The organism is Candidatus Melainabacteria bacterium, from assembly GCA_003963305.1.
In the GTDB taxonomy this organism is placed as follows: domain Bacteria; phylum Cyanobacteriota; class Vampirovibrionia; order Obscuribacterales; family Obscuribacteraceae; genus PALSA-1081.
In genome coordinates this window covers 173014-230684 of the sequence record RXJR01000003.1, presented here as the reverse complement: position 1 = coordinate 230684, position 57671 = coordinate 173014, and the positions used below count along the sequence as shown (strand labels likewise).

Sequence of the window (57671 nt, the reverse complement as noted above, 5' to 3'; positions counted from 1 at the left end):
ATTATCCCGGTTTTCATCAAGTGAATTCCGGTCAACAAAATACGAAAAACATACAGCAGCGGCTTAACGCGATGTACTTTCTCACCAGCAAACAATCGCCATTGAGAATTGGCAAAGCCAACGTAGTGATTAACATGATGGCGCGTTATGCAATCAGAAGCCAAAGCCTTTAACTCTTCATGTTCGGGTGTTGTGTGCACCACTAGTGGAGACAGGAGCTGTTCCAACACATAACCGTTCGGTCGCAACATCAACAAGATAAATTTCTTCAGATCGTGTGTGACCAGATCTAATTCAATTCCACCCTCAAGGCTCGAGAGCTCGATGGTGTCGTCGGGCTCGTCTAAACCAAGCAGATCGCGCACCGGAAAAACATGCACGCCCCGCAAATCGAAATCAGAATCGGGTGATGGAAATCCATACAGATGTGCGCCACTGACCGTAGCAAACACCAGCGGATATTTGTGCTTCAGTACGGCATCACTAAGAGCAGAAGGAAATTCCATCAATTTCCAGTTTTTATAACGACTCTGAACTTTGCAGCCCCGCTCATCATTCGTTCATACGCTTCAGTCGCCTTGTCCAGTGTGTACTCTTCGTTCATCGAGCGCACATCGGTAAGAACGCTGAACTTCAAAGTATCCTCGGAGTCAATAGCCGTACCTGATGCCCATGCCTTAATAGCCAGACGAGGACCAATCATTTGCAGCACGTTGAAAGAAAGTGGCTCGAATGACGCACCAACGATAAGCAGCGTACCATCGACAGCCAAACCACCGATGGTGGCAGCCATGGCATCACTATTGGTGACAGTGGCAAGCACGACTTTAGCACCGCCGAGTTTCTTGAGCTCATCGGCTACATTTGAGGCCTTACTATCAATGTAATGATGCGCTCCTAACTTGCGAGCCAGTTCTTCTTTGTCCTTGCCTCGGGCAATGGCAACTGTATTGAATCCCATTCGCCGAGCGAATTGCACGCCTAAATGTCCAAGCCCACCTATACCTAGAATCGCAACGAGATCTCCAGGTCTGGCAATGCTATTGCGAAGCGCGTTAAATGTGGTGATACCGGCACAGAGAAGCGGTCCAGCTTCAACCGCGTTCAAGTCGTCCGGAATCAATGCCAGCGCTTGCGCTGGGGCAATCATATAATCCGCGTAGCCGCCGTCATAAGAGATACCGGCGATCAACCCTTTCTGACATGTAATGAAATCGCCACGACGGCAAGACTCACACTCGGTGCAGTGGCCACCGTACCAACCAACGCCAACGCGCTGCCCGACTTTCCACGCCGATACGTTGGCACCAACCTCAGCAATTACGCCGGCAACTTCATGACCAGGTACGCGAGGGTACTGAATGCCTGGCCAGTGACCTTCCTTGACCAGAGAATCACTGTGGCAAATGCCACAGGCTTGTACCTTAACCAATACCTGACCGGATGCAGGTTTTGGAATCTCTCTTTCAACCAACTCGAGAGGTCCACCAGCCTTCGAAACCTGAACCGCACGCATCTTTGCCATGTACTGCACCTCATTCCCTATGACACCGCTGGCGCAAAGCCACTTGCCAACACTTAGTCAGCTGCTTCCATATGGTATAACTCTTGCTGCTTTCAGTTATGAAATGTGCATTGCATGACGATAATTCTTCCGGCTCACGAATATTTAGATCGCCACGGTATACACTACAAGCGCCTCTCCTTTCCGCCGACAACAGAGAAGGGCGCCGCAAATGTGGCGGAGGCGCTCGGGTTCAGCGAACGCCAGATGGTGAAGACGCTGATTTTTGAAACCGACAAACCTGAACATGCGCTGATCATGGTTGGCGCAGATCAAAACGTCGTCTCTGGTCATCTCAAAAAGGCTCTCGGTTCGCGCAATATAAAAATGGCTGCACCAGATGTAGTGCAGAAAGTGACAGGCTATGTAATCGGATCGATTCCCCCCTTTCACTGGCAGCCCGAGGGCTTTCGCACTGTTCTAGACGAATCTCTGGCAAAGCAAGAAATACTTGGAGTCGGCGCTGGTCAGTGGGGCGAAGAAATCATGATTACACCACACGACCTCGTGAAAGCAACGAACGCGATTATTGCCAATCTCACAGACAAAGAATCATCAGTAAATATCGTTAGAGATTTGAGCAATTACTTTTGCTAGCTCAATTCACAACCAATCAACCAACCAACCAACCAACCAACCGACGCTCAATAGCGTTAGTGTTACATAGGTCTGATCTCCATCCGTTGCAATTCCACTTATCTCGCGTGCAATAATTTATGGGACTGAGAGGGGATTCAAGTGCAGACACTTATATTAGGTGCAGGTGCCACCGGCGGCTATTTTGGAGCGAGACTGTTAGAAGCCGGGGCAGACGTCACTTTTCTAGTAAGACCAAAGAAGGCAGAACAACTCCGCGAAACTGGACTTATAGTAAAGAGTGCCACTGGTGACATAACGCGGCCGGACGTCAAGCTGATCGAGAAGGTTCAAGAACCATTCGAACTTATAATTCTCTCTTGCAAAGCGTTTGATCTACCCAGCGCAATAGCTGCAATCAAGCCTGGAGTGGGCAGCAACACAACAATTTTTCCATTACTAAACGGACTGCGACATATAGATGAGCTGCAGAAGTCTTTCGGCAAGGAACGCGTCATAGGCGGAATGTGCATTATTTCCGCGACTGTAGACGAACGCGGACGTATCGTACACTTGAACGATGCGCATACACTCAAATTCGGTGAACTAAACGGCGATATGTCTCCACGCATCAAAGCGATCAAGGAAATGACCGCAGAAGCGAAAAACAAATCGATTGCCAGCACGAACATACAGAAGGACATGTGGGAAAAGTGGGTAATGTTAGCCACTCTTGCCGGTCTGAACTGCTTGATGCGAGCCAACATTGGCGAGATTGCGCGCTCGCCCGGCGGCAAAGAAATCGCAGAACAGATGTTGAATGAGTGTCTTGCCGTCATGAAAGCACACGGGCACGAACCAGGCGAACAATTCGTGCGTGACACATTAGCAAGATCTATCGATGAGAAATCAACGCTCGCCGCATCAATGCTGCGCGATCTGGAAAAAGGAAACAACGTCGAAGGTGACCAAATCCTGGGCGACCTTATCGCCAGAGCTGAGAAAAAAGACGTGGAAGTGCCCGCACTGAGAATGGCTTATTGCAACGTCAAAGCGTACGAGCAACGGCGCCACCGCATTTGATACGCACCCGCCCCTATCGACACGCAGGGGAACGCATCTGATACTGATGCATGGAACATGCATAATCGCGCTTGATCGCGCTGTGTTACCCTTAACTTAGCTTCGCGGGACCAAAATGTTTCTAGCACTCACAGTTTGCTTCGGCTGGATATTAGCACTTTGCGTGCACGAATTTTGTCATGCGCTGGTAGCCTACATCGGTGGCGACAAATCAGTTAAAGAGAAAGGTTACCTCACCTTAAACCCTCTCAAATATACGGATCCAGGACTCACACTGGTGGTGCCGATTGTCATGCTCATGATTGGTGGAATCGCATTACCAGGTGCAGCAGTCTATATCGATCGAAGCGCCCTTAAGAATCGATTCTGGCATTCAGCTGTTTCAGCGGCCGGACCACTGGGAAGCGCGATTATGATTTTCGTCTACGCACTTCCATTTTTATTGAACATTCAGCCGCCGGACAATCTTGCCTGGCTAGCTCCAGCCATGGCGTTTCTCGTGCTTTTGCAAATCGTGGCATTTTTTCTGAATTCGTTGCCAATTCCTCCCCTGGACGGTTACGGAGTGATTGAACCCTTTCTGCCACGTCCTGTACGTATAGCAATGAACAATTTCGGAAGGTATGGAATCTGGCTGGTTTTCGGCCTGATGTGGTTCGTCGAGCCACTGAACGCACTGCTGTGGGACACATCTATGGCTGTGGCTTATCAGCTCAACGTGCCGCTCAATTTAATCAAGATCGGCTACACCCTCTTTAGCCAGCAGAAATTCTATCTGGTGCTGGTCCTTGTTGGCGTAATGATGCTCAGCCAGGTAGGCAAAGCAAAGAAGGAATAGAAAAGATAGCGTCATTCTCATCGCATTAGTAGATTCAGTTTAGTCACGACATCGTCACGATGGTTGATGTATCTTACCGACAACGAGGCGAGGGCTATTTAATGAACAACACCGAATCCAGTTCGATTGTTAAAACGTTAGAGATCATCCGAGTATTCTCAATCACCATCGATCTGAGCAAATGCTGCGAAGGCCTGGAAGAAACTCCCCGCGAAGACGCACCTGTGAGTCTCAGCCACAGGAACTAACGCGACCAGCCAAAATCGCTAGGCGCTTCGTGTCGCCGTTTTCCGCGGTTTCTTGACTGTTGTGGCAACATCATTGCCAACCTCTTCAAAGTTGAAATCCGCAACCCAAACCTGTCCTTTTCCATTCAGCAGAGCGCCATAGGAGATTCCTGTCGCTCGCGCTGGAATATCTAGAACAACTTCATAGCGCTTCCAGTCCGTGGTGTTCTTAATTTGCCGCGTGAACATATTGTCGAATGCTAGGGGCTGGTCCTCGTTTGGACCATCCACACGCATCCACAATCCAGCGCCATCGACCTGCTCAGTTTTGACAAAAGCCGTCATTCTAAGGCGTTTGTCCAGAAACTTCCGCGCCTCAAGATTCTGAAATGCGGCTGCGAAACCAGCGGGCTCATCATCTGAATTAAAGCGAATCGCCAAACTGGGAGAGGCATTGTGCACAGTACTGTCGTCAATACCGATCTCGTATTGCTCAGGGTTACCGTCTTTCATCCACCCATCAGCACTTTTCATTCCAATTCACCCGAACTCAACCGTTGATTGCCTGACTGAGTGTTTCGATGCCCTGTGTAATCGAAACAAGAGCATCCATTCAGTAGATCTAAATGATACAGGCAGGGTACACGTTGTAAAAGAGCCGCGATAACATGCAGATACAACGTCCACAGAATTTATAAATGATTTGGCTCATCGGGTATGATTCACACCGAATCAGCGAAGGCGTCAGGAAAGGATTTGATGTATGCATCCGTTATTGTCAAAAGTCGAGCATCGACCGTTTCCGGTGCCCACATCCCTCTGGGTGATGAGCCAGACCTGGGCTAAGCTACTTTTTGCCCACTGGCCAATCAAAGCAGAAATCATTCGAGATCTCGTTCCCAATTCGCTTGAACTCGACTTATTCGATGGTTACGCATGGGTCGGCATTGTTCCGTTCGTGATGAACGACGTCTATCCTCGCTATACGCCGAAAACAAAGAGTCGTCTCTCCAACTTTTTAGAGTTGAACGTACGCACGTATGTTGTCCGAGATGGAATTCCAGGCGTCTATTTCTTCAGCCTCGATTGTTCAAATACAATCGCAGTTTTGATAGCAAGAAAGTTTTACCATCTCCCCTATTTCAGAGCGAAAATGTCAATGCATGAAAAGAAAGATGGAATTGTTGACTATACGAGCGAACGTGCCAGCGAGGAAGCCGCAATTATCCTGTCCTATAGACCCACAGGTGATGTGATCAATGCGGGCAACGGTTCGATCGATCGTTTCTTGACTGAACGTTACTGCCTGTACACGACTGATTCAACACGTCAACTTCATCGCGGCGTTATACATCACGACGTCTGGCCGCTCCAACCAGCCGAAGCCGAGTTCGAAATCAACTCCATGACGAGACCGCTAGGTTTCGAACTTCCGGATTGCAAGCCGCTTTTACATTACTCGGAAAGAATAGACACTATTGAGTGGCCACTGTCAGTGGTGCCAGTCGGCTAAACTCAATGCCTCGGTTAACGCAAGATTGCGCAGTAAGATTCTAGATTCGTAGGTCAAAGTTCGCAGCTAACTCAAGGCTTCGCAGTTAACTCAAGGCTTCGCAGTTAACTCAAGGCTTCGCAGTTAAACTCAGGGCTTCGCAGCTAAACTCAGGGCTTCGCAGCTACAGCATTGTCATGTTCAGCGGTGCTTTTCAGATTAGCCATAATCACAGGCATTGAATTACGAATTTCGCGATTGACGATGAACTTAGGGGCCAGAAGACCACCATCCACATATTTCGCGTAGGTTACTAGAGTCGACCGTCCGCCATTGGTAGGTTCGAATTTCCAGAAACCTTCGTTAGCCTTAAACGCTCCACTGACTCGCTTCCATTCGATTCGTCCGGGAGTCGACTTTATTTCAAGCACGTAATCACACGTGATCAAACTTCCAAGTGTCTTGACGGTGAATGCAACATGCTTCAAATCACCAGACTCTTTCACAACTTTGCACTTAGAGACGTTGTCGAAAACCTTATCGGTGTGATCGTAGTCGGTGATAACATCTTGCACCTGATTCGGTGCTGCGTCGATGACAACTCTGCTGACTTGATAAATACGCGGACCAATCTGTTCTTCGCACGCCGAATATGATTCAACAGTAGGTGCTTGAGGAGAAGCTGCTACAGCCGGCGGCGACGAAGAAACCACTACGGCCGAAAAGATGGCGAGCACACTGCAGGCGGTGATTAATGGTCGAATCATTGGCTAAGACTCCAGATCCGTACAGGAATATGCATTGAAGATGTAGTCCTGAGCACCATTTCGTAACCCACCAGCGCGCGCGAATACCCCAGGGTCTGGGCCTTCGCATCAGAACCTTCAATAACGGTTAAGACGCGCAACCCCATAATCATGTTCCGCGAAAAGAAAGTCTAATTTTCTGCCGTGCGCAGTATGATCGATAAATCAAAAGTCTGGCCGAAAGTAACCAGGGAGTTGCGCATGCACAAAGGTCTGTTGAAGCTGAACACGGTCGCTGTCACCGCCGCAGGGCTTATGACTCTGGCTTTCTCTTCCAACGCCGAGGCGACCGACAGCGTTCAGGTAGGTCACTTTAGCGTTCCCGGTGCTTCACAAGGTTGGCCTTATGTCGCTCCTACTGTAGTTCCTGCCCAAATATTCACACCGGGTACCACGAGTGATACCACTAACCCGCTCAACGTGCTGAATCCCGCATCCGTTGCCAACGCCGGATTGAATCCGAACTTCCTTTCAACTCCCGCTCTTTACGGAGCGCCGAGACCGTTGTGGGGCTCTCCATTTCTGCCAACTTATGGTGGCTGGGGAACAGGCATCGGTTCTGCGGCACTCGGAAGAATCCCTTACGCAGGCGGTTTTGGTTTAGGTGGTTTTGGTTTAGGCGGTTTTGGAATTCCAGCTGTTCCTTATGTTGGATCGTTCGGATTACCATTCGTCGGCAGGTCGCTTGGAGGTTGGGGCGGCGGCTGGGGCGGTGGTGCCTGGGGAGGAGGATGGGGGCGCGGCTGGTCAGCCTTCTCTTCCGTCAATTATGGCGGCTTCGGATTTGGTGGCATAGGAAATCCGGCTTTTATGGGAACCGGATTCGGTGGTTCGTTTCATGGCACAGTACCCAATCGTGTCATCCAGACAGGACCCAGCCCATCCTCAGGAAATTATTATCAGCCGGCGACAGCTGATCCCACCGCCTCTGGAGGTTACTACGCCTCCGGTTCCACCGCGGTCACAGCGCCGGCGGCTCCTCCGACCAAAAATCAACCGAGAAATTATTACGACAGTTACGGCTCCGACAATAATTGGGGAGCTAGTGGCAGCCCGCTGCCAAAAGACATAAACAGCGTTCCCTGGGCAAAATAGCGCCCCTGTGACCACTTGCAAACCCGGCTGAAGGCGAAGACAAATGCATTAAACCTGTGAAAGGATTGCATTTTGTCGTCACGCTGCTTAATCAACGCTGGGAACAAGGTTTCGGGAATTGTATAATCTTCATTAATTTCGAAGGTTTTTCCTTCCCTCTTCAAACACATGGAAGTGTAGATGTCCCAGCCGATCGAACAGGGGCTGTTTGAGATTCTCACCCGTCAACAACGACGGGCTGAAGATATCGCTTTCATTCGTCGTGCCTATGAATTCGCCTACAAGGCTCATGACGGGCAATACAGGAAATCGGAAGAACCGTACATCATTCACCCGGTCGAAGTCGCCTGCATTCTGGCAGAGCTGAACAGCGACGCTCAGACGATCAGCGCCGGTCTGCTTCATGACGTCTTAGAAGATTGCGATGTCAAACCCAAAGAGATGGAAGAGGCGTTTGGCAAAGATGTTCGCCAGATCGTCGAAGGTGTTACAAAGCTCGGAAAGTTCAGTTTCAGTTCAAAAGAAGAACGACAGGCGGAGAATTTCCGCAAGCTGATCGTGGCAATCGCTGAAGATGTGCGAGTTGTGCTGGTAAAGCTGGCTGACCGACTGCATAACATGCGCACCCTGGACCACATGGTGGCACGCAAGCAAGCAGATATTGCCAAAGAAACCCTGGAAATCTACGCACCTCTAGCCAACCGCTTCGGTCTCGGACAAATGAAGTGGGAACTGGAGGATCTCGGTCTGAAGTATCTGCATCCGGAAGAGTACGCAGAAATTCTTCAACTCGTTGCAGACAGCCGCTCCGAGAGAGAATATCTGATCACGCAGGTTGTCGAAAAGCTGCGTGGAGAGCTGGTTGCGCGCAAAATCGAAGCAGAAATTGTCGGACGGCCGAAACATCTCTTCGGCATCTGGAAAAAAATGAAGCGTCAGGAAAAGACCTTCGAAGAACTTTACGACGTGCTGGCGATTCGCATCATCATTGAATCAAATGGTGATAAGAACTTCTGCGAGTTGAACGCCGATCCGGATACGCAAAAATGCTATGAAGTTATGGGGCTGGTGCATGCACTGTTCCGTCCGATTCCAGGTCGGTTCAAAGACTACATCGCCATGCCGAAATTCAACAGCTATCAGTCTTTGCATACTGCCATAGTCGGACCTAAAGGTCGCCCTGTGGAAATGCAGATCCGCACTCGCAAAATGCACCATATTGCCGAATATGGTATCGCCGCTCACTGGAAGTACAAGGAAGCGGGCGATGCTGCCCAAGCAGACACAGATGTTGATCGCAAACTTTCGTGGCTGCGCCAGCTAGTTGATTGGCAGCAAGATCTCGTCGATGCGCAAGAGTACCTCGACACAGTAAAAATGGATTTGTTCGAAGACGAGGTGTTCGTCTTCAGCCCGCGTGGAGATGTTTTCGACCTCCCGACCGGCTCTACCCCTATCGACTTCGCTTATCGCGTTCACACAGATGTTGGTCACCGCTGCGTCGGTGCTCGCATCAACGACCGCATCGTGCCGCTGAACACGAACATGAAGAACGGCGATATCGTCGAAATCATAACCAGTAAGAATGCGCATCCGACCATGGACTGGTTGAATTTCGCCAAGACACATCAGGCAAAAAATCGCATTCGCCAGTGGTTCAAGAAACACCATCGAGAAGAGCACATTCAACAGGGAAAACAGATGTTGGAAGCCGAACTCGGTCGCTCCAACCTGGAAGAATTTTTGAAGTCGCCGGCCTTGAAAGAAGTCGGTCGCAAGCTCAATATCTCGGATCCAAACGACATTCTTGCAGCGGTTGGATACGGAGATCTCTCTGTATCTCAGGTCGCCAACAAAATTCGCGAACAGGAACAAGCAGAAGCAATCGCGAAAAAAGGATACGTTGCTCCAACACCAACCAGTCAACCCAGCAAACCAAGTCATATCGGCAGTCTTGGTGGGCTGATGCACCACCTGGCAAAGTGTTGCCAGCCAGTTCCCGGAGAAGACATTCTAGGCGTCGTCACCCGTGGATCTGGCATAGCAGTACATCGAACCGATTGCAACAACTTACTAAAAGTAGATGCCGACAGAAGAATGGCAGTCGATTGGTCCCAGGAGCGAAGCAGCGCATATCCAGCCGCCTTGCAAGTAGAATGCCTCGACAGAGTTGGTATCGCCGGCGATATCCTCAAGAAAGTTTCAGACAACAAAATAAACCTGCGCGATTTGCGAGTTGAAACTCACCGCGACAAAAAGACAGCCACCATCAACATCATTTTGGATGTAATAGATGTGGACCAGCTAACAAAAGTCTCACAATCTATCAGTCAGATTAGCGATGTTTTACGCGTGCAACGTCGCGATCACAGAAAGAAAACAACGCAAAAGACCACACCTTCCTCTTCGGGTGGGAGCAATGTGACGCCGTTGAAACCGACTGGCAAAAAAAAGAACGTCAATATAAATCCAAATCCGACTCCAGCGCCCGTCAAGAACGCGACCCTGAGAACCTCGAAGAAGCGTAGTCAGACAGCAGAATGAAGCTTGTGCCAAACGGCAAAATGAATCTCGTCCTGGCGACAAAAAATCCCGGCAAGCTAAGAGAGCTGAAGGAACTGGCGCAAGGTTTCGACTGGCTGGAGCTGGAACTGGCGCCGGACCAATTTGACCCGGAAGAAACCGGTAATACCTTTATAGAGAATGCAATTATCAAAGCGAAAGCTGCCGCGGAAATGACCGGCAAACTTTCCATAGCAGATGATTCCGGCATCGCTGTAGATGCTCTCAATGGCGCGCCAGGCATTCGCTCAGCCCGTTATTGCCCCGGCAGTGACACCGACCGCCGCCGCAAACTGCTGGATGATCTGCATTCAATTCCAGACGATCAAAGAGGCGGTGCATTCGTTTGCGCAATGGCGCTTTGCGATGACACCGGCAACGTTCTGCATACAACTTTACGAGAATGGAGAGGAGTTATCGCCCGAGACGAACGAGGCGAAAACGGTTTCGGATACGACCCGATCTTCTATCTTCCAGATCTCAATCAAACTTCCGCCCAAATAAGCCCCGCAGAAAAAAACGCGAGATCCCACCGTGGGCAGGCTTGGCGGGCGATGCTGGAATTTCTCGATTCCCTACACCAAAAAGTGTCGAAATGAGCACTTTTCCAATTGAAACAGAAGCGCATACGGCGCCCCGGTGCCAGCACACGGCGATTACGGCTCCATAAAAAAATATCATCCCAGCATGAGACGAGCCACATATACAAATTCAGTTCACAAGGGATAAGCTTGTCCTCCGAAACCCCAGCCCGTATGTGCTGCATCTAATCAAAGACGCGGCCAGAAAGCGAGAACCCAGTGACAGATTCATTTGTAGTGAGAAGCAACGGCAACGGCTTCTACGTGGGACCGCAAAATCCGACCCCATTGCACGGCGAAGACACAGCCATCACCAACATGGCGGCTGCGGTCAGCAATCTTTCTCTGACACAGCGCACATTTGACGTCAAAGAAAGCCTGGAATGGTTGTTGGGTCCGGAAGAAGAGCAACTTCACAACGAAGATCGTCTGGCCATACGCGAACGACGCTTCGACCTGCTCCTTTGGTTGTTGAATTTAGAGCCTCGTCTCGGTAACTATGGCAGCGATCCCCAGCCGGGTTAGGTAAAATCCAATCGGGTTGGTTGAAGAGATAGCTAAAACCCATCGGACTTAACTCGAACAGCTGGTTCGGACGCAAACTGCTTTGATTACAGAGAAAGAAAAAACAGATTTACTGCAAGCGGCATCAGACGCTTCTACTCGTGCCTATGCCCCGTACTCGAAGTTGAATCGAGGCGCTGCCGTTTTGACGGAGTCAGGCGAAATTTTTCGGGGCTGCAACGTTGAAATCGCCAGCTTCGGAGGATCGCTTTGCGCCGAGATGTCTGCAGTATCAGCAGCGGTGGCGGCAAATCAACGTCGTATCAAAGCGATTGCTTTGAACCCACCGGCATATCCGTGTGGCATTTGCAGACAAATGCTTGTGGAATTCGGGATCGATGTCGAAGTAGTGATTGAGGAAAACGGCTCCGCAAAAGTGATTGCCTTGCAGGACTTGCTGCCGTTCAATTTTGGACCTCAAAATCTGACTTCAACTTGATCAAGTCGCACTTTGAACTCTGTATTTTTACTCTTTGAGGGCATCCTCTCTCAAAGTGAGATCAATAAATACAGGCAGATGGTCGGAACCATCCTTAGTACCAAGCGCACGATTGATTACGTTAAAACTATCGCTGACCAAAAAGTGATCGATCGGTATAAACGTTGGAGTCTGTAAGCGTTTTTCAAGAATGGCGGTAGGCCAACTGCACTGCAATCCGAAGCCTGGTTCAGTATCTACGAGATTACTATCACGTTGCAGCCGAGCAAAATAGTACGACCAGGGAGAGCAATTCAAGTCACCGGCTAGCACCACCGGCCGACTCGATTTAGCTGCAACCTTAGCAATCTCATCCATCTCGCCATTTCTAACCGACATATACTTTGGAATGACGGGATGAGCGGCAATCAGAAACAACTCATTACTCTTCAGGTGAACCACAGTCTCAATGCGTGGTCTCTTCACCTGACCATAGTAAAACACCTTTGCAGCAAGAAGCGGATGTTTACTATAAACAGCAATGCCACCAAACTTTGTTTCCACTACACGAAATGAATAATCACTCAATGCGGTATCAAATATCTTCTCCCACTTTCCTGTTATTTCTGAAAAGACGAGAATGTCAGGGTCGAATTTCCGCACGTTTTCCAGGACGGCATCGGTATTAGTGTTGCGTCCTCCCCATAAATTCATCTGAAGAATTTTGATGTGCGGCGTGTTCGGCGCAGTAAAACTATGGTCCACTTGAATCATCAGCGGCATCATGGGCAGTATCGTAAGAACAAGCAAGAGGATCCACGCCACGATGATATTGCGCTTGCGCAAAAATGCCACAGGAACCACGAGCAGCAATGTTGCTAAAAAGTAGAGAAATCTGAAATGACTGACAAGCTCTGCCACGTCAAGATATTCACCAGCATAACCAAGTAAGGAAATGCACGCTATCGCAACCATAAGCGCGATAACTAGTGCGAAGTTAAACTGCCTGATCATCGACGATAAACTTTCCGGAAACTACTCAAAATGGTGGCTGTCAGACGTAAAGAGGCTTTTGCTCACGCAGCTTGGCAACCGTATTCACCCAGTGTACACAATTCCATTTCAAATTATTATGCTAGGTCCTCGTCCTTTGTCACTTTCGTCAGACTAATGACATACTTTTTTTAGCAAACGGAAACAAGGAAAACTATCATGTCATTCACAGATTTGCGGGCATTCATTGCAGCGCTTGAACAAGCCGGTGAACTTCTGCGCATCGATGTTCCGGTATCGACTGAACTGGAAATCGCGGAGATCACAGATCGCGCTTGCAAGAGCCGTGATGGTGCAAACAAAGCTCTCTTGTTTACCAATGTGCAAGGCTACAGCATGCCTGTCTTAATCAATGCTTTCGGCAGTTTGAAAAGAACATGCATGGCGTTGGAGGTAAACAATCTCGACGAGATAGCGGCGCGAATCAGACATTTGATCAAACCCAAAGTTCCTGAAAGTTTTATGGATAAACTGGCTTTGCTGCCCACTTTGATTGAGGTGGGTAAATTTCCGCCAAAGTTATCAAACCAACCTGCTCCGTGTCAGGAAGTCGTAATCACAGATCCGACGCAGCCCATGCTGGACAAACTGCCGATTATCAAATGCTGGCCGGAAGATGCTGCACCATTCATCACGATGGGAGTTGTGATCACTCGCGATCCCAAAACCGGCATTCGAAACCTCGGCATGTACAGATTGCAGCGCTACGACAATTCTTCAACCGGAATGCACTGGCATAAACATCATGGTGGTGCTCAGCACTTCGAAGATCACCGAAGAACTAAGCACAAGTTCGACAACACATCGCAAACCGATGTTGAACCACCAAACTATGGCACCGTTTTTTCGCCGTCAGAAGCGAAACCTGATGATAAGCGAGTGCAGGTGGCTATCGCGCTTGGCTGCGATCCTGCCATCACTTACGCTGCGACAGCACCGCTGCCGCCAGATATAGACGAGCTGCTCTTCGCTGGTTTTCTCAAGCAGAGCCCCGTAAAACTGGTGAAGTGCAAAACAGTCGACCTTGAGGTGCCGGCAACAGCTGAGATCGTCATCGAAGGCTATGTGAACCAGTCTGAGCTGAAGGAAGAAGGTCCGTTCGGCGACCACACAGGCTTCTACAGTCTGGCCGGCATGTTCCCAGTGCTGCACGTCACTGCCGTGACCCACAGGCGTGACCCAATCTATCAGACCATCATCGTCGGCAAGCCGCCGCAGGAAGACTGCTACCTCGGCAAAGCGACAGAACGTATCTTCCTGCCCATGGTGCAGATGCTGGTCCCTGAGATCGTGGATATGAACCTGCCGTGGGAGGGAGTGTTCCACAACTGTGCCATCATCAGCATAGACAAACGTTACCCGGGCCATGCTCGCAAGGTGATGAGTGCCGTATGGGGGCTGGGGCAACTGATGTTCACCAAGTTCGTCATCGTTGTAGACAGAGACATCGACGTACAGAACCTGTCAGAGGTAGCACTGCATGTCTTCGGCAACACAGACCCCAAACGCGACATGATGTTCGCCGAAGGACCGCTGGACATTCTCGACCACAGCAGCCCGATGCTGGGCTACGGCTCAAAAGTGGGTATCGATGCCACCCGCAAGTGGCGGTCCGAGGGCTTCACACGCGATTGGCCCCAGCCTCTGACAATGACTTCAGAGATAAGAGATCTGGTTAGCTCTAAATGGACTTCCTACGGCTTTAAATCAAGCTCTTAGTAAAAAATACTGTCGACCGCTAAAAATTCCTGGATGTCAAGCGCCACTATTTAATCTAGCGATGTTGAAACTGAGTTTTGTCGGGAATAAAAGAAATACGAACCCAGACTTTTCGGTTTCAGATTGAAAGCCGCTTTAAGAGCGGGTCGTTAAATACCTATATTTCACTGAGTGTGCCTAATGAAACGTCTCAAGCGCATCGGCTCTTTGGCCTTGGCTTTTTTAGTTTGCTCATCAATGATGTACCAGCCTGCGCAGGGTCACCGCTCGCAGCCGCAAGAGGTCTATCACAGAGCATGGCAGCTTGTTCGCGACAACTATTACGAATCGAGCTTTCACAACCAGAACTGGAATGACCTCGAGCACAAGTACGACAGTCAAATCAAAACGACTGCTGATGCTCATAGGTACATCAAAGCAATGCTCGAGACTCTCAACGATCCCTACACACGTTTCCTCGATCCTCGTGCATTCCAGGATGAGAACGACGCTATCGACGCCCGCATCGTCGGCATCGGCATAAATCTCCAACAGTCGAAAGACCAGAAAAAACTTATCGTCACCAGAACCATCGAAGAAGGACCGGCAGAAACAGCGGGTGTTCGCTCGGGCGACGAAATCATCGCTATCGATAACATCTCAGCAGTCGGCATGACACCTGAACAAGCCGCCGAACACATTCGCGGCAAAGCCGGCACCGTGGTCAACATCGGTGTTCGTCACGGTGATGCAACGAAGACTGTCAACATTACAAGACAGGAAATCGCTATTCATGCGGTGACATCCAAAGTTCTGGACAACGGCATCGGCTACATAGCCCTTTCAACCTTCATTTCGAATGACGCTTCCAGAGAATTCAGAACAGCTCTGCAAAAGCTGCAGAACGCTGATGGTCTCATTCTCGACCTGCGCGACAACCCAGGCGGATTGCTTTCGAATGCCCTCGAAATCGCGGACATGCTGCTCGAAAGCGGAGCAATCGTAAGCACCATAAGCAGACATGGACGTCACACCGACCTGGCTTCAGGTGACCCCGTTACTCATCAGCCAATCGTAGTCCTTGTCGATGACGAAAGCGCTTCTGCCAGCGAAATTCTCGCGGCTGCTCTGCAAGACAACGGACGCGGAACATTGATCGGCACACACACTTACGGCAAAGGTCTGGTGCAGGAAATCAACCGCTTGCCCGGTGGAGCTGCTGTACACATCACCGTTTCAAGATACCTCACTCCCGGTGGTTCAGACATCAATAAAGTCGGCGTCATTCCAGACATCAATGTCCCCAACAAAGAAGAACAGATCAAAACTGCAATGAGCTTCTTGAAAGAAAAGATCGCCAGCCTGAAGCCAAACCGCATGTCTCAGAAACAAGTGCGCACAAGCAGCGTGGCTCAGGGTGCGGCTATCGCAGGCAAATAACTGAAGGACAGTTTCGTTAAGGGCGTCGGGTCGAAACCGGCGCTCTTTTGACTTTCACACCTGTCCATTGCCTCTCCTGAAGACCGTTAAAGAGTGATTTCGGAGTGCGATTCCAGTTTTTTGCCAAAATCCTTGCAAAATTGCGCATTTCCGAAGAATTTAGTTGCTTGAAAACTAAAATCGGCCACATAATGAGGATTACATTTGTTTGGAGATATAATGGAACGTTTTCCCAAGTTGGAATCGTTGCGCAACTGTCTTTCCCTCGCCGTAATGGCTCTGGTTGGCAGCACACAGCTTGCCCTGGCTGATTCCAACGCACCACCAGGCTCTCAAATCTTACCGGGCGTCTATCAGGGCGGTCCGGTGATTGCCCAGCAGAGCGGATGGCCGAATACTCCACCGCAATGGCAGTCGAACCCCGGCAACACTTCCTCGATGCCGGCGCCACCTCCGCAAAATCCTTCTTACCAACCACAACCTATCCTGCCATCAAATGACCCAAATCCATATGGGACATCAGTTCCGGCACAAACTATGCAGGGTTATACACAGTTTCAGCAGCAACAACCGCAGATTCAACCCGGGCAATTGCAAGGATACCCGGTCAGTCAGCAAGCTCCAGGTCAACTGCCACCGCAGGGATACGGCGGCGCACCGCCCCAGTATCCTCAGCAGGGTTATGCACAGCAGCAACAACCGCAGTATCCGCCGCAGAGCCAGCAGGCTTCGGCACCTGCTTCTCCACCCGGCTGGCAAGCAGATTATCCCAACCCGAACGATGTAAACAACACTGCGTCCCAGGTTCCGATGGATACAGCCCAGCCTCAGAAGGCGGGTATCGGCAGTAAACTCGGAAAGGCGCTCGGAGGCGTCGCTAAAATGGCGGGACCGATGGCAGGCATGGGAATGGCCGGCATGGCTGCAGCCAGCATGGGCAACATGATGATGGGCGGCATGGGCATGGGCGGTTACGGCATGCCTATGGGCGGCATGGGTATGGGCGGCATGGGCATGGGTGGCATGGGCATGGGTGGTTACGGGATGCCTATGGGAATGGGCATGGGTGGCTACGGCATGCCAATGGGCGGCATGGGCATGGGCATGGGTCAGAACATGATGATGAATTCCGTACTCAATCAAGGACTGAGGATGTTGCAACGTTAGTGCGTTAGTTAGAATGTTTGGAAGGTAGCGTTAAAAGGATTACGGCATAAAGGTTTCGATGATGTTTTACGATAAAAAATGGTCTGTTCTTTGCAGTCTGCTAGCACTCTCGAATGTTTGCTTACCAGCCTTTTCGCAAGCACAGGCTCTCGAAGGTTTAACGCCACTCGAATTACCGGGAACCCGTGGCGGTCCTGGTCAGCCCGACTGGAAGTCGGCACCTCCGGGGTCATTTCTTCCTGCAAAATCAGCAGCAAACGCAAAACCAAAGACGACCACCACCACAACAGCAGCAAAGCCTGCGGCTAAACCAGCCCCGGCAGCAGCATCGAAACCTGCTGCAACAGCCAAAACAGCGGCAGCAAAACCGACAGCCACAGGCAAACCCGGTGCACCAACTCTCAAATCTGAAACTCCGCAGTCTCAAGCTCCCATGACCTATCCGGCCTATCAGGGACAGAACCAATGGCCGGCTCAAGGGCAGCAACCTCAACAAGCTCAGTGGCCGGCTCAAGCCCCTCAAGGACAACCTCAGCAGTCCGGCTGGCAACAACCGCAACAAGCTGCGATGCCGCAACAAGGCGGCATGCCCCAGCAAGCAGCGATGCCCCAGGGCTCAATGACACCTCAACAGGGTCAATCAGATTGGCAGCAGCAGCCAAACGCCTTTTCTGCACAACCAGCACCAACGCAATCAGGCTGGCAAACTCCGCAAACTACAACCATCAGTCAGCCCAGCCAATCAGGATGGCAGACGCCCACTTCAACCAGCTCTGGTGGTGGTGGCGGTATCCATCAATCCGAATGGCAAACTCCAGCCGGTACCAGCAGTGGTGGAGGCATACACCAATCGGACTGGCAAACCCCAACAAGCACCGGTAGTGGTAGCGGCATAAATCAGTCGAATTGGCAAACACCGAACATAGATACCAGCAATTTGGCTAATTCCGGCAAAAAATCGAAGAGCAGCAAGCATTCTAAAGACAACACCGCCAGTGGCCCGATAGGCAACGTTGGAGTAGGAAACAATTGGTCGACTCTACAATCACCAAAAGTAACGCAATCAGATTGGCAGCTCCCCGGACAGACGCAACAGTCGACACCTACACAATCTGATTGGCAGACTCCAGCAGCTCAATCGTCGCCGACACAGTCTGGCTGGCAGACTCCAGCGGCTCAATCGTCGCCAACACAATCTGGATGGCAACAGCCGGGACAGAGCGCACAGCCAAGCCAATCAGCCTGGCAACAACCAGCTCAGAGCGCACAGCCAAGCCAATCAGCCTGGCAACAACCAGCCCAGCAACAACCTGCTCAGAGTTCACCGACTCAGTCAGGATGGCAAACACCACAAACAAGCACGACGGGACAGTCTGACTGGCAACAGCCGGGAAGTACCGGTGCGAGCACTAGCAGTGGATCCACTCCGCTTCTGGGTGAAGTCTTACAACAAGAACAACGTGGTGGCACACCGCCACCAGCAAACACGATGGCTCCGATGGGCACAGGTACAACTGGCGCAGCAGCACCGATGACTCCGGCTGGTGTCATCGGCGGTGCATTGGGTGCCAGCACTGGTGGTGCCCCGATCCAACTGCCTGGATTGCCACCAATTGACCCGACAGTAGCAGCAGGCGCCATGCAATTCCTCATGCAAATCATGCCGTCTCCAGGCTCTGGCGGCGGCGGGCTAGGCGGCTTCAAGGGAGGCTTCCCAACACCTGGTGGCGGTGGAGGCGGTCAAGTCTTCTACAATAAAGGCGGTGGCAACGGTCCGAACGTTGTAAAACGCACTGCGAACTACGCCAGTAAAGTCACTGAAGGCGCAACACGACGCGCTATAAATGTAGGCGTCAACGGTGCTGTAAACCGTACACTCTATCAAGGTTTGTCTAAAATTCATTTCTAGTCGAACATGGTATCCAATTCGCTGCTTCAAGGCTATCTGACAAATTCGGCGCAGTCGATGCATATCAGCACGACAGCGCACAACTGCAGACGTTTATTGCCACTCACGTTTAGAATTAGTGCGAACTCTTGTGCACATCGACCAGGTAACGAACAAAAAGCCATATATTGAACGACCCCCACCCTGCAAAATATACAAAACAGATCCATACCAATGTCGTCATAGTTAAACTGGCTTCAATATTTCCCGCTAAAAAGCAGGAGAATCCAAGCACCAGCCAGTATCCGCAATAACTAAGCGCGCAAAAAGAGGCGTAATTGTCATTTGAGCGTGAATTTACTCCTGGGTGCCAGAATAACCAGAGTGATGCAATCAGTGAAATAAAAAACCAGGGAATGCCAAACCAAAAGATAGTGGTCTCCCCCCAGGCGAAACCACTATTCACTAACTGACCGATGTTTAGTGAAGCGCCAAAGACCATATTCAAAATACTCAAACAGATAATGTTTGCTAAAATTGCCGAAAAGCCCAAATAAAGCAGCTTTATCGGGATGACGATCTTCTCGCAATATTTTCTGATCAGTAAGATTGTCATTGCACACACATGCTTTCTGTTTTATTGCGTTGGCAGCCCTACGATTACTTGCCTTCCAATACGATGCCCGATCTTGGCTGAATAATATACTCGTGGGCAAGAGGTGTAGCCTTATCGCTGGTGACAATATCTTGACCAGTGGGCAGATTTGTATCGACCAGGCGCGACCATTCTCCGGGCGGCAACTGGATCTTGATTGGCTCCCAGTACGCGTTGAACGCCTGATACAGCGGTTTAACACCTGGTGCCTTCGGAGTTGTTTGCCAGGCTATGAAGCGAGCGCCCTCAGAGAAGTCAGGCTTGAATGGCTCAACACCATGCCAGCTGATATCAGATGGCCGAGTACGACCAATCTCATGCGATTTTCTCAAATCAATCATCATCTGCGTGAACCGCAACATATCAGCATTCTGCGGCAATTGCGACCACGGCATGTTATTCAGGCGCAGCTGGTTGTAGGCATTGTTATTGCCGTTTTGAGTGCGTCTGATCTCGTCACCCATCAACATCATTGGTGTTCCGCGCGACAAGTAAAGCAACGAGAGCATGTTCTTCATCTGCCGATCGCGCAATTGCTCAATCTGAATCTTCTGCCATTCAGGAATGTTGGCATGTTCAACAGGACCTTCATATCCGGAGTTCCAGCTCTTGTTATCATTGCTTCCGTCACGATTCTGCTCACCGTTAGCTTCATTGTGCTTGCTGTCGTAAGAGACGAGGTCGCGCAAAGTAAAGCCATCATGGGCAGTGGCAAAATTAATAGAATGACGCCCGGTCGATTCATCGAACCATCCTGGTGAGCCTGCAATTCGGTCTGCAAGTACTCCTGTTTGTCCACTCTCGCCGCGAACGAACCCGCGGGTAACATCTCTGAAGCTGCCATTCCACTCGGACCACATGCGGTCCGAGAAGTGACCCAATCGATAATTCATGATATCCCAGGGCTCAGCAATGAACTTAACTTTGGCAAATGCAGGTTCGTTCTCGATTGCCTGCATAATTGGCGTCTTTTCCTGGAACTTGCCAGTCGCATCGAAATTGAATGCGGTGGCGAGGTCAAAACGGAAACCGTCGATATGGTAGTCTTCGTGCCAGTATTTGAGAGTATCGAGAATGAATTTCTGAACTTTCGGGTTATTTGCGTTGACAGTGTTACCGCATCCGGTAGCATCAAAATAAAGCTCAGGCCGATTTGGCACGAGCAAATAGTATTGATTATTGTCTAATCCTTTGAAGCTGAAAGTAGGACCGAAGGGATCCCCTTCCGCAGTGTGATTGAAGACGACGTCCATAATGACTTCGATGTTGTTATCGTGCAATGCCTTAACGAGTGATTTGAATTCATTTACCTGTTGACCATGCGTGCCATCGGCAGCGAAACGACCTTCGGGCGCCTGAAAGGACATGGTGTTGTAGCCCCATGCATTCTGCAGCTTTTCACCGGTTTGCGGATTTGTTCGAGTCGAATCTTCAGCATGGAATTTCATGATAGGCATCAGTTCAACGGCAGTGATACCAAGATCTTTCAGGTAAGGTATTTTCTCGATCATGCCGCGGTAAGTTCCACGCAACTGCGGAGCGATACTGGCATCATCTGCGGTAAATCCGCGCAAATTCATTTCATAGATGATGGTATCCGACATGGGAGTTTCCAGGGGCTTATCGCCATCCCATTTGAAATCCTTCGTGTCGACAACAACATTCTTCGGCATCACAGCGGTATTATCTACGGTGCTCGGTCTCAACTGACGGCTGGCATCATTTGGAACAGTGTTGTCGTAACCAAGCTCTTCGCCCTTGCCTGTTGGATGCACATCGCCCGTAACTGCCTTACCGTATGGATCCAGCAAAGCTTTTTGAGAGTTGAACCGACTGCCATCCTGGGCAGGGGTGTAGTCACCATGGGCCTTGAACAAATAAAAATCGCCAGCTTTCATGCCGGGAACTTCGCGGTGCCAGACACCATTGGTCTCATACATCGGTAAAACTTGACTCGGCTCGCGGGCATCGGCACTATCGAAGATCAATAAGTCCATCGCCTTCGCGCCATGCGAGTCGACGGCAAAGTTGACGCCCTTTTCAGTAAGTGTTGCCCCGAAGTGCTCGGGCGAACCAAAGGTAGCTTTATCAATTGGAACTACCTGACCAGGCTTATTGTCACCGGGATTGTTTTCGCCCGCCTGGTTTTCGCCTGGCTTTGTTGCCTTCGCATCCGCATTGCCGGATTCCGGTGCGCCTGAATATTCTTTGGCTGGTCTGTAAGTCGGATCAGCCTGGAAGCGAGCAAATTCCGATTTCCAAATGTCGTTGTAGGTCTTGCCGTTTGCAGCCACTTCCTGACCAATCCTGGCCACATCAGTCACCACATCTGGTGCAGCGCCAGTCTTGCGTGTCTGAACACGCACTTCTGCCTGGCGAGCCTGTGACTCCATCTCGGCTCTAATTTGCATGAACTGTTGCTCTGCTTTGACCGGATCAGATTTCAAATTTTTGGCAACTGTTCTATAGCCGCCTTCATACTGATTGGCAAGGCGAAGGTGCGTCAACTCATGAGCCAGCTTGCCGATATCCTGAGAAGCATCAAGCACAACGACATTGTTACGAGTATCAGCAACCGAACCTGTACCAGAGTCTTTTCCAGTCAGTTCTTTCACTCGAGCCAAACGATTCTCGTAAGAAAGCTTGCTCAACTCAGGATCACTGATGCCATTGTTCTGAAGATATCGTTCGACCGGGATGCCCCCGCCAAAAGAGCGACCATTAATGGCAAAGTCAGCGGCTTTAGTAAATCCTTTCTGCACAGCGGGAAGAGCAACGTTGATGAAACCACCATTGGCCATGGCGTTGAGGCGACCTTCCATGTTCGACTGGTTCTCGCGCCCGGTAACGAGACTGGTAGTCAAATTAGCCGCATCGTAACTAGTCAAACCACCCACAGCGCCTACTCCGAAGCGTCCAGCCCCGGTCAAGCCCAACCGAGCAATTTGAGTGGTCGCTGCCGTCGGAACAGCCTTTGAGATAAAGTGGTTGCCGCCCTCGAATACCGCAAAACCAGCCATAGTTCCAACAGCATTGCCGATTCTCGTCTCACCCTGATTTGGGGCTTTGACAAAATCGTAGGCACCAGCGCCCAGAATCTGGGCGGCACTTTCGTTGGCCATGAAACGGGCGGCTCCACCCTGCAGTCCGAGCTCGCCACCCAGGGCTCGCATGCCTGACCCCATAACCTTTCCCGCGACTACGTAGGGAATGATGGCGCCGGCGGCTCCAGAGAGACTTTGAACCGCCCAATCGACCGAAAACATCTTTGCCTGGTGTGTTTCAGGCAAAGCAATCTGGTCTTTCTTGTCGGCAAAAGTGTTATAAACCTGAACTACGCCAGTGCCGTGGATGAACGGGTCGAGCACATTGCTAGCAAACCAACTGCTCGAATCATGCTGAGTCGAAGAGGCAGCCTCTGCCGGTTTGTTAGCTGCGGTTATGTCTAACCGATCTCCGACCAACGCGCAAACCTCCACGTCTCCCAAAGGAAGACCCCACGGGTATCTATGACTGCCGAGACGATGCCAGTATGTTATCTATCTATGCGGTCGCTTTAAATGGGGAAATTACGCCCCTCCCCAAGTCTTTTCTTAAATCTGGAAATTAGGCGCAGCGCGGCGATACGAGACATAGTCGAGATCACCGAAATGCTAGAAAACCTGTTTTAATAATAGGCTGCCGAGCTTCGAGGTCCACAATGGAAAAGCAATCAACCCTTACCCCGGAATCAGCCGCGAAAGAGATTCTAGACGACAGATTTCCCAATGCCATGGTCATGTACCTGGCAGGCTCTCTCGTGAGAGGGGAAGCAACTCGCTTTTCGGATTTAGATCTGGTAGTTGTCTTCGAACATGTAGAGAAAGCTCACCGTCAGTCGTTTTTCTACCGAGGTTGGCCGGTAGAAGTTTTCGTTCATGACCCTCAAACGCTGAAGTACTTCTTCACGGAAGTTGACGGCAAGTCAGGTTTTGCCTCGCTACCACAAATGGTGCAGGAAGCAAAAGTGATCAGTGAGCCGAACCAGCTGTCTGCTGAGCTCAAGGAACTGGCTCAATCAATAATCGATGACGGACCACCACCGCTCGAGCAGACTGAAGTCGACAAACGTCGCTATCAGATCACCGATTTGATCGATGACATACGCGAGCCCCGCTCTCGCGCAGAGCTGATGGGAAGCGGCGCCGTTCTGCTCGACTTAATGGCAGATTTTTACTTTCGCGTGAACGGTCACTGGTCGGCGTCAGGCAAAACGATTTTCCGAAAACTCGCAGCAATTGACGTAAAAATGCAAAAGGAATTCGAATTCGCTTTCTCTGAGTTACTGGCAGAAGCAAACTCAGCTCCGTGCATCGAACTGGCGGAAAGAATCTTGAAGGACAAGGGCGGATTTCTCTTCGATGGCTACAAGAGCGATGCACCAGCTGAGTGGAGAAAAGCCGATTAATTAAGCGTTGAGCCCGCGCAAAGCAAAATCAAAATAACCGGCGAGATGTTCTTTCAACTGCCCTTTGATTCGACCGGACCGCACCCAATGATATTGCTCGCAAAGAATGGCGAGATCGAGAAGATGAGCAATTCTCAATCGATCGATATCTTTGCGAAATCTGCCGGTATCCTGACCGCGCCTTAGTATCACATCGAGACAAATTGTGATTGGTTCAGGCTTACACTCTGTATTGGTACTCTCTCGTTCCATCATCGGACTGAAGCGCTGGTCGCAGAAAACGTCAAGCAAGCGGTAATTTTTCTCAGTCCATTCGGCAACGTCATTGATGAAGGCTTCGATCATCTCATCGACAGGCAACTGCTTCGCGCTTAATGCTTCGATATATTGGCGCGCTTCTTCACGCCCAATACGCTTGATTTCGAGCGCAATTTCCTCTTTGGATTTGAAGTAGGAGTAAAACGTAACCTTTGCTACGTCAGCTTCTGAGACAATATCGTCGATCGTTGTACCAGCGTATCCGCGTGTCGCAAACAGATGAGTTGCAGCGTCGATCAAAGTCTGCCGACGCTGTTCTTTCTTGCGCTCTTTCCGAGAGGATTCAGTCGTATTCATTTGACAAGCATAACACAGTATGGAAACATACTATAGTATGGTTTCTTGAAATCCAGTGCACAAGCGCGATTTGGGAAGACTATATCAGACAGACCGCACAGACAGGCGCTATGCGTCATAATTGTGACTTGTAGCATTCAAAACTCAAGTACCCAACGGCATCAATGAACATACTCACGTCGATTCTAATAGTCGCCCTTTCACTGTTTCTCTCAGCTTGTACCGAAGCTCCGAAGCCGCACGCCATGCCGCCTTCAGCGGTAGCAATCGAACCTGTGACAGTCGGTGCGCACCACGACAAAACCCTTTATCTCGGCACGATCAAATCAAGAAAATCAGTGACGTTGTCTCCGAATATCGAAGGCAACATTACGGAGATCAATGTCACAGCCGGTCAATTAGTCACAACCGGCCAGAAAATCATGAAAATTGATTCGCTCATGCAGACAGCGCAGACCAATGCTGTGGCAGCACAGGCTGATTCAGTGGAATCTGATCTGGAGACGGCAAAAGCTACATTGAAATCGCTGAACAGCACACTGCATAGCAAACAGTCTCAAGTCGAATACACAAAGACTCAGCACGATCGCTACGTCAAGTTATGCGCGGAAGGTGCGGTCTCCCAGTCTGATCTGGACAACTGGAAAAACAACATGCTCGCCGCAATCGCCGATCGCGATTCCACGCTCGAGCAGATAGAAGCACAGAAGATGACGATTCAGAAGATCGATCGCAGCCACAAACAGGCAATTTCTTCGTGGCAAGCACAGAAAGAACAACTCAAGTATTACAGCATTACGGCACCATTCGCCGGAATGATCGGAGACATCCCAGTTAAAGTCGGAGACCACGTCACCTCATCGACCGCACTGACGACGCTGACAGAGAATCACCCGCTGGAATGCTACATCGCTATTCCAGCAGAGAAAGCCAGCCTTATGCACATGGGCATGGACGTCGAATTGGTTTCGACTGAAGGACAGGATTTCGGCAACAGCAAAGTCATGTTTATCTCGCCAACAGTCGACTCCAGCAGCCAGACAGTACTTGTCAAAACTATCTTTCCTAATTCCAAAAACGAACTTCGAGCCGATCAGGCTGTGCGAGCTCAATTCATCTGGGAAACGACGGCAGGCATTTCTGTCCCGACCAAAGCTGTAAGCCAGATTGGTGGCAAGTATTTCGTCTTCCTGGCTCAAAGAGACGGAGACAAACTATTTGCAAAACAGACCGAGATTGAAGTCGGCGAAATTGAAGGTGCGTCTTATTACGTTAGAAGCGGATTGAAAGCAACTGACCGCATCATAACAACAGGTATTCAACGATTGGCTGATGGAGCGCCAATTACAGACAAAGTAGAAATGGCAGAGAAGGCGGAAGCGAACCCACCAGGATCGACAAAGAGCACTCACTAATGACTGAACAGTGCACCAGTCGCGAACTTCAAAGGAAACCATAGACCATGTTCGTCAATTTCTTCATTAGTCGCCCAATCTTTGCCTCGGTCTGCTCGCTCTTCATTGTTATCGCGGGTCTGGTTTCCATTCCAAACTTGCCTATTTCACAGTATCCGGCCATTGTTCCACCACAGGTCAAAGTCACTTCGGTCTACACAGGCGCCAGCGCTGCCGCGGTAGAAGCGAGTGTGACGAACGTCCTGGAACAGCAGATCAACGGCGTCAGAGGGATGAAGTACATCACCTCGACAAGCGGCAATGATGGCACCAGCACGATCAACGTCACATTCGATCTGGAGAGAGATGTTGATGCTGCTGCCGTCGACGTGCAAAACAGAGTCGGTTCGGTGCAAGGTCGCTTGCCTGAAGAAGTGAAAAAGACCGGAGTCACAGTCGACAAAGTCTCGACGACAATTATTTTCGCAGCAGCGCTTTCATCAAAAACACATGATGCTCTCTACTTAAGTAACTACGCAGATCTGTATATAAAAGACAACTTGAAGCGGGTTCGAGGCGTTGGCGACGTAACCATATTTGGTGAGCGCAAATACTCGATGCGTATCTGGTTGGACCCATCGAAACTCAACAACAGACAAATCACGACCAGTGATGTCACAAACGCGCTGAGCAATCAGAGTGTGCAGGTCGCCAGCGGATCAATTGGTAAGGCGCCTTATCCGGAAGGGCAGGCATTCGAAATCAATACGCGGGTTCTGGGGCGATTGAGAACGCCTGAAGAATTTTCCAACATCGTCATCAAAAGAGGACCGAATGGTTCGGTCGTCAAATTGAAAGATGTTGGTCGAGTGGAACTGGGAGCTGAGAATTACGGAACGTTCTTGCGATACAAAGGTGCAAATGCCGTCGGTATTGCAATCTATCAGTTTCCCGGTGCCAATGCGCTCGACGTCGCTCGCGAGTGCAAAGCCGAGCTCGCTAAGCTGACCAAGAACCTTCCGCCCGATATAAATTGCGAGATTGCATTCGATACGACAAGAGCTGTCGACGAATCTATTCAGGAAGTCATAAAGACTCTCACCGAGGCGATCTTCCTCGTCATTCTCGTTATCTTTCTGTTTTTGCAGAGCTGGCGAACCACCATCATTCCAGCGATTACGATTCCTGTTTCGTTGATTGGAACATTTGCGGCCATGAAGGCAATGAATTTCTCCATCAACACGCTGACATTGTTTGGTATCACGCTTGCCACCGGGCTGGTCGTAGACGATGCCATCGTCGTTATAGAAAACATTGTTCGTCTAATGGAAGAGCGGCATCTATCTGCCTTCGACGCAGCTCGCGAGAGTATGAAAGAAGTGACCGGAGCAGTTATTGCAACGGCGCTCGTACTGGCGGCAGTTTTCATCCCCGTTGCCTTCTTTCCGGGAACGACCGGGCAATTGTACAGGCAATTCGCACTGACTCTGGCTATCTCAGTAGGCATCTCCGCGTTCAACGCGTTGACGCTCACACCTGCACTTTCCGTGCTGATTCTGAAACACGAAGCAGGCAACACCAATTGGTTTTTCGCCCAGATCAACTGGGTGCTCGACATGATTCGCAGGTTCTTCGATCAGGCGCTCAGCGTCGTGCTCAGATACAAAGTAATTGTCGTTCCGGCATTCATTGCATCGCTAGTCCTGACCGGTTACCTGTATACCAAAATGCCGACTGGCTTTTTGCCCGACGAAGACGTGGGTTACTTCATGATCATTGTTCAGGGTCCGGAAGGAGTGTCGCTCGACTACACATCGAAAGTCGTAGCCAAAGTCGAAAAAGTCGTCAGCAATGAAAAGGATTTGCTCGGCGTCTTTGCCGTGGGAGGATTCAGCTTTTCAGGCAACAATTCGAGCAACGCCATTGTTTTCTGCACATTGAAGCCCTGGAGCGAGCGCCCCCGCCCTGATCAATCAGCCAGCGCCATCATCAATAAACTGCGCGGACCGCTGTTTGCAATTGACGATGCCTTCTGCATTCCATTCAATCCGCCTCCGATTCAAGGACTCGGTAACTTCGGTGGTTTCGCCTATGAATTGGAAAACACTCAGAGACTTCCGCTTGAAGACTTCTCTGCAATTTCCGACAAGTTCCTGGCAGAGGCACGCAAAAGCCCACTGCTGACCGGCATTCAGACAACATTCCGGATGAACTCGCCGCAAATTGTCATCGACGTGAACCGTGACAAAGCTGAATCGATTGGCGTGAAAGTCGGCGAAATCTTCAATACGCTCCAGACGTTCATTGGCTCACTCTATGTGAACGACTTCGACTACCTGGACAGAAGTTACCGAACTTATGTGCAGGCAGACAAGCAGTTTAGAAGCAATCCGCAAGACATAGACCAGCTCTACGTGCGCACGGCTGAAGGGAAAATGACTCCGCTCAGTAATCTCGTGACGATGACGCGAACAACGTCGCCACCGACGATATCGCACTACAATCTTTTCAAATCAATCGAAATCAACGGCGCACCAGTCCCCGGCGTAAGCTCCGGTCAAGCAATCAATGAGATGGAAGCAATCGCCAAACGCGTTCTGCCGCGAGGTACAAACTACGAGTGGACCGGTATTTCGCTTGAAGAAATTCAGTCCGGCAATCTGGCGATCTTAATCTTCGCTCTTGGTCTGTTATTTGTATTCCTGGTTCTGGCGGCTCAATATGAGAGCTTAATCGACCCGCTGGTAATCTTGTTTGCAGTACCACTGGCAGTGCTTGGTGCTATTTCGGCACAAATGTTGCGAGGGCTGCAGAACGACGTCTTCTGCCAGATCGGTCTCGTTATGCTGATTGGCTTAGCCAGCAAGAACTCGATTCTCATCGTCGAATTTGCCAATCAACTGCACAAGAAAGGACTGTCCTACCATCGTGCGGTTTTCGAAGCAGCATTAACGAGACTGCGCCCGATTCTGATGACATCGCTGGCGTTCGTCTTCGGTATTCTGCCGATGGCGATCGCAGAAGGCGCGGGTGCGAACAGCAGGCATTCGCTTGGCACGACAGTGCTCGGAGGGATGGTTCTGTCCACGGTACTGAGCTTGTATGTGGTACCGGTTTTGTACCTCGTATTCAAATCTATCAAAGGCATATTCATTAAAGAACCGCCTACAGTGTTGCCACCAGATGAAGATGCGCCCGAAACAAGCGAACTGCAGAATTCAACAATGCAGTAAGCCCTACTCACCGCCGCCGCACACCTTGCATGGAATGCCGCCTCGCTTGTGAGCTTCCTTTCTCGTAATCTGAATGCAGTGCACGGTACATCGCTCTGCCCATATACAACTGAGAGCGTGAAATTTGTAATTCGAAGTATTGAAGGCAACTATGTCAGAGTCGCGGGCAATCTGAGCAGTAATCTGAGCCGTATGACTGGACTGGCGAAAAGCCGACACAGGTGCTAATGCCGCTGTACAAATAGCGGAGACAACCACAGCGGCGGAAAAAATGGCACTAAAATTTTTCTTCATATGTAAAGCATTTGCGGCATCTGCTATCATCTTTGGCAATTTAGTTTACCAGCGAAGCGGAGCATTTGATGCGTTTTCTATTGGGGTTAGCGGCGACAGCGTCTTTGTGTGTTAATGCGGCTCATGCCGAAACAACGACAGGATACGCCTACTATCCCTCTGAAAAACATCCAGAGTATCTGTTAAAACTTTCTGGAAAAGTCGTAAATGGGAAAGTGGCGGTGAAAGAAGCTTTCCTAACCCCAAAGCTGGTGGCAGGAAGTGTTTCCGTTACTGCTGCCGGTCAAAAGATAGGTATGGACGGCACACCGCTTGGGCACAGAGTTGGTTTAGGTCTCCAAGTAAACGTAAATAAGCAGCTCGGCTTTAACTCAACCGCCGCCGAAGTTCTTATCTTCTATCCGTCCAAATTGACATCAATGCCCAATTTATCGTTGAAGGCAAAGAATGAAACTTTGAAATCAGCCTGCAAGCGCGACGCAAAGCATTCCAAGCCTGACAATGTTGAAGCGACAATCACGATTCCGCCCGAATTATCGAAGAAACTCGATTTCGGAGACGCTCTCACTATTGAGGTTAAGGACGAGTCCAACAACGCTTTGGAACAAGCGACATTCAAAATTTGCCCCAAGCAGGCATACAATCAAATGCTGGCAGCAGCTATTCAATCGGTCATAGACAAAGATGCCGGAGATAGCAGCAATGCTCAGAAGAACAATACTTCCAGCAATACACCTGGCAATACTCCCAGCAATACTACTGGCGATACGCCCAAAAGTAGCGAAAAGAACTCGTCCAATGAGAACCTGAATGTGGACGAGCCAAACAAGAATGCCGCCCAAACTAAAAACAACGCGCCCCAAACAAAATAGCCATCCCCTGGCAGTGGGACGGCTACTTGTCTTCAGGTCCTGGTAAAACCAGTTATGTGTCGAACCAGGTAAAACCCATTATGCATCGAACCAAGAGTTAGACATTGGTGGTGGAGTAACTACCATCTCTTCTTTCGGAGGAGTTTTAGCTTTTCTCTGCACTGGGAGCAGGTCATGCAGGGACTTCTTAGCTTGTGGCTGTTGTGCAACAGGCTGAGCATTCATCTCTGCGTTTTCAGCTCTAGCAACGACTTTAGCATTGCCGGCGGTGTTGGCAGCTGGAGTAGTGGCGTTGCTGCTAGAAACTGCATGCGGTGCATCGAATCCAGCCAGAATCGTGTTCATACGGCTGATCAATCCATTAGCTTGCTGCACCTTGCTGTGCACTTGCTGCTGGGAGAGATACGCTTCGGACTGCTCCGATTGAGTCACTGTTTGCGGTCCATGCTGAACGTTGTGCGCAGTTACAGGTGCAAAGCTTACAGCTCGCGACTCTGTGCCCTCAACATGTTGGTATGGAGCAACTGTTGTATACGCTTCACTGTTGGAGCGTGCATAGACTACATCAGAAGATTGCTGCACTGGAGTGCGTTCAACTGGTGCAATGTTCTCAACAGAGCGGCTCTCTGCGTGTGCACTTGCATTCGCCAGGTAGTATTGGACCGGGCTAGAGTAAGCTTGTTGAGCTTGTACGGAACCGGCGTCGATTGCGATCGGCTGGTTAGGAGTAATCAGAGCAGCTACCAGCGGTGCAGACTGTGAAGGAGCAGCATAGTACTCATTGGCGGGAGCGCCTGGCTGGATGAAGCTGCTTGGCTGTCCCTGAACCGGCGCATACTGGGTAGTCTGAGCATATTCAGAAGACGAATTCTGCTGTGCAACGTATTGAGCTTGTGCCGAATTCGAAGACGAGTAATCGGCAACGTATTGAGCTTGTGCTGAATTCGAAGATGAGTAATCGGCAGCATATGAGCTTGTGCTCGATACCATCGACGGTGCTGGGTTTGCCTGAGCGGAGTAGTACTCGGCGTTGCTTGCAGGTTGTGTGCCACCAGTAATTGTTTGAGCGGGAGCGCTGTAGTCAATCGGAGTTGATGATGGCAAGACCGAAGCAAACACTGGGGTACCCTGCTGTACGTTCGCCGATGATTGCGAAGAATTATCGACCACGTAAGAGCTCGAAGCAGCATTGTTAGACTGATTCGAATAATCAACAGCGTATGAATTTTGAGCGCTGCTTGTTGACTGACTCGAATAGTCAACGGCGTAGGCATTAGCCTGAGCGGAACCAACCACGTTTCCAGCTACAGCTGGTGCGGCATAGTACTCACTTGATGCTGTCTGTCCGCTCGGAGCAGAATAGTATTCATTTGACGTAGATTGTCCGCCCAGCGATGCGTGAGCACCAGTCGGGATGGTGTTGTAGTTCTCTACAGCGGCTACGACATTACCAGATACAGCCTGGGCTGAGTAAACTGCATTCGATACTACTGAGTTGGCGTCCACCTGTGTTCCGGAAATTGCAGGCACAGCTGAAGCATTGGTAACAAGCGGCGCACTGTATGAGTCGTTCGCGACATATGCATTAGCTGAGTTATATGAATTTGCCGAGTTGTAGGCGTTTGCATTAACCAGTGAGCGGTCGCTGCGGTCGATCATATCTGAAGGCACTACGCCTCCATATGTGGTGACATCGCCATATTGAGTGACATTGCCGACTGCCGGTGCAGAGAGCGAAGGGTTGGCAACGATTGAGCTGTCTACGTTCGCGGAAAGCGAGTTGTTAACAACGGACGATGCATCGACAGCGTCAAGGGCGTCAACCCAACCGGAGGAGGCTAGAACATCCATATTATCGATATCTGAAAACTCGATTCTGGAAAGGTCAGCGGATGTGAGGGATTCGTTGGAGACCCAGCTGCTCGACATGTTGCTGGATGCCAGACTAGTGGAATCAACGTCGATGTCTGTCAGTGAGTTAGTGAAGTCGAATTTTGCGACATCATCGCGCAGCAGTTCTGCAGATAGAGCGGCGACGTAAGCACCGTGTGAGCCGTGCGATCCGTTCTCTCCGGCGCTGCCTGAAGCACCAGCCAACGGGGCACCATGTTCGGCACCGGCGGCGGCCATGCTGAGATTGCTCATGTGCGTGCTGATGCTTTCTGCCAGCTTCTCTGCGCGCTTCGATTCAAGTTCACTGCGACGAGCATCAGCTGCTTCCTGAGCTCTTGCGCCAGCTTGAGCTAGAGCCATCTCAGTTCCTGCATGTTTGGCTTGGTCTTGAGCCAATTTGGCGTCTTCAGCATTTTTGGCGTCTTGAGCCAACATTGCAGCGGTAAGTTCAGACGGCGGAGGCGAAGTTTCTGCAGCCAGAGCAGCCGCATCGTAGCCCGACGCTTCCGCAGCTTTCAAACTGGAGAGTTCGTTTGCAACTGTTGACTGAGCAGCGGCTTCAGCATCGAGATCAGCTGTAGCGTCGTAGACTCCATCCATAGGAATGTCAGCCAACTGGTCGGCAATTTCAGCGGAGCAGAACATGGAGGCGTACTGAGATTCTTGACTGAACACGTCGCCGTCAAACTTCTTCTCAGAAGGAGGAATCATGGCACTTTCGGCCAATCTATCAAGAGACTTGTCTGTCGAAGACTTGTCATCGAATGATGAGCCCAGAGGTGCACCCATTCCTTCACCCTTGCCTAGTGAGCGCATTGCCAGCGCTTCGTTGAGCCCAGCCTTATCTACTGGTCCGTTACTACCGAGCCCTCTCGAATCACCACCAGCGGCGACTGGGCTGTTGGAAGCTACACTGACGTTTCCACCATGGGCAGTCGAATTGCTCGAAAGAGCACCGATACCGTCTGCGGTGGCTGGAGCTTGACCGCCCTCAGCACCACCACCCTTAGCACCGCAGCTTCCGCCGCCACCACCACCAGCACCGCCACCGGCACCGCCGCTCTTCATGGCTTTCTCGGCCATATTGGCAGCTTCCTGACCTGCGGCGCGGACGAGACCAGCAAAATCGAATGCATGTTTAACGGAAGCGGTAGCCAGGAAGTGCAATGCAGTCATAAGCACGCATCCGGTTTCGCCGACGCCCTTGAAGCAGGCAATGAGGAGAATAGCTGTATTCCAGAACAAGCTCCAGAAAGCAAGGGTGATGACACCTTCAACCCAGCTTGGCAGAGCACCGCGCAGCTGCTTCATCGGCCATACCCAGAGCCCAGCTGCTACTGGTCCAACAAACCAGAGGTAATAGAGGTAAGCCATTTGGAAAGCACAGAGAATGTTCCATGAAGCTGTGAGAGCTGCGTTACTTCCGTTCAAACCGAGACGAGCGGCAACACTGCTGGACGACATCGCTTCATCGGCACGTCCACCTGGTGCTTGATAGAGACCCGAGCAAGGATCTTCGATTTTGTTCTCCATCATGCCTTCAAATTGCGCGAACAATCCACCTGGATTTACGAGCGGAGTCATCGCAGGAACAGGCAAGTCGAGAGCGTTACGATTCTCTTGCTCACCACGCACTGGGAAGGCGCGGATTTCGGCGCAAATTGCATCTTTATACATATCCGAACCGAAAAGGCGGAAGTACTCAGAATTGATGGTAAATGTGATCGAGTTGGACAAATCGATACTGTAGTTGACGACCAGATAAGTTCCAGGGATCAAAAATATGGCGATCACTGAACGCATGATGCCTTCGAGCGGGTTGATGTTGCCCAGCACAGGATTGCCGGCAGCCATGATGGCGCGCACTTGAGTCAACAATGCACCAGGAAGCAGCAACAAGATGCCCATCGGTACGAAGATGTTGTTGCGCAGCAGATTCCACTTGTTGCCACCATCTACAGTGAAGTTATGGAGGTAGTGAGCACAAAAGTCAATGGCACTGGATGCTTGATCTCGAGAAACTTCTGCGGCAGCATTACCGGCATTGGTCGCTTGAGCTTGTGCAGCAGCCTGAGCAGGCTTTACCCATCTGCCGGGCTCGCTCAACTTACCGACCAATTCCTTGTCAGCGATCTGCTGATTAACGAGAGCCGCAGCTGCTGTCAATCTTTCAGTCGCTGCTTTGCCCTTCCAAGGGAAATCGGCTTCAGCCTGCTTCTTTGCACCAGTCTCCATCTTAACTTTCACCGAAGAGGACGGAATGATATCCGTCAGCATCGGGGTGCCTTGCTTAGCAAGATCAGAGCCGAAGTCTTCGTCTACCTGAGCCTTCTGGTCTTGGACATTGTTGTCGCCACCCATTTGTCGAGGGTAGATATGGGAGTTAGCGGTGTCTTGATTCTTTGCGCTAATCTCATAACGATTCATTCCGTTTCCGGAGCTAGGACTCGCATTAGCTGCGGCTCCAGCAAAAAGTGAAACTGCAAGAGCTGTCGTTAACCAGAATGTTTTAGAAGGGGTCATCTGAATCCTCAGCTTTAGAATCGGGTGGCGCAAAAAAGAGACAACGAATCAATCGTTGCTTTCGCCTTGAATTTAGTAAGGGACTTAAACTCGGTGAAGTGATGGGTGGGGTCCGAGTGAATTCATACTAATGAAAGAGTGTGACCAATTTGTACCTGTAAGGTCACAAATGTCGAAAACCCCGAAATTTCAGCGTTTTGTTCATTAAATCGGACTGCCGAATTGCTGGAGCTGTCGGCACCCAGTTTCAATTGCTGAATGCCTCACCAGTATTGCTTTTTGCTACCCAGGGGCGATTTTAAACTGATATCAGTTTAAAAACACAGAAATTACCTGTATCACGCCATCTGTGGCTCTGGACGCGTCATCGGAGGCGGCGGAAAAGCATCCGCGACTTTGACCTCATTTTCCGCTGACATAGTTGGTGGGTTGGCCACAAGAACGGACGGTCCAGATCGGCGCGGTCCTTCGTTGTTGTCCTTCTCGCCCCGACTCTCGTCACCACCGTTGCCGTTCTCAGACGGAGGTGCCGGAACGTCAGTCGGCTGCATGCTTGTACCGCCGCCGTTGCTGCTCGGTGTGGAACCACCCTCCGGCATTCCACCGCCGCCTGCAGCAGCTCCACCACCGGCAGCAGCCCCTTCGCCACCACCAGCACCGCCACCGCAGCCACCACCGCCGCCGCCTCCACCACCGCCTGCGCCCTGCTGAGCCTGCGATGCTTTTTCTAGAACTTTAGCGACCATTTCACCTGGTTTGTAGTCAAAAGGCATAAAAGGCACGTACGTCAGGATTACCATGAATGCCGTAAAGACAAGCATCTCCCACTGTGTGTTGGGATTGTATTCTCCTAGCTCCGTCAACCAGGAGATGCGCGTGCACATGCACAGCAACACAACACACCACCAGAACCGCCAGAGGGCAAGATTAGTAACGGCATCTACCCAGTTGGCGAAAACCTTACTGAACAGACTGCCTGCGTTGGTTGGCCAGGCGAACAGCGCCGCAGCGATTGGCCCCATGAGCATCAGGTAGCACATCATCACAATCTGAAAAGCCAGCAGGATAGTCATGCCAAATCCCAGCGCCATGTTCATGAAATTGAAGCCCATCTGCATCATGTTGGTAGCAGACGACTGCGACTCGACACCTGACGCTCCTTCTGCAGAATCGGTCATCTTTCCAGCCAATTTTTGCAAGGTGCCGCCGCCCAGGCTGTTCTTCTCATTTGTCGGCGGAGGGTTAAATGTCTGCTCCTTCGCCCACTGGAGAATCTGCGCAGGAATCAGATACTTTTGCACTTCGAAAGTCATCGAATTACCAATGTCGATGGCGAAACTGACTATCAACTGCGTAGCGGGAATCAAGAATATGGCAATGACACTGCGCAAGATGCCGGTGAAAGGGCTCATCGTGTCTTCATCTTCGAGGTCGATCATGCCTGACGCAGCGACACACTTAACTTGCGTCAGGACCGCTCCCGGTAGCACTAGCAAAATCGCCATAGGCACATAGACGTTTTTCAACATCTGCTGAACCATCCAGATCGCCTGGGAGAGCAGGCGCACTGGCGCATACGTCGTAGTGGGGATAGCCGCCCCCTCGTTGGCTACGTTGATGAGCGTCTCACGCATGACGACAATATCTGACTCCATGGCGTTCTCAGCCGCCTCGGCAGACGCGCTGGATGCTTGCTGTGCCTGTGCTTCCTGCATTACCTTGGAGGTCTGCACGAAGTTGTTGGGTGAGCTGAGTTGATCTGCAAGCTTGTTGGCGCTGGCTTGCTTTGTTACCAGGTCAGTTCCTACGCTTGCTATTGTGCCGGCGCCGGGTCCGAAATCAGGCATGTGATCGTCAGCCGATTTATCTTCCTGCTCACTACCCAGTTTGACGTTCACACGAATCGGAGGATGGTATGTCGAGCCAGGCGGGTCGCCGGCAGGCGGACCGAGGTGGTCTTTGCCCTGATACTTCGGAACTTCTGTATATCCAGGCGGGGCCACCTCGTCGATGTCTCGTCCGGAACTGGATGGTTTCTCTTTCTGTGCCTGTGGCTCGCCAGCCTGAGTAGTGACTGCGTCTTTGCCATCACCGCCTTCGGTGCCGCCTTGCTGGTAGCCGCCCAATTGCGACGCGGCACCAGGCTGGTTAGCAGGCTCGAGCGACTCGGACTGATCCTTCTTCTGCTGACCAGTGTACGCCTGTGACTGCTTGTCTCGATAACTCCGCATGTTGGGAGTGTTCATCGTGCCGCTGTACGAGGCTTGAACCGCAGTACTTAATCCGCAAAACAGAATCGTTGCGGCGATGGATGAAATCAGAGGGGTGTTATTTTTCATCGCATTCAGAGGTAACAGCGATATCTCGCTGCCCTTCTGCCTTTATTTAGTAAGGGGATTTGAAAACTCGAATTGGGGGGGGGAACGGCAAAGCTTATTCGAGTGAGTTAAGTCTAATCAAACCTTGTGACCAATTTGTACCTTGACCGGGCCCAATTATTAATCCGTGCAGGTACTGCCGCCGAGGAGGACGGGTCTGAGTGTGATTGCCGACCAGATGTTCGGGATAGGCACCATATTCAGTGCGCAAAGGCAACCGCTTAACGAACGCCGACTTTTGCGCGCTGTACCTTGCGATATTCTTCCAGACGTTGCTGTGACTCCTCAACCAATTTCAGCGCAGCTGCAAACTGAAAATATGGCTGATTCGACTCTGTAGATGCGTCCTCAACAAGGTTTATGACGGCATAAGCAACACTTTCTTTCAGCCGAACTTTCTCGTTCAAAATGCGGGAACAGACCGGGCACATCTTTTCGCCACTTTTCAGCCCGGTGAACAAAGGGGAACCAACTGGAACATTTTGCTCGCAGAAATGACACTGTATGCCTTCAACAGCTGCAATTCCTTCATCAGCTGCGGCACACTGACACTTTACCGGGTCACAAGAACAGGCATAAGCAGGTGCAGCTTCCTCAATCTTCGCGACAACCTTCTTTGTCTTACTACCTGCCAGATAAGCACTTTGTCGCTCAAATGGATATTCCGTATCAATCTCATCGATATCCGGATTAGCACCAGGCAACTGATTTGCCTTTTCAATCAGATTCTTAAGTTCAGCCACATGGGGAGCCAGTTCGTGAAATCTGTACTTCCTAACCAGCTTCACAACTTCTTTTGCCTTTCTGTCGATTGCCTCGCCCGCTGCTAACTCTTTAGCACCCATCGCAACACTCCTGAACCTGCTCACGCTGCGCATTGTAGTCGAATTCCAACAAGAATTCACTAATCACGATTAAGATTGTCGCTTCCTTCTGCGGTACTGCATGTAGTGCTCCTGTTACACCAGGTCGTCAATAAACAAAGCATTCTGCGCAAATTCCCTTGACTAGAAGAAACAAACATTTCACCCGATGAAACCAAATATTTCTTCTCAGGTAAAAGTCTCGCGAACAAATGACTACTTCACCCACAAGCGGCGGATGCTTGGAACGCAAGCCAGACAAAGCCCCGAGGGGAGATGCCAAAAGGAAAGTCGGATTTATAGAATGACAAGACCACTTGCAAGCTCTGCTAATCCCAGTATCATGAGAGGTGAAACGGCAGTAGCCGGATGCTTAAATAGGGGATTTGCTGGCGGCATGTTCAACCAGTATCAATTGAACGGCATCTTCGACGAAATGTTCGAAGCTAAAGACGTGCCGCGTCCACACTACGAATCAGTTTTCGGGCAACTGGCCGAACTCAGCAGCACTGCCTTTGAACGGCGTCGCCGCATGGCAGACCTGTCATTCAGAAATCAGGGCATCACTTTCACGGTGTACAACGATGACACTGGCGTCGAACGTATCTTTCCGTTCGATCTCGTGCCACGCATTGTGCCCGCCTCAGAGTGGCAAGTGATCGAACGTGGCTTGGAGCAACGCATTACCGCTCTGAATATGTTCTGTCACGACGTCTATCACGATCAGCGAATTTTGCGCGAGGGAATCGTTCCACCAGAGCTGATTTATTCAGCCCAGATGTTTCGGCGTGAAATGATTCACGTTAGCGTACCCAATGATATTTACATTCATGTCTGCGGCACTGACTTGATTCGCGACAAAAACGGCAACTATCTGGTTCTCGAAGACAATGGACGCACCCCGAGCGGCGTTAGTTACGTGCTTGAAAATCGCGCCATCATGAAGCGCGTCTTTCCAGCATTGTTTGCCAGCTATCGAGTCAGGTCGATCGAAGACTATCCCTACAACTTGCTTCAATGCTTGAAAGAACTGGCTCAATTCCGAGTCGATGATCCGACCATTGTCGTTCTCACGCCTGGCATTTACAACTCAGCCTACTATGAACACAGCTTCCTGGCGCGACAAATGGGTGTTGAACTCGTCGAAGGAAAAGACTTGATCGTAGACAACAATTTTGTCTACATGCGCACGACGGCCGGATTGCGACGCGTCGACGTAATCTACAGAAGATTAGATGATGACTTCCTCGACCCGCTCTGTTTCCGGGGCGACAGCATTCTTGGAGTGCCGGGACTGATGACTGTCTATCGCTGCGGTAACGTGGCTCTGGCAAATGCAGTCGGAACAGGAGTTTGCGACGACAAAGCTGTTTATCCTTATGTTCCTGCAATGATCAAGTTCTATCTGTCGCAAGAACCAATACTTAACAATGTCCAGACCTTCAACTGCCAGGACAGCAGCGATTGTGCCTATGTTCTCGATCATCTCGATCAGCTTGTAGTCAAAAATACAAACGGCTCAGGTGGCTACGGAATGCTAATGGGACATAAAGCAACCAAAGAAGAAAGAGCAGAATTTGCCGCAAAAATCAAAAGCGATCCGCGCAATTTCATTGCCCAACCGATCGTGGAATTGAGTCAACATCCGAGTCTTGTCTCTGATCATTTTGAAGGCAGAAGAATCGATTTGCGACCATACATTTTGTACGGCAAAAAACCAATGGTTATGCAGGGCGGGCTAACGCGCGTTGCACTCGAAGAGGGCAGCTTAGTCGTAAACAGCTCGCAAGGCGGCGGCAGCAAAGACACATGGGTAGTGGAGGACGTGCGCTGACTACTGAATCAGAAATTGCTGGAGAAGAGGAAGAACGGCCGATTCCAAAAATCGTAGCCGTTGCTAAACCGTCTAAACGCGTAGGTGAGCGAATAGTGCAGAGCTCGCTTGTGCAGCCGGCTGCCGGCAGATCACGACCGATGCTCTCGCGTGTTGCAGAAGCAATGTACTGGATGAGCAGATATGTTGAGCGCGCCGAACACATTGCCAGAATTGTGTTGGTCAATTCGCACATGCTCATTGACCTGGGTGAACTTGCACAGGACATGCAAGAAAAGCAATGGCTAGGCGTTCTGCGAATATTGCGGCTCGACCAGCGTGCCGAGATGATGCTGTCAGGAAAGCCGTTGGTGGGACCGCATGTGTCTGACTTCATGGCAAACGAAAGTAATCGCAATTTGATTGCCGCGCTAACAAAAGCCCGCGAAAACGCACGCAGCATCAGAGAAAATATTTCCACCGAGATGTGGGAAACGCTGAATACACTCTACTGGTCACTCATGGGAGACGATGTTAAACAGCGCTTCGAAGAGTGTCCAGAGGAAGTTTTCCATTCAGTCATAATGGGCTCCCTTCTATTTCAAGGTGTTGCGGACCAAACGCTGCCCCACTCGCAGAGCTGGCAGTTCATCCAGTTAGCAAAGTATCTTGAACGAGCCGACATGATTTGCCGCATTGTTGATACCAATTTCGACATTCTGCAATCTTCCGGAGACTTCTGTGAAACACCACTGCGGAATATTCAGTGGATGGGCGTTTTGAGAAGCTGTTGCTCGATTGAAGCCTATCGACGCAAGTACATTGGAGACCTGGACCCGCTCAACCTGGCTGCATTTTTGTTGCTCGATGACGAGTCACCACGAAACGTCAGATACTCGGTCAAAGCCGCCCAAGAAGCAATTGCTGGAATCGCATCGGCAGTACATCCGCAGGAGACCGACTCGGCTGAACGAATACTGGGCAGACTCTGTGCTCGACTGGAATACGCAGAGATGAGCGAACTGGCAGGAGACAATCTAAAAGTATTCCTCAACAAGATCCAGACAAGTCTTCACGAAGCCTCAATCGCGATTGAGAATGCGTACTTCCTGCATTAAAGAACAGAAGAAGCCGCAATTACAAGCCAATCCAACAGTCCCCAAAGTCAAACAATCCAAACAGTCCAACCCAACAACAACAACAACACTCTAAGACAAGATGCTCTTATCAATAACTCACACAACTGACTTGCACTACTCGGACTACATCAATGAATCCGTTATGGAGCTGCGCATGGCGCCGCTGCAAGAGCAGTATCAACACCGCCTTTCCTTTGGACTGGATATCGGTCCCGCGACTCAAGTGAAAAGTTATTTCGATTGGCTGGGCAACACCGTTCACGCTTTCTCAATCAACGCGCTGCACAATCAAATTCAAATCATTGCTACCAGTATCGTACAAACCGATGCGCGCCCAATTCGCCTGGAGCATTTTCCAGACATCTGGATTCGCGATGCGAATTATGATTACACCTTGTGCGATTTTCTCTTGTTCGGCGGAAAGATTATAGATTCACCGCAACTGCGGGAGCTGGCAGAATCAGCCATTCCTAAAGCAAATTCGCGATCGCCCGTAAAGCTCGGTGCAGTCGTCACTTCTTTGCTGAAACTGATAGATGAGAAATTCACATACCAGAAAAGTGTTACTAATGCCTCAAGTTCAATAACCGAAATACTTGCACACGGTCGCGGCGTTTGTCAGGACTTCACACACCTGATGATTGGATTGGCGCGCGCTCTCAATATTCCAGCGCGCTATGTGAGCGGCTATCTGCATCCTGACAGACAGCGCCTGCGAGGTTATTCCCAGACGCACGCCTGGGTCGAAATCTATTTTCCTTCGATGGGATGGGTAGGAGTCGATCCCACTAACAATTGCGTCGCCGGCGAGAACTTCGTCAAGGTCGCGATTGGAAGAAACTATCAGGATGTTCCGCCGAACAAGGGTATTTATAAAGGCAAAGGCGAAGAACAGATGGAAGTTGCTGTTCACTCCGAAGAATTATTGTCAATTCCTCTCGAACTGGCTGCCGAACGAACTGGAGCGCTGAATTTACCTTGCTATGCTGGCACCAGACTTGATACCAAAGAGCAACAAGCCGAGCAAGAGCAACAGGAACAACAAGAGCAGCAGCAGCAGCAGCAATAGCAATAGCAATAGCAATAGCAATAGCAATAGCAATAGCAATAGCTAAAACAGCAGCAGCAGCAGCAGCAGCAGCAGCAGTATGATTAACAACAACAAAAAACAGCTGCAGCTATAGCGACAGAAGAATTACTCAAAGGCGCAACAAGTCAACAACCAGCGAAGCCAATTTTTCAATGTAGAGGCGCGCCGGACCACTGTATCGCCAGTGACATCTGCACGATAAGACTTGATAATTCCAGCCAGATCATTAGACTCTACAGCATCAATTGAAAATCCCCTGGACGCCAAATAAATAATGCTCTCGCGCAAAACGGGGCGAGCCAACATCCGCTTTAGCAGCATGAGCACACGTCCCAAACGTGATCTCTCATGGGCAAGCGAGACGCCATCGCTTGTAATAATTCTCTTGCCAGAGAGATATCCTAAATATTTTGCCGCATCACCATAGTAATAGGCTTGTCTTTCTACAACGCCCAACATCTCCGTTAACTCAGGCAGCTCAGATAAGCCCTGCTCAACAAGACAAATCACGTCTATAACTTTATTGAGATCATTTGCCTGAGGCAGCGGAATGTCCGTCGGTTCAGCCTCAGCCGGAACATCGCTCATCAACTGCTCAAGATTAACACTCACCACTGATGGTTCGTTGATTACATAGTAGTGTTGCCGGATCATCTCGAGTTCACCGAATTGCTTGCCAATTCTGAATTCAGACAACTGATACTGTCCGTTTGAATAAGCCAATAAAATCGGCACCACTCTTTTGCTTGATAGAGATGATAAGTAGAGGTACGGATATTGCAATTGACGCACGTTAAAGTCCGCACGGAAACCAGTCTTAGCCTCAATCAATGGAATAGCAGTATGTGCCTCGTATGCCGAATCAATTTCAATTTGCGCGTTGCGGATCTTTACCAGATGTTCGATCTGGGGAAGCCACAAATCAATCTCACCAGAACTCATTCGGCCTCTAGTGGTTAACTGCAGTTCGCCTTCATTACAGAAAGACTGCAACAAGCCGGATAGATGCGCCACATCTATCGCTTGAAACTCACTGTAAGCAGATGTTTTCGGTATCGAATCAAACAACTCCAACTCAACTCGTGAGATGTGTTGTTCAGGAGGCGCCGTCTGCACCTGAGAAGGCAACGTAAAATAACTTCGATTGTTCGGATCCTTGAACACAACATAAGTGCCGCGCTCAGAAGGCAAGATATTTAATTGGAATTCCTCAAAGACCTTGGGTCTATCCGATAGGCTGTCGAGTTTAGCCATCAGACGCGGTTCACGCTGCCCAATCGACTTCAAGGATTTAGCCGTGATGTAAGCATAACCGTTGGTATTGATATCGCTCATCAGCGAGCTGTCCTGACAAACTCTTCGCCACGCTGAATCGTTTAGACTGGTATCTGCCACGCTGAAAATCTGTTCGGAAATAACCTATACAGAGTACACGAATAGACAAATTCTTGTGCGGAATTTGCCTATTCATTTTGCTTAGTCTACGTCAGCGATTGGCTCCCGCAAATCTTCCTGCAGAATAATCCTTCATTGCCTGGACGATCTGTTCTTGCGAATTCATTACAAACGGACCGTAACCCACAACCGGCTCGTCGATTGGTTCGCCGTTCAACACTATAAATCTAGCATCAGATTTCGCTGATACATGCACGTCGGAACCGCCTCTATCTAAAAGAATCAAAGTGGGATCCTGCACTTCTTGCGCACCGTTGACGGTGACTGTACCTTCCATAACAAAAAGTGCTGTCGTGTAATCCTGAGGAACTGTTAGACTCACTTCTCCCGCGCTGATTTGAACATCCCAGAGGTTGATCGGCGTGAAGGTTTTTGCAGGACCTTTCACATCGCCGAGAGCACCGGCAATAACTCGAACCCTGGCTGCGCCGATATTCACAACAGGAATACTATCGTTCTCAAGAGTTTGATACTGCGGACTTGTCATTTTTAATTCAGCAGGCAAGTTTACCCAGAGCTGCAACATTTGCAATGTGCCACCAGATTTCCTGAATGATGGTGCGTGCAGTTCTTCATGCAAGACCCCAGAGCCTGCGGTCATCCACTGGACATCACCGGGACCAATCTCTCCGTGATTGCCTGCGGTGTCACGATGCTGCAGACGCCCCTGAAATGCAATTGTCACTGTTTCGAAACCACGATGTGGATGCATTCCAACACCGAGAATTTCCTCAGTTGGTTTGAATTGTGATGGCATGCCGTAGTCGAGCATTAAGAATGGGCTCAACTCACGCTTACCTAAATCTGTATAAGAGAAAACATTGCGCACCGGCAGTCCATCGCCCACCATGTGAGGCGCCCGAGCTTTATGTACGCTGACGATATCCTTTTTCATAGCCCCTCCTATTAAGGTTGCCGAAATTCAATATACCATATTGTCTCGACATCAAGTATCTTGATTTCAAGATAAATTTATAAAGGCGGAGGGAGAAAGGCTAGAAAATCGCTTTGAAAAGTTCCTTCGTGGTCTTGCCTGTAATGCCAAGTCCAGTTTTGGCAGTTCTATCGGTTAAACCGAGGCCTGTCTTAGCTGTTCGGTCAGTTAAGCCGAGAGACGATTTGACAGCTCTATCTGGCACGCCAAGCACAGCACCAACGGGCGAGAATCCATGCTTTGACTGAGCCTTACCGGAGGACTTGTAGGCTTTGGATGACTTGGCAGATTTCGAAGCACCAGGTGCCGGTGCTTCACTAGCCATGTTGGACTGCATCGGAGCGGTCGCAGCTGACTGAGACTGAGAAGCATAGTTGTTGCCGGCTGGCTCGCTATAGGAATACGGACTTGTGGCAGTGAATGGCATTGGCGAAGACTGAGCAGTCGATTGACCACCTATCTGGCCTCTAAGATCAGCGCCCAACGCGGGTTGACCTCCAGACTGCGCGCCCGCCTGGGACGACAATTGGGCAAGCAGGATGCCAGTCGTCAGTGCGATTCGAATGTATTTGTTCATGCGCGGACTCCTTGAGAACATATCCGGCGTCATTCTAGCCAGCAGATGTAAAGGAATTGTGTGCTTTCCAAATACAAGGTGAACAGCTCGTTACAACCGGCAAAGATGCGCAGAGGATTAGCGATCAATACTCAGTAGTTTGTAATCAAGAGTTCACTGATTTTGCCGCGTCGGTCAGTTTTGCAATTGACCATTCGATTCGCAGCCAAAGTGGTGATGCGGAAGTGCGGATAAGTCTCTTCAAAATACCGATCATCAGGATTGATGTTTTTCGGATCGGAATTGCTGATCATCAACTTGCTTTCGCGTTTATCCAACTCCAGACAGTGAGCCGCTAAGCGCTGCTGCTCAATTGCATCAAAGTTTGTTGGAGAATAGGAAGTGAAATTTGCCGTCAAGCTGATCGGGCGGTAAGGGGGATCTAAATAAATGAAAGCATTAGAGCCGACGGAATGAAGAACCTCACCAAAATCACAGAGGCGAATTTCCGCAACAGAAAGAACTCTGGAACAAGCCAATAGGTTCTCCCGATCGCAAATCGGTGGCTTATCATATCGACCGAACGCAACATTGAAAGCGCCGGCAGCATTGACTCTATATAAACCGTTGAAGCAAGTCTTATTCAAAAATATCAACTGCGCCGTGCGCGCGACACGAAACTCGATATCATCGGAATCTTCATTACGACTGTTGTTGAACGCATCACGCGTGTCGTAATACATCTTGGAGCGTTCTTCGGTAGTAAGCGGCCAGAATTCTTGTTGGTAATTTGCAAGCGCTTCGATAACTGGTTCGACGTGAGACTTAACGGTTTCGTAAGCCCAAATCAAGTCACGATTATTGTCAGATATCAGGTAACGCTTAACTCTATATCTCTGTGCAATATGAAAGAAGACCGAACCGCCACCCAGGAATGGCTCTATATAAGCACTTATGTCGCTGTCTCGCAGTTGAATAGGAATGTTAGCGTCAATATGCGGCAAAATCTGAGTTTTGCCACCAACCCACTTTAAGAACGGGCGTGCCACCACCTGAACCGCGGACGGTGCTTCAGGACGTTCGTATTCAACGTCTTGCGGACTTATCGAAATGATTTCAGTTTGTATATCCATATAATATGTAGCCCGCACGTAGTCAGCGTTTCACGCCTACTGGTATTATGACGCATTAAAATTTTTCGGAAAGTACCGCCCAGTGGTGCACAAGACATATACAGCCGAAAACACTATTCAATTTTTCGAAGTGTTACCAGCTTACGAATCACGACTGCGAAATACATGCACTCCTGATTCGCAAATAATTAAATTGAAAAATTGAACAGATTCGGTCGAAGAATTAGCACGGATATCCTCAAGATATAGCCATAAATCCTGTTGAACGAGAACCGTAGGAGAGTCTGCAGTAGTTGAACGGATTCGTGGTAAAGCTCCGCAAATCGCGTCTAACATTACGCCTCTGGGTAGAATAATGTTGACTTCAACAGGAATCGCAATGGCCGACGACTTTATGGATGACTTTGTCGCCAGAATGGAGAATTATCATTCGTGGTCAGACATGTACTTGGAAAGCTTAAAGCTAATCAAAAGCAACGATTTTAACGGTGCCATCACGATCCTGAAAAAGGCGGAAAAGGCAGCGGAGACCGAAAAACCCACGAGCGCAGCTCAGACAGCAGAGCGTTTAGGTTATTGTTTGCACCGAGAGAAGCTTTATGCAGAAGCCGAATCTTATTACCGTAAGGCAATGGCTTACTGCGCCATGGATCCAGTTAGCCCGATTACAAAAGAACAGTATGACTCTGCAGGACCTATCCAGGCTGAGCTTGATAGATTGCAAAAGCTCGGGAACCAGGCCTTTGCCAAAGCGACGAGGGAAGTACTCAACAACGTGCTGGAAAATTACAGCAATTTGTTGATAGAACACAGTCGAACTAAGGACGCAGAGGACCTCAAAAATCAAATCAGAAAGCAACAAGCCAGTCTTTCAGTTTATGATTAAGCGGCGAGAAGACGATAGTAAGTAAATTCAGGCGCATGAGGAATTCAGCCAAAATGCACGAAACTTCCAGCGAAAAGACTACAAATTCGAACTTAGTTGCACCTTCCTTAAAAGCACTGCTCGAAAACTTTATTGATTACGCAGGCATTTTTCCTCCTGCAAAGTTGTCTTTCGACACGGCGCTGGACAACTACAAAACCTACAGAAATGGCGAATATTCATGGATGCTGCATTGGCTCGTACTCGGAACGGATCAAGCGAAGAATTCACCCCCCTCGCTTAACTCACTGATTGCGATGGTCGGGGAAACAGATGATGAGCGTGTGGCATCGCTGGAAACCAAGTCGATTGTCGTCGCACAGAAACCTGTTTATTGTGAAATTCTGCCAGGAAACAACGAACAACTAGATGCCGCAAAAGCAGCAAACTGCTTTGCAAAAATTCGCACCGGCGGTCTGACCCCAGAGGCTATTCCAAGCACAGCTGATGTGGCTAGATTTATTACCGATTGCGCCGAGCGCAAGCTTGCATTCAAGGCAACGGCTGGTTTGCATCATCCCATTCGCGCCATGCACCCGCTCACTTATGAATGCAATGCACCGCAGGCGGTGATGCACGGATTTATAAATGTTTTGATGGCGTCGTGTTTCGCCTGGCACGGAGAACGCGACATCGAGCCTATAATTGCAGAAACCGATGCGGCCAATTTTTCCTTTACTGAAACAGCAAAATGGCGTAAGAAGGTTTTGTCAGTTGCCCAAATTCGCGACGCGCGGAAGAATTTCATACACTCAGTTGGGTCATGCTCATTCGACGAACCAATCGAAGACCTGAGAACGCTCAAGCTACTTCCTTGATGGTGCGAAAAATTCGCGCCGTAGTTTCTATTTGACGATTCATTCAGTGGTTTCGCCCAGGTTTATGCCTTGGTCCAACGCGCTTTCTTACAGGACGATGTAAAACTCCGTATTGCACCGAACCACCGCTATTCTCAACTATTTCAGGCGTCAAACCTTCCGGCAAATTGTCATCACTGAAACCAATCGAAAGCGAACAGACCCCTGAACCATCTTGCGCATATTTGATGAACAGCGTCAGCGGTGCAAAATCAAACTGGTCTTCGGTTTCGGATGATGAAACGAGTTTTCCCGCGAGTTTGCTCTGTATCACCTCACGACTGTCGTACGGGCTGACCCCGCAGGGCAGTTGGCCGGTGAAAGCATTGATGTAGCCGGGGTCTCTGGGCGTTCGAACATTCAAGAACGCCCTGACGAAGATACGTCTGGCTGATACTAACGAAAAACCGGTCTCAGGGAAGAAATACAAGCTTTTCGCATTGAGAGGCTCCTCTTTCAGGTCTTGCACAAATTTTCTGCAGACAGGAGAATCTATTTCCTCACCGATGATTTCGGACAGTCGCTTGAACACATCTTCCATGCAGACAATTAACTCGATAGGCTAGTAAATAAGAGCTAAAACGGCTTCCGCCAGTAATTGTTCACCGGATCGGCGCACAACAAACGTCCCTTAAGGTAAATAGTGCCCGGCGCATAATCCACCCAGCCCTGGGAATATAAGATTAGTTATGCATTGAGGGTTTAACGTTGATCGGAAGGCAGAAAACAACCGCGCGCCTTAGCAGTGCTCCGAACGAAACCAGGCTTCGTCAAATGCTCGCGGATGCAAACAAGAACAGTTCCGCCCAGCTGAGTTGGGACCATCCGAACCACGAGATGATCTACACTCTCACCGTCACATGCTCGACCATGAAAGAGCGCCGCGGCTGGGAAAGAGGCAAGACCGGAGAGATGGTCGCGCCGGAGTGGACTCTGTACGAAATTCGCGAAAACGGCAAAGACAGGGCTGATTTATGGCGTATGGCGTCGGGCGACATAGCGATCATTCAGAATCTTCTGGAAGAAACACGTCTGCCCAAAACACAAACTGCCGCCTTCACCGAAGAAACTGCTCAAGAGACTCAGTCAAACCCTCGCGATTCATATCACAGAGCGGCAGGCGGTGCTCAACAGCCACCGCTTCGGAGCTTTTCGGAGCCTGAGATGACCACGTCACAGTCACTCCAGACGGACCGCGGCAGTGCGGGCGTGAATCTCTCGGGCGAACTCAAAGAAGTTGACGTGGCGAGCATTTTGCAATCCATAAGCCTCTGCAAAATGACCGGACGCCTGAACGTATATGATGCCACTCAGCAGGTCGAGATTTTTTTCACACAAGGTGAACTGGTTCACGCTTCGTCCAGTCACTTAATGGACATATCCAAGGGTGTTCGGGGCGAGAAAGTTCTGCTTGAAGTATTCACCTGGGACGAGGGAGCTTTCCAATTTCAGCACGGTTGGCAGACTGCCGAAAGATCGGTAGAAAAGCGCTTGCAAAATCTGGTTCTGGAAGGCGCAACTCTTCTCGATTACAAAAACTCCATCGAAAAAAAAGGGATAATTCCATCCACGATTATTTATCGCAAAGAGAATAGTCTGTCAGAGTCGCAGTTCGAGGCTAAACTGGCGAATGGACTGCCAATGCATATTGACTATCAGAAGAAAGTCTTCCTGGCATTGCGAGAACCGCGCCCTTTATCTGAAATCATCGACGCTCTCTCGATGGATAGAACCATTTGGATACCGGTCATCTATTCTCTCGTCTCCAGCACGCTTATTGGTGCGCGCGGAGTGACCAATGATGAAGAACAATGCTCAGACGCTTTCTCAAACATTGGTGAGCTGATCAAGAACGCCGACCGGGGTCTGTTGCAGCCAGACTCGGGTATGCTCAGTTATGGTCTATTCTTGAGCTTTGCGGATAAAGAACTGGCGCGCCGCGTTCCGTGCTGCCTGGCCATGTTCGAATTCAACGTGCAGGCTGCAGCAATTACCAATGAAGCATTAAAAGCAGTCACCACCACATTTGATACCATAAAACGCCCTTATGAATGCATGACGTTTTGGCAACCGAACAGAGTTTTGATTTTGTTACCTATGTCCAAAGTTGAAGAGACAACCATTCGTCTCAACAGTTTCCTGGACAAATTATCCGAAAAGATTGACATGGATGGTATGACCCTGACCGGCGGTTTGGCGACAGCGCCCAAAGACGGAATACAACTTGCAGACGTATTGGCGTCATCGTTTAAACTGCTCAAGAAGGCGCAGCAAACGAATGCGAGAATCGCCTGTAGCAGTTGACCAGCAAGCAAGCGCTATCTCAGACCATCGCCTGCAAAGGTTGACCAGGGACACAACCGTTATTGCAGACCATCGCCCGGCGCAATTGCTCGGCTGTGCGACGCATCAGGCGCTTCACTCTGCGCCTGAATCAATTGCATTAGCATCTGTGTTTGACGAATTAGTTCTTTGTCCTGAGCATCCAGATGCTCCATTATGTGCTCGAGATCCTGATAGCTGGTGAGCGTTGTCTTGTACTGCTCATCAGCGCGCATCTCAGCGTGTTTAGAAAGAATACTCTGCCCGACCATAATTAAAGGCATAAGCAACAACTGCACGATATTACCGAGAAACAGAAGAAAAGCAAATGGATATGGATCAAAGGCTTTATCACGCATAATGAATTGCCACATGCACCACGCCAACATGAAGAGCGCCATAAAGTAAAGGGCCCACATCGTGCCCATAGCATTGGTTACGGCGAGCGCTATGCGGTCGTTGGTGCCGAGAGATTGGGCATGCTTCTCATTGACATTTTGTGGCTTATGAAGTCGAGGAATTCGCTTAAGAAGTGTCGTTGCCACTTCGACAACCTTGTGATGTGAACCATTAATCAAATGGGTATCTCCAACAAAACAATTACGAGCACCGTAGCACAGAAGTGTAGACATTTTGTGAAGATCTGACACCGCCTCTGGTTACTGCAAAGTTGACCATGCACACTTATTTCGGCACACTTAATTCGAATACTTTATAGGTTCGCCGTGCACCTTGAAATCACTTTGTTGACCAGCTCACCGTGCACCTTCCAGCGGCTTACTTTACAAGTTCGCCGTGCACCTTTAAGTCTGTCTCTGGCGCTATGACCGGTGGCGGGGTCTCTTTTACAACCCGGTATAGAATTTTGCCCGGACTGGTGTGGGCATCGAGAATCAGGCGCTCGGGCGTGGCTAGTAACTGATCTGGCGGAGGCGGTTCGGGGCTGGGCAAGTAATTGCGTGTGTAGAGATCAGACCCAGCCAGTTGCAAGTTAGGACTGCCCGGAATCTTTCTAGCATCGGCAATTTGACTCTGCGAAAGCTGCGAAGCGGCAATTAGCTTACCGGCTCGATACAAAATGTCCTGTTGAAGTGCCAACGCCTGAGATTCGGCAGCTCTTTTGGCGTTCTCAATCTTAATCTGAGTATCCTTCTTAATAGAGTCAATTGAATTTTCCAAAGAACTGCTCGTACTGGTGGTGGACCGCTGGCTGCTGTCGATGGCAGCTTGGATACGGAGATCGCAATCACGATTCAATCTGGAGATTGTTGTCGCCAGATGGTCTTTGATGCTTAGCAATTCAGCGGAGTTATCCTTTTGCAAACCGTCCAGGTCACTATTTGTTTGCTCAACCATTCTGGTCAACGTCTTCTCGAGAGCCCGGTCGGGAACCCCGGAGCGGTTTTGATACAGCAAAACAGGGTCGACAGTCAGCTTCGGCACTACAGGCGGTGCAGCATCGAGTATAGATCCTGAAGATGCATCTGCTCGCAACAATTGGCTTTGCATCGGCAGCGGCAACTTCATCGGTCTAAACCCACCATCTACAGGCTGCGTCTGCACGCCCCCGCTTGAGCCCGCAGATACCGTAGTTCTTGCTGCCGCAGAGCCGACGGAAGACGCGACAGCGCTAACAGTGTTGGAAGAACCGGAATTCTGTTTCGATGCTTGCATCGATCGAATTGCCTCGCGACAATAGTCAGTCAATTTTTGCGAGGTAGATTCTTTTAATGCCCTACCATATTCATCGATGGCAGGTTGCTGATAGCCAAGACTGCAGAGGCAATTCGCCATGTAGTAGTGCCCAACGGCATCATGCTGATTGGCATTGACATAGAACTGAAGATGAGAGATCGCATCAGAGTAGTGTTTGGAGTTGAAACTCTGTATACCGAGCTGTAGTTCTCTTTGATCGACCACCGGCAAGGATATAGCAGGTAGCTGAGAAAGCCCCGAAAATATACAAGCTTCCAGAAAAAGGACCAACGCACGGGCGAATGCTTTGGAAGTCTGCGGACTCAATCTGGTCAATGAACTCATAACAGAGACGTAGCCTCCGACACAGCCTTCAGCATAAGATTTCCCAGAACACCAACATCTTAATGACTTGTCGTGCAGCTTTCGTGACTGAGGGAAGAAGGTACAGCTCTCCAAAAATTACACAATATAAACTCAGCTGAGAATCGATAACCTGTGTAAAATAATTGGGACTTCAGAGGAAGGCTCGTGAACATACTGTTGGCGGTCGATAACTCGCCCCATTCGCAAGTGGCAGTTGATGTCGTGCTAAGTCGTACCTGGCCCGAAGATGCAACGTTCAAGGTCTTCTGCGCAGTCGAACGGCGTCAACCAATCTTTGCAGTAATGCAGCGAGACGAAGCGGAAGCCTTCCTGAACAAAGCTCTTGCAGCAGCCAAAGAGTTCACGCAGGAAATAGCCGACCAGCTCAGCGAGCGTTTCCCCGGTTGTAAGGCACTGGCCGAAGCACAATTTGGCGACAGCAAAGAAATAATTCTGGAAGCCTCAAAATGGGCGGATCTGATTGTAGTAGGTTCACATGGACGCCACGGAGTGGCCAGGCTTTTTCTGGGAAGCGTCTCGCAAAATATTTTGCTGCATGGGCACTGTTCGACCTTAATTGCGCGATACCAACATGCACACACTGGCAGCCCGAGTTTCGATAACGATATCCTCGTCGCACTCGACGACACGAAAGATTCTAAAAATGCCATGGATTGGATTCTAAATCTGCCCTGGAATGACGATGCACGCTTTACCCTGCTATCAGTCATTGCAGTACCAGATGATATTCAAGCATCAGGTGTAGACGCACTTTATGCGCAGGCTGAATCGATCGAAATAGACAGACTTCGAGATTCCGCCACCAAGCTGCTCGAAGACTACGCCAATCAGTTAGAAGAAAAAATCGGCATCGGCAAAGTCAACATCGAGTTGCGCGAAGGTCAGCCCGTTGACGCGATCTTGTCAATGGCAAACGCGATGGAGGCCGGCTTAATCGTCATGGGATCTCGCCAGCGTGGTCACTTGAAACGCTTTTTTATGGGCAGCGTCTCTCAGGAGGTCGTTTTGCATGCGCCCTGTCCGGTTGAAGTCGTCAAATTAAAAAGCTGAGCACCGGATACAGTGCCAGAGACTAAAAACCTGCCGCTGCAAGACGCGGATCTAAAGGCCGCGGCATGATCAATTCATCGGTCGGCACTTCATCAGCCCAGACAAGAAATTTGTCCAGGGTGTGTGGTCCAAATGAAGTCGTAATGGCACAATCTGCAGCATCGCGTCCGGTGGCAACTAGTATCCAACCGATTCTTCGCACGTTATGCCTGGCGTCAAAAGTGTGCCATTTTCCGCCCAGGTAGCACTGGAAGCAGGCGCTAAAATCCATTGGTGAATCAACTGAAACTCCGATGTCACCCAGATAACCTGTAGCATAGCGGGCAGGAATGTTCAGGGCTCGACAAAACGTCACAGCCAGATGCGTGAAGTCTCTGCACACGCCCTTGCGATCTTGATAAACCTCGTATGCACCTTTGGTGGCATTGGCGAACTGATAACCAAATTTGACGTTATCGAAAACCCAATCGCAAACAGCCTGAGCACGAGCCCAACCGGGCGGCAAGTTGCCAAATAACTCCCAGGCGGCATCGCCTAGTTTGTCGACTTCGCAATAGCGACTGGGAAGCAAAAATTGTAAACACTCGGGAGGCAGTTCCTCGACCGGATGTTGCACGGCATCAAGTACTGCGGGGTCCGGAACCCCGCTATCTTTTACGATCGTATCGCTTGTAATTGTCAGTTTGCCCGCCGGAGCTACGATGCGGGCGCAGCGATTGCCAAACCAATCTGTAAATTCTGAAATTGGAACATTGGGCGTGATTTTCAGCTCATCGGGGTGACAGAGGTCACCGGCGCGTGAGGGCAACAGATGCAAAAGGAAAATCATCGCCGTTGGATTTGGAAAATCAAATACCATTTCATAGCCAACGCGAATGTACATAGGGGTTCTCCTGTTGCCGACAGATTAACCGCGCTGTCTAACCGCCCCAACATCGTAGCTCAATGTGCAGTAGGTGGCTACTTATTTATTACTCTCACTTTATATTTTCAAGAGGAGGCACAGTCCAAGCCGCTTTTGAACAATATTGAAAAGTAATCAGATGTCGAGTACCAATCACTGCGCTCGGCTGGTTCTGAACATGTAAATAGCCGTTGAGATAAAGACGGCCGCTAGTAAAGTCATCATGCTGCCTGAATCAAGAGTTTGAGCGGCACCAATCGATACCTGAATGCAACTCCAGATGGCAAAAAACATAATGCCGGTCACTTCCAAATTCATAACGTAGATAAATTTCCTGGCCAGTAAATATTGGCTTGCTGCATTTTTCTCAGTTATTGGTCGCAAGTAATTGAACGTGTGAGGGAATCGGCTCAACACGCTCATCAACAGAAAATTGAATACGTTTACGCCACAGAGGAACAACAAAGTGTTCTTGGAACCATATCCGTCCGGGCGTCCTAGAATGTCGAAGTGAACTACGACTCGTTCCGGCAAAGTTGGCCAGTAGTAGGCAACGATAGCAGCAGTACCGCATACAAGTGAAAACGTAACCGCTTGCAGTGCCCACTCCGTAAGCGACATCGGCAAATGTAGGCGAGGACGATTAGCTCTCATCGCTCTTATCGAACAACTTGTTTGCGAACTTACCGACCTTTATAAAAGTGTCGAGAACTTCGTTGACCTGAGTCGTATGGCTTGCTCGCATAGTATCAGGCACTAAACTGAGTGCATCACCAAATTTGCCCTGGAAGATGTAGCACGTGAAAAGTTCATTCAAATAGCCATGTTCGAGAGTACCATGGTCCTCTTCGACTTCGTCGAGCATATCGAGCGATCTCTTGATATAGGGCTCGGCTTCTTTGAATTTCGCACTTCTCAGATAAGTCATGCCCAGTCCGGCAACGCTGTTCATCAAGTTATGCTTATCACCGCCGCCGGTGCGCTCCGATATATCCAGCGCACGTTTGTAAAACTCAATTGCATCGTCAAACTTACCGAGACTGAGACAGGCACTGGCCAGGTGGTTGAGTGTAAGGACGAGACGCGGATGATCGGCAGTATAGGTCTGCTCCTGTATAGTCAGAGCACGGCGCCACAGAGGCTCTGCCTTGTCGGCTCTGCCCTGTTTCAAATATTGCACGCCCAGATTATGCAGACTCTCGGCTACGGCAGGATGCTCGAGCCCTAGCTTGTTCTCACGAATTTTCAGTGCGCGTTTACAGAGAGGTTCGGCGAGAGCATAATTCTTCTTCTTGGAGTGCAAAACAGCCAGATTGTTCAAGCTCTCAGCGTAGGCAACATCATCCTTTCCCAGTTCACGCTCCTGGATGCCCAACACCTGACTGAGCATCGGCTCAGCTTCTTTGAACTTATCTTGATCTAGCTTGAGTATGCCGATTTCAGTCAGCGTTTTGGAAATCGAAAGCTCGTCGGCGCCAAGATTTTTCTTCATAGACAGAGCCTTGCTCAACATGCGGTCGGACTCTTCAAAATTTTGTCGGTCCGCATAGAAAGCACCGAAGTTCGTCAATAAAACGGCCGACTCCAGCGTTTCGGGCAATTCACCTGAGTCACCTTGTTGGTACTCAATTGCCTTCTTAAATGCTTCCTCAGCTTCGTCAAATCTTCCCTGCTTGAATAAAGACTCGGCGAGAGCACCATATACAGTTCCCAGCGCGTCAGGCTGCTCGGTTTCTTCGATCTGAGCAATAGCATTCTGATAGAGGCGAATTGCATCGATGTAGCGACCGTTGGTGAAGGCGTCATGAGCCTCGCTCTTACTCTTTTGCCAGGACATCTTGCTACTCCGCTTGTCGTCTATTTTATTACTTTGGCACGCTTTGCCTTTCCATTCTTTTTGGAGCTGTTTTTCTTAAGATCCGGCTGTTCGAGGAGTTCGCCATCTTCCTCATCAAGAGCTCTCTTCATCTCATCTTTGATCTGTTTGCTGCTTTTTTTGGCAGGCTTTTTCTCTTTCACTTTTGGTTCAGCGTTTTTCTTAGCGCCTGCCTCTGCATCCTTCGCCGAATTTTTCGAGTTCTTCTTGAGCAAGCGTTTGCCCATGGTGATAGCCGTCGTCGGCAAAGTTTGCGCAGCTTTGACAAAATTTTTCTGTGCCACGTAGCAGGAGAATAAACTCAAATTGAGACTATCAGTGGTCTCTTTGTCTTGAATGTCGAGATCTTTCATACGCTGCAAAGCTGTAACGGTGAATTTCTCGCATTCTTTGAATTTACGCTCGCGCAGTCGAATCCAACTACGCTGACGCCATGAAAGCAACATATCTGCTGTATTGGCGGCAATTTCAGCAATTCCCTCAAGCTGGCTGTAAACCTCCTCAGCTTGCACATACTTAGCTTGCAAGTAATAGGTAATGCCAAGATTCTTCAATACACTGACGATTCCAGAATGACTGGGCGGCAAGGTGCGTTCACGAATCGCCAGGGCACGCCGATAGCAAGCCTCGGCCTTAACAAAATCATGTTGAGTGAGTGCGATCATAGCCAGCACATGCAAACTCATAGCCACGTCTGGATGGTGCTGCCCCAGACCATTCTCACGGATTGTCAGACCCCATTTAGCCAGCTCTTCTGCCTTGCGATAATCTTTCTTGTTGAAAGCATGAACAGAGAGTAAACCTAGAGTCGGCGCAAGTCTGACATCGTCGGGTCCAAGACTTTCTTCTTGAATCAATAGAGCCTGTTGCAACAGAGTCTCAGCTTCCTGCAAGTTCTTTTCCGACTCACACAAAGTAGCCAGAGAAACCATGCTGTCAGCAACATCGGGGTGTTTGTCGCCCAACAACTTCTTACGCATCTCCAGACCGCGTCTCAAGAGGGGCTCGGCCTGAGAATATTTCTGCTCATTAAAGTAAACGAGACCCAGTTCGTCGATGACGCGAGCGACTTCAGGATGCTCTAGCCCTAAGACCTTGCCGCGAATTGCCAGGGCGCGTGTCAGTTCCGCTTCGGCTTTAGGATAGTCCTGCAGATGGGCATGCACTTGTCCAAGCGAATACAGAGTCGTAGCAACATTTGCCTGATCTTTGCCGGCCTCGGCAACGGCTTTTTGCAAATACCTTTCAGCCTCGGAATACTCGCCCCGCTCTAGCGCTTCTACTCCTGACTGATGCAGTTCTTCCCAAACCATTCC

At 49.9% G+C, this 57671-nt stretch carries 46 protein-coding genes and 1 pseudogene (1 of these 47 running past the window's edge); 24 read left to right on the top strand and 23 right to left on the bottom strand.

Annotated elements, in window-relative coordinates; all coding sequences use genetic code 11:
* Together EKK48_04100 and EKK48_04095 are read right to left on the bottom strand one after the other, a co-directional pair.
* Positions 1–506, bottom strand: partial view of a nucleotidyltransferase gene (locus tag EKK48_04100; GenBank protein RTL45246.1) — the 5' portion only. 253 nt of this gene lie to the left of the window's left edge; 506 of the gene's 759 nt are visible here — the first part of the coding sequence; it begins with the start codon at positions 504–506; the stop codon falls past the left edge of the window.
* On the bottom strand, positions 506–1525 hold the full coding sequence (locus EKK48_04095; protein ID RTL45245.1) for an alcohol dehydrogenase: 1020 nt from the start codon (positions 1523–1525) through the stop codon (positions 506–508). The genes EKK48_04100 and EKK48_04095 overlap by 1 nt, the downstream gene beginning before the upstream one ends.
* A 114-nt stretch (positions 1526–1639) precedes the next feature.
* Between EKK48_04095 and EKK48_04090 the strand changes: the two genes are divergently transcribed.
* The 3 genes from EKK48_04090 to EKK48_04080 all read left to right on the top strand — a co-directional run bounded on the left by EKK48_04090 (position 1640) and on the right by EKK48_04080 (position 4061).
* Positions 1640–2161, top strand: coding sequence for a deacylase (locus tag EKK48_04090; protein ID RTL45244.1), 522 nt, complete (start codon positions 1640–1642; stop codon positions 2159–2161).
* A gap of 141 nt (positions 2162–2302) precedes the next feature.
* Entirely contained in the window at positions 2303–3223 is a 921-nt protein-coding gene (gene panE, locus EKK48_04085) for a 2-dehydropantoate 2-reductase (GenBank protein ID RTL45243.1), read from the top strand.
* A 115-nt stretch (positions 3224–3338) separates the two neighbouring features.
* Positions 3339–4061 carry a site-2 protease family protein gene (locus EKK48_04080; protein RTL45242.1) on the top strand — a complete coding sequence of 241 codons (723 nt, stop codon included), beginning with the start codon at positions 3339–3341 and terminating at the stop codon, positions 4059–4061.
* A gap of 266 nt (positions 4062–4327) precedes the next feature.
* On the opposite strand, the gene EKK48_04075 is transcribed toward EKK48_04080, so the two are convergent.
* Entirely contained in the window at positions 4328–4822 is a 495-nt protein-coding gene (locus EKK48_04075; protein ID RTL45241.1) for a hypothetical protein, read from the bottom strand.
* Positions 4823–5051: 229 nt separating this feature from the next.
* Between EKK48_04075 and EKK48_04070 the strand changes: the two genes are divergently transcribed.
* Positions 5052–5801 (top strand): DUF2071 domain-containing protein, encoded by a 750-nt coding sequence (locus EKK48_04070; protein ID RTL45240.1) that lies wholly within the window; start codon positions 5052–5054, stop codon positions 5799–5801.
* A gap of 149 nt (positions 5802–5950) precedes the next feature.
* Here the strand turns inward: EKK48_04070 and EKK48_04065 are convergent, their stop codons facing one another.
* Entirely contained in the window at positions 5951–6547 is a 597-nt protein-coding gene (locus EKK48_04065; GenBank protein RTL45239.1) for a hypothetical protein, read from the bottom strand.
* Between the two features lie 192 nt (positions 6548–6739).
* Here EKK48_04065 and EKK48_04060 point away from each other — a divergent pair, with 192 nt between their 5' ends.
* The 5 genes from EKK48_04060 to EKK48_04040 all read left to right on the top strand — a co-directional run bounded on the left by EKK48_04060 (position 6740) and on the right by EKK48_04040 (position 11827).
* Positions 6740–7681, top strand: a complete 942-nt coding sequence (locus EKK48_04060) for a hypothetical protein (protein ID RTL45238.1) — start codon at positions 6740–6742, stop codon at positions 7679–7681.
* Between the two features lie 180 nt (positions 7682–7861).
* On the top strand, positions 7862–10225 hold the full coding sequence (locus EKK48_04055) for a bifunctional (p)ppGpp synthetase/guanosine-3',5'-bis(diphosphate) 3'-pyrophosphohydrolase (protein ID RTL45237.1): 2364 nt from the start codon (positions 7862–7864) through the stop codon (positions 10223–10225).
* Positions 10226–10245: 20 nt separating this feature from the next.
* Positions 10246–10842 carry an RdgB/HAM1 family non-canonical purine NTP pyrophosphatase gene (rdgB, locus tag EKK48_04050; protein ID RTL45285.1) on the top strand — a complete coding sequence of 199 codons (597 nt, stop codon included), beginning with the start codon at positions 10246–10248 and terminating at the stop codon, positions 10840–10842.
* A gap of 201 nt (positions 10843–11043) precedes the next feature.
* Complete coding sequence (locus EKK48_04045) at positions 11044–11349, top strand: hypothetical protein (protein ID RTL45236.1); 306 nt, start codon at positions 11044–11046, stop codon at positions 11347–11349.
* Positions 11350–11410: 61 nt separating this feature from the next.
* The gene (locus tag EKK48_04040; GenBank protein ID RTL45235.1) at positions 11411–11827 is read left to right on the top strand and encodes a cytidine deaminase; all 417 of its coding nucleotides are present in this window, start codon (positions 11411–11413) and stop codon (positions 11825–11827) included.
* A gap of 27 nt (positions 11828–11854) precedes the next feature.
* Here EKK48_04040 and EKK48_04035 read toward each other — a convergent pair whose 3' ends face one another.
* A complete protein-coding gene (locus EKK48_04035; GenBank protein ID RTL45234.1) occupies positions 11855–12820 on the bottom strand; it encodes an endonuclease/exonuclease/phosphatase family protein in 966 nt (321 codons plus the stop codon).
* A gap of 198 nt (positions 12821–13018) precedes the next feature.
* On the opposite strand from EKK48_04035, the gene EKK48_04030 reads away from it, so the two are divergent.
* The 3 genes and pseudogenes from EKK48_04030 (at position 13019) to EKK48_04020 (ending at position 17164) form a co-directional block, all read left to right on the top strand.
* The gene (locus tag EKK48_04030; GenBank protein ID RTL45233.1) at positions 13019–14578 is read left to right on the top strand and encodes a UbiD family decarboxylase; all 1560 of its coding nucleotides are present in this window, start codon (positions 13019–13021) and stop codon (positions 14576–14578) included.
* Between the two features lie 180 nt (positions 14579–14758).
* The gene (locus EKK48_04025) at positions 14759–15997 is read left to right on the top strand and encodes a S41 family peptidase (protein RTL45232.1); all 1239 of its coding nucleotides are present in this window, start codon (positions 14759–14761) and stop codon (positions 15995–15997) included.
* A gap of 954 nt (positions 15998–16951) precedes the next feature.
* Positions 16952–17164, top strand: a pseudogene (locus EKK48_04020) (hypothetical protein).
* Between the two features lie 198 nt (positions 17165–17362).
* Here EKK48_04020 and EKK48_04015 read toward each other — a convergent pair.
* Entirely contained in the window at positions 17363–17569 is a 207-nt protein-coding gene (locus EKK48_04015; protein ID RTL45231.1) for a hypothetical protein, read from the bottom strand.
* A gap of 28 nt (positions 17570–17597) precedes the next feature.
* Here EKK48_04015 and EKK48_04010 point away from each other — a divergent pair, with 28 nt between their 5' ends.
* Positions 17598–19073, top strand: coding sequence for a hypothetical protein (locus EKK48_04010; GenBank protein RTL45230.1), 1476 nt, complete (start codon positions 17598–17600; stop codon positions 19071–19073).
* A gap of 115 nt (positions 19074–19188) precedes the next feature.
* Here the strand turns inward: EKK48_04010 and EKK48_04005 are convergent, their stop codons facing one another.
* Positions 19189–19668, bottom strand: a complete 480-nt coding sequence (locus EKK48_04005) for a hypothetical protein (GenBank protein ID RTL45229.1) — start codon at positions 19666–19668, stop codon at positions 19189–19191.
* Between the two features lie 44 nt (positions 19669–19712).
* Entirely contained in the window at positions 19713–23171 is a 3459-nt protein-coding gene (locus EKK48_04000; protein RTL45228.1) for a glycogen-debranching protein, read from the bottom strand.
* A 236-nt stretch (positions 23172–23407) separates the two neighbouring features.
* On the opposite strand from EKK48_04000, the gene EKK48_03995 reads away from it, so the two are divergent.
* Complete coding sequence (locus EKK48_03995) at positions 23408–24154, top strand: nucleotidyltransferase domain-containing protein (protein RTL45227.1); 747 nt, start codon at positions 23408–23410, stop codon at positions 24152–24154.
* Here the strand turns inward: EKK48_03995 and EKK48_03990 are convergent, their stop codons facing one another.
* Positions 24155–24769 carry a TetR/AcrR family transcriptional regulator gene (locus tag EKK48_03990; GenBank protein RTL45226.1) on the bottom strand — a complete coding sequence of 205 codons (615 nt, stop codon included), beginning with the start codon at positions 24767–24769 and terminating at the stop codon, positions 24155–24157.
* Between the two features lie 164 nt (positions 24770–24933).
* Here EKK48_03990 and EKK48_03985 point away from each other — a divergent pair, with 164 nt between their 5' ends.
* Positions 24934–26184: an efflux RND transporter periplasmic adaptor subunit gene (locus EKK48_03985; GenBank protein RTL45225.1), complete on the top strand. Its 1251-nt coding sequence runs from the start codon at positions 24934–24936 to the stop codon at positions 26182–26184.
* 47 nt (positions 26185–26231) lie between these two features.
* On the top strand, positions 26232–29396 hold the full coding sequence (locus EKK48_03980; GenBank protein RTL45224.1) for a multidrug efflux RND transporter permease subunit: 3165 nt from the start codon (positions 26232–26234) through the stop codon (positions 29394–29396).
* Between the two features lie 3 nt (positions 29397–29399).
* Here the strand turns inward: EKK48_03980 and EKK48_03975 are convergent, their stop codons facing one another.
* Positions 29400–29729, bottom strand: coding sequence for a hypothetical protein (locus tag EKK48_03975; GenBank protein ID RTL45223.1), 330 nt, complete (start codon positions 29727–29729; stop codon positions 29400–29402).
* A gap of 29 nt (positions 29730–29758) precedes the next feature.
* Between EKK48_03975 and EKK48_03970 the strand changes: the two genes are divergently transcribed.
* Positions 29759–30562 carry a hypothetical protein gene (locus tag EKK48_03970; protein ID RTL45222.1) on the top strand — a complete coding sequence of 268 codons (804 nt, stop codon included), beginning with the start codon at positions 29759–29761 and terminating at the stop codon, positions 30560–30562.
* A 4754-nt stretch (positions 30563–35316) separates the two neighbouring features.
* Here the strand turns inward: EKK48_03970 and EKK48_03965 are convergent.
* Together EKK48_03965 and EKK48_03960 are read right to left on the bottom strand one after the other, a co-directional pair.
* On the bottom strand, positions 35317–37317 hold the full coding sequence (locus EKK48_03965; protein RTL45221.1) for a hypothetical protein: 2001 nt from the start codon (positions 37315–37317) through the stop codon (positions 35317–35319).
* 260 nt (positions 37318–37577) lie between these two features.
* On the bottom strand, positions 37578–38201 hold the full coding sequence (locus EKK48_03960; protein ID RTL45220.1) for a hypothetical protein: 624 nt from the start codon (positions 38199–38201) through the stop codon (positions 37578–37580).
* A 415-nt stretch (positions 38202–38616) separates the two neighbouring features.
* On the opposite strand from EKK48_03960, the gene EKK48_03955 reads away from it, so the two are divergent.
* The 3 genes from EKK48_03955 to EKK48_03945 all read left to right on the top strand — a co-directional run bounded on the left by EKK48_03955 (position 38617) and on the right by EKK48_03945 (position 42240).
* Positions 38617–40053: a circularly permuted type 2 ATP-grasp protein gene (locus EKK48_03955; protein RTL45284.1), complete on the top strand. Its 1437-nt coding sequence runs from the start codon at positions 38617–38619 to the stop codon at positions 40051–40053.
* Entirely contained in the window at positions 40029–41150 is a 1122-nt protein-coding gene (locus tag EKK48_03950; GenBank protein ID RTL45219.1) for an alpha-E domain-containing protein, read from the top strand. The genes EKK48_03955 and EKK48_03950 overlap by 25 nt, the downstream gene beginning before the upstream one ends.
* Before the next feature lie 100 nt (positions 41151–41250).
* Positions 41251–42240: a transglutaminase family protein gene (locus tag EKK48_03945; GenBank protein RTL45218.1), complete on the top strand. Its 990-nt coding sequence runs from the start codon at positions 41251–41253 to the stop codon at positions 42238–42240.
* A 126-nt stretch (positions 42241–42366) separates the two neighbouring features.
* Here the strand turns inward: EKK48_03945 and EKK48_03940 are convergent, their stop codons facing one another.
* From EKK48_03940 to EKK48_03925, 4 genes are all read right to left on the bottom strand, one after another.
* Positions 42367–43596 (bottom strand): hypothetical protein, encoded by a 1230-nt coding sequence (locus EKK48_03940; protein RTL45217.1) that lies wholly within the window; start codon positions 43594–43596, stop codon positions 42367–42369.
* 151 nt (positions 43597–43747) lie between these two features.
* Positions 43748–44611 (bottom strand): pirin family protein, encoded by an 864-nt coding sequence (locus EKK48_03935; protein RTL45216.1) that lies wholly within the window; start codon positions 44609–44611, stop codon positions 43748–43750.
* 100 nt (positions 44612–44711) lie between these two features.
* Positions 44712–45227 carry a hypothetical protein gene (locus EKK48_03930; protein ID RTL45215.1) on the bottom strand — a complete coding sequence of 172 codons (516 nt, stop codon included), beginning with the start codon at positions 45225–45227 and terminating at the stop codon, positions 44712–44714.
* 131 nt (positions 45228–45358) lie between these two features.
* A complete protein-coding gene (locus EKK48_03925) occupies positions 45359–46339 on the bottom strand; it encodes a Dam family site-specific DNA-(adenine-N6)-methyltransferase (GenBank protein RTL45214.1) in 981 nt (326 codons plus the stop codon).
* A gap of 355 nt (positions 46340–46694) precedes the next feature.
* Here EKK48_03925 and EKK48_03920 point away from each other — a divergent pair, with 355 nt between their 5' ends.
* Both EKK48_03920 and EKK48_03915 read left to right on the top strand, forming a co-directional pair.
* Positions 46695–47225 carry a hypothetical protein gene (locus EKK48_03920; protein RTL45213.1) on the top strand — a complete coding sequence of 177 codons (531 nt, stop codon included), beginning with the start codon at positions 46695–46697 and terminating at the stop codon, positions 47223–47225.
* Between the two features lie 53 nt (positions 47226–47278).
* A complete protein-coding gene (locus tag EKK48_03915) occupies positions 47279–48082 on the top strand; it encodes a hypothetical protein (GenBank protein RTL45212.1) in 804 nt (267 codons plus the stop codon).
* A 43-nt stretch (positions 48083–48125) separates the two neighbouring features.
* Here the strand turns inward: EKK48_03915 and EKK48_03910 are convergent, their stop codons facing one another.
* Positions 48126–48653 carry a hypothetical protein gene (locus tag EKK48_03910; GenBank protein RTL45211.1) on the bottom strand — a complete coding sequence of 176 codons (528 nt, stop codon included), beginning with the start codon at positions 48651–48653 and terminating at the stop codon, positions 48126–48128.
* Positions 48654–48895: 242 nt separating this feature from the next.
* Between EKK48_03910 and EKK48_03905 the strand changes: the two genes are divergently transcribed.
* Positions 48896–50425 carry a DUF4388 domain-containing protein gene (locus EKK48_03905; GenBank protein ID RTL45210.1) on the top strand — a complete coding sequence of 510 codons (1530 nt, stop codon included), beginning with the start codon at positions 48896–48898 and terminating at the stop codon, positions 50423–50425.
* 59 nt (positions 50426–50484) lie between these two features.
* Here EKK48_03905 and EKK48_03900 read toward each other — a convergent pair whose 3' ends face one another.
* Together EKK48_03900 and EKK48_03895 are read right to left on the bottom strand one after the other, a co-directional pair.
* The gene (locus EKK48_03900) at positions 50485–51075 is read right to left on the bottom strand and encodes a DUF1003 domain-containing protein (GenBank protein RTL45209.1); all 591 of its coding nucleotides are present in this window, start codon (positions 51073–51075) and stop codon (positions 50485–50487) included.
* Between the two features lie 145 nt (positions 51076–51220).
* The gene (locus tag EKK48_03895) at positions 51221–52483 is read right to left on the bottom strand and encodes a hypothetical protein (protein RTL45208.1); all 1263 of its coding nucleotides are present in this window, start codon (positions 52481–52483) and stop codon (positions 51221–51223) included.
* Positions 52484–52669: 186 nt separating this feature from the next.
* Here EKK48_03895 and EKK48_03890 point away from each other — a divergent pair, with 186 nt between their 5' ends.
* The gene (locus tag EKK48_03890; protein RTL45207.1) at positions 52670–53575 is read left to right on the top strand and encodes a universal stress protein; all 906 of its coding nucleotides are present in this window, start codon (positions 52670–52672) and stop codon (positions 53573–53575) included.
* Positions 53576–53597: 22 nt separating this feature from the next.
* On the opposite strand, the gene EKK48_03885 is transcribed toward EKK48_03890, so the two are convergent.
* From EKK48_03885 to EKK48_03870, 4 genes are all read right to left on the bottom strand, one after another.
* Complete coding sequence (locus EKK48_03885) at positions 53598–54458, bottom strand: transglutaminase family protein (GenBank protein ID RTL45206.1); 861 nt, start codon at positions 54456–54458, stop codon at positions 53598–53600.
* A gap of 174 nt (positions 54459–54632) precedes the next feature.
* Positions 54633–55133 (bottom strand): DUF1648 domain-containing protein, encoded by a 501-nt coding sequence (locus tag EKK48_03880; GenBank protein RTL45205.1) that lies wholly within the window; start codon positions 55131–55133, stop codon positions 54633–54635.
* Positions 55123–56316, bottom strand: a complete 1194-nt coding sequence (locus EKK48_03875; GenBank protein ID RTL45204.1) for a tetratricopeptide repeat protein — start codon at positions 56314–56316, stop codon at positions 55123–55125. Before EKK48_03875 ends, EKK48_03880 begins: the two co-directional genes overlap by 11 nt.
* 20 nt (positions 56317–56336) lie before the next feature.
* Entirely contained in the window at positions 56337–57668 is a 1332-nt protein-coding gene (locus tag EKK48_03870; GenBank protein RTL45203.1) for a tetratricopeptide repeat protein, read from the bottom strand.
* Positions 57669–57671: the final 3 nt, after the last annotated feature.

Coding starts and splice junctions, on each gene's coding strand:
- EKK48_04095 (RTL45245.1), bottom strand. CDS start 1,525: ATGGCAAAGATGCGTGCGGTTCAGGTTTCGAAGGCTGGTGGACCTCTC.
- EKK48_04090 (RTL45244.1), top strand. CDS start 1,640: ATGACGATAATTCTTCCGGCTCACGAATATTTAGATCGCCACGGTATA.
- EKK48_04080 (RTL45242.1), top strand. CDS start 3,339: ATGTTTCTAGCACTCACAGTTTGCTTCGGCTGGATATTAGCACTTTGC.
- EKK48_04075 (RTL45241.1), bottom strand. CDS start 4,822: ATGAAAAGTGCTGATGGGTGGATGAAAGACGGTAACCCTGAGCAATAC.
- EKK48_04070 (RTL45240.1), top strand. CDS start 5,052: ATGCATCCGTTATTGTCAAAAGTCGAGCATCGACCGTTTCCGGTGCCC.
- EKK48_04065 (RTL45239.1), bottom strand. CDS start 6,547: ATGATTCGACCATTAATCACCGCCTGCAGTGTGCTCGCCATCTTTTCG.
- EKK48_04060 (RTL45238.1), top strand. CDS start 6,740: ATGATCGATAAATCAAAAGTCTGGCCGAAAGTAACCAGGGAGTTGCGC.
- EKK48_04055 (RTL45237.1), top strand. CDS start 7,862: ATGTCCCAGCCGATCGAACAGGGGCTGTTTGAGATTCTCACCCGTCAA.
- rdgB (RTL45285.1), top strand. CDS start 10,246: ATGAATCTCGTCCTGGCGACAAAAAATCCCGGCAAGCTAAGAGAGCTG.
- EKK48_04035 (RTL45234.1), bottom strand. CDS start 12,820: ATGATCAGGCAGTTTAACTTCGCACTAGTTATCGCGCTTATGGTTGCG.
- EKK48_04030 (RTL45233.1), top strand. CDS start 13,019: ATGTCATTCACAGATTTGCGGGCATTCATTGCAGCGCTTGAACAAGCC.
- EKK48_04025 (RTL45232.1), top strand. CDS start 14,759: ATGAAACGTCTCAAGCGCATCGGCTCTTTGGCCTTGGCTTTTTTAGTT.
- EKK48_04010 (RTL45230.1), top strand. CDS start 17,598: ATGACCTATCCGGCCTATCAGGGACAGAACCAATGGCCGGCTCAAGGG.
- EKK48_04005 (RTL45229.1), bottom strand. CDS start 19,668: ATGACAATCTTACTGATCAGAAAATATTGCGAGAAGATCGTCATCCCG.
- EKK48_03995 (RTL45227.1), top strand. CDS start 23,408: ATGGAAAAGCAATCAACCCTTACCCCGGAATCAGCCGCGAAAGAGATT.
- EKK48_03990 (RTL45226.1), bottom strand. CDS start 24,769: ATGAATACGACTGAATCCTCTCGGAAAGAGCGCAAGAAAGAACAGCGT.
- EKK48_03985 (RTL45225.1), top strand. CDS start 24,934: ATGAACATACTCACGTCGATTCTAATAGTCGCCCTTTCACTGTTTCTC.
- EKK48_03980 (RTL45224.1), top strand. CDS start 26,232: ATGTTCGTCAATTTCTTCATTAGTCGCCCAATCTTTGCCTCGGTCTGC.
- EKK48_03970 (RTL45222.1), top strand. CDS start 29,759: ATGCGTTTTCTATTGGGGTTAGCGGCGACAGCGTCTTTGTGTGTTAAT.
- EKK48_03965 (RTL45221.1), bottom strand. CDS start 37,317: ATGAAAAATAACACCCCTCTGATTTCATCCATCGCCGCAACGATTCTG.
- EKK48_03960 (RTL45220.1), bottom strand. CDS start 38,201: ATGGGTGCTAAAGAGTTAGCAGCGGGCGAGGCAATCGACAGAAAGGCA.
- EKK48_03955 (RTL45284.1), top strand. CDS start 38,617: ATGTTCAACCAGTATCAATTGAACGGCATCTTCGACGAAATGTTCGAA.
- EKK48_03950 (RTL45219.1), top strand. CDS start 40,029: ATGGGTAGTGGAGGACGTGCGCTGACTACTGAATCAGAAATTGCTGGA.
- EKK48_03945 (RTL45218.1), top strand. CDS start 41,251: ATGCTCTTATCAATAACTCACACAACTGACTTGCACTACTCGGACTAC.
- EKK48_03940 (RTL45217.1), bottom strand. CDS start 43,596: ATGAGCGATATCAATACCAACGGTTATGCTTACATCACGGCTAAATCC.
- EKK48_03935 (RTL45216.1), bottom strand. CDS start 44,611: ATGAAAAAGGATATCGTCAGCGTACATAAAGCTCGGGCGCCTCACATG.
- EKK48_03930 (RTL45215.1), bottom strand. CDS start 45,227: ATGAACAAATACATTCGAATCGCACTGACGACTGGCATCCTGCTTGCC.
- EKK48_03925 (RTL45214.1), bottom strand. CDS start 46,339: ATGGATATACAAACTGAAATCATTTCGATAAGTCCGCAAGACGTTGAA.
- EKK48_03920 (RTL45213.1), top strand. CDS start 46,695: ATGTTGACTTCAACAGGAATCGCAATGGCCGACGACTTTATGGATGAC.
- EKK48_03915 (RTL45212.1), top strand. CDS start 47,279: ATGCACGAAACTTCCAGCGAAAAGACTACAAATTCGAACTTAGTTGCA.
- EKK48_03905 (RTL45210.1), top strand. CDS start 48,896: ATGCTCGCGGATGCAAACAAGAACAGTTCCGCCCAGCTGAGTTGGGAC.
- EKK48_03900 (RTL45209.1), bottom strand. CDS start 51,075: ATGTCTACACTTCTGTGCTACGGTGCTCGTAATTGTTTTGTTGGAGAT.
- EKK48_03895 (RTL45208.1), bottom strand. CDS start 52,483: ATGAGTTCATTGACCAGATTGAGTCCGCAGACTTCCAAAGCATTCGCC.
- EKK48_03885 (RTL45206.1), bottom strand. CDS start 54,458: ATGTACATTCGCGTTGGCTATGAAATGGTATTTGATTTTCCAAATCCA.
- EKK48_03880 (RTL45205.1), bottom strand. CDS start 55,133: ATGAGAGCTAATCGTCCTCGCCTACATTTGCCGATGTCGCTTACGGAG.
- EKK48_03875 (RTL45204.1), bottom strand. CDS start 56,316: ATGTCCTGGCAAAAGAGTAAGAGCGAGGCTCATGACGCCTTCACCAAC.
- EKK48_03870 (RTL45203.1), bottom strand. CDS start 57,668: ATGGTTTGGGAAGAACTGCATCAGTCAGGAGTAGAAGCGCTAGAGCGG.